The organism is Echinicola shivajiensis, from assembly GCF_018642165.1.
Lineage (GTDB): Bacteria > Bacteroidota > Bacteroidia > Cytophagales > Cyclobacteriaceae > Echinicola > Echinicola shivajiensis.
Genome location: NZ_JAHHZM010000010.1, coordinates 1 through 57,671, shown reverse-complemented (window position 1 = coordinate 57,671; position 57,671 = coordinate 1). Strand labels below are relative to the sequence as shown.

The following is a 57,671-nucleotide window of genomic DNA, read 5'->3' as shown; positions in this document are numbered from 1 at the left end:
CCCGTATCCAGTGAACATCTTCATTGGGCACAAATAAACCATTCCGCAATAATCCAGGGTGTTCTTCTCCCAACCCTGTATAAATAATGTTCTCCTTTGTATCCGTCTGGATAACAAATAGAGGCTTGCCTGTTCCTCCTACATTTAATCCCTTACGTTGCCCAACAGTAAAATAATGGGCGCCATTATGCTCAGCTACCTTCTTGCCCTGATCAGCTGTGTATTGTAAAGGCAAGCAAATTTGATCAAAGGTCTCCTGCTCCACATCCTCAAGTGCCACGCCAACGGGGATTTGTTGTTGCTTATAAACAGCAAGGTCATCTGGAACAATCAAAATATCCCCTTTCTTGGGTTTTAATTGCTGCTGTAAAAACTCAGGCAACCTGACTTTTCCTATAAAACAAAGCCCTTGGCTATCCTTTTTATCTGCTGTGACCAACTCCTGCTCCTTGGCAATCTTTCTTACTTCCGATTTTTGCAAATGTCCTATAGGGAAGAGTGCCTTGGAAAGTTGCTCCTGATTTAGCTGACAAAGGAAATAACTCTGGTCCTTATTGTTATCAGCACCTGCCAAAAGCTGGTAAACTGTTTCCCCATTTACTTCAATTTGCCCCTTTTGGCAATAATGCCCAGTGGCCACAAAATCCGCCTTTAATTTTTCAGCAGCTTTTAAGAAAATATCAAACTTGATTTCCCTATTGCAAAGTACATCTGGATTGGGAGTCCTACCTGCCTTGTATTCAGAAAACATATAATCTACTATACGCTCCCTGTACTCTTCGCTGAGGTCAATGGCCTGAAAGGGGATGCCCAGTTTTTCTGCCACCAACATGGCATCGGTGCTGTCCTCCATCCAAGGACATTCATTGGAAATGGTAACGGATTCATCGTGCCAGTTTTTCATAAACATACCGATGACTTCATAACCTGCTTGTTGTAATAAATAGGCGGTAACAGAGCTGTCCACTCCACCAGAAAGGCCTACTACAACCCTTTTTTTATTATTCATGACTTTTACATTTCCATGGGGTCAAGGCCCATGAGATGAAAATTAATAATTTACCAATTGCCCTTATCGGCAATTAAATCAAATAGATTAACCAAATAAATAGCTATTAGTTCCATTGTGGTGATACAAAGATAAGGAATTATAAAAGACCAATTGAACTAATAGCTAATGGAAAAAACAAATCAAAAATAAGCTGCACAGCTATTCTAATGATCCAAAAACGACATTTGCCTTTATCATTATTTCCAAGCGAATTTATATCCCAATATTTTGAAACATCACTAAGATTCAACTGTTTATAATATACAGTAGCGTCTGAATTACGTATAATATAAAGCGAACCTAAGACAATACAATGTCTATTTTTGACTTTTGGTCAAATCAAGAAAGATAAATAAACCTAAAATTTTAAACCATACAACATGTTACGACAGATAAGAGAAGCCATCAAAACAATCAAGGAACACAAAGAAAACTTCATATACCTTGATGATAAGGGAAAACTGATAGACCTGGATACTGCTGCTCAAAAAGGTATCAACGTAAAACCCATAAAAGTCAAAACCAAAGCAGTGGAAAAGCTCAAAGACAAAGGTCTGGACTTAAGCAGGGAAGAAGTCCGAAAAGACCTACAGGAATTACTAGACCTTCTCAATGACAATGGCAACCATATACCTGAATCCATTCCTTCAAAAATTTATGATAAGGAAGAAATCATGGATAAATGGATGGACTACGCCATGATAGATGAAAATGCCAATGCTGAGGAATTTGCAGAAGAACACCATATAGGCTACAGTACTTTGACCAAATGGATCAATGAGGTAAAGCCTAAATAATGTCCCATATAATGATCACAAGAATGTTTCTCATAAGCCAAACAGACTTTCATCCTGACAACAGAGCCTGTCCCTATTACTTTCGGGAAAGGATCTCTTTCGGTAATAATATATTATCAATACAATGGCGTAAAAGAGACTCTTCGCTATGCTCTGAGTGACAATATTTTCTAATCAAAAGAGTTTCGTTTAAAATATTGTATGCTGTTAATAAGAATTATTGGATCAGGCTATCTAGATGATATCAACAAAAAATTCAACAAAGTGATTCCTCATAGGTTGATATGACAAATTTTGAGACTACTACTTCCTTTTAGCTGGCAAGCCAATTCATAAGTCACTTAAATAACGTACTTTTGCAGGCATGAATAATTTTGATCATAAAGGTAAGGTGGTAGTCACCTGTAAAGATCGCTTTGCGCCTTATCTAGAGCAGGAGCTAAAAGACTTGGGTTTTAAGCCTAAAAATGTGAGCAGGACCAGCGTAGAGCTTTACGCCAGCCTAAATGAGTGTATCTTTTTGAATATGCACCTTAGAGTAGCCAGCCATGTATTATTTGAAATAAAATCTTTTTACCTGCATCACGCCAAAGATATTTATAGAAGGATAAAAGCCTTGCCTTGGGAAAACTATATTGATAACAACACCTACTTTTCCGTGGTATCCCATGTAGAAAATGAAAGTGTTAACAATGCTCTTTTCGTCAACGTAAAAATCAAAGATGCCATAGTTGACCGGTTTAGGGAAAACACGGGCATTAGGCCTGATACTGGTTCTGAATTTGAAGGTGCTGTAATCCAACTGTTTTGGAAGGATACTCAAGCTTCTTTGTTTATTAATACTTCTGGAGAGACACTTTCCAAAAGGGGGTATAGAAAAATCCCAGGTAAAGCTCCAATGGCCGAAAATTTGGCTGCAAGTACGATTTTGGCGAGTGATTGGGACAGAAAAGGTCCTTTTGTGAATCCTATGTGTGGTTCTGGAACATTGGCCATTGAAGCTGCATTGATGGCTACAAATAGATATCCAGGGCTTTTCAGGGACCATTATGCCTTTATGCATATAAAAGGATATCAGGATGAAGTATATCAGCAATTGAAATATGAGTTGGAGGAAAAAATCAATGATAATATCAGTACAAAAATCATTGCCTCGGATTTAAGCGAAAGGGCCATATATGCTTCTGAAGAAAACGCCAAAACTGCCCAGGTTTTTGACCATATACAATTTGAGGTAGGGGACTTTGCAGAAACAACCATTCCAGAAAGTGACCATGGTGTGGTTTTCTTTAACCCTGAATACGGCGAAAGGTTGGGAGAGGAAGATGAACTGATAGCTATTTATAAGCGAATGGGAGACTTCATGAAGCAGGAATGCTCAGGCTATACAGGTTATATTTTTACTGGAAACATGAATTTGGGCAAAAGAGTAGGATTGAAGCCAAGTAGAAAAATTGAATTCTTTAATGGTACCATTGATTGCCGCTTACTAAAATATGAACTGTACCAAGGAAGTAAAAAAGGGAAGTACCAGAAGGATTAGCATGACTCGTATACATTCCAGTTTTTAAAAACTTGAACAGCGACCTTCATCTGTATACATCTATGGTTCAAATTAGTAATATGATGTGAGAATATAAAAAAGCCCTTTTCCATGATTATGGAAAAGGGCTAAAAATTATCTGAATAGAACACCCAGATAAGATAAGCAACATTTTTCTGTTTCTGACTTAATGTACGAGAACTAATTTCATGTACCTGTACAACGCTGATCTTTAACTACTTATTGCATAACTTTTAATTTATCACCCTATCAACAGCAATAATATTTTCACTTGGTACCTGTCTTATCCTTTTTGTTCTAAGGTATCTTCCTAACTCATATTCATCATAATTTGGGCTTTGCGGATCAAAGCTGCTTATTCTCACCCTTCCTCTTGAATGGATAAAGGAATTATCTCCAATCCACATACCTACATGTATGATTCTCTCCGGACTATCTTCGGTAGCTTTTCTACCAAAGAACAGTAAATCTCCAACTCTTAAATTGTCCCAGTTCTTATCGGTATCTACCAATTCTCCTTCATGAACTTGTTGAGAGGCATCACGGGGAATCACTTGGCCATTTAAGAAATAAATCGTTTTGGTAAAACCACTACAATCAACTCCTTTGATAGAGGTACCTCCCCATAGATAAGGAACCCCCATCATATTTTTAGCAGTACTGATCAAATTTTCATCACTTAATTCCCTACTTCTTAACCAGCCTTCAAAGGACTCAGATTTCTGTTTATTGACATATCCCGTTCTTCCATCAGGAAGAGTCACTTGATAATGATTCTGTGAATTTGAAATCACTTCCAAAACATTCCCTGCTGTCAGATCACTGACCATAATTTTTTCAGATTCATCTTCAAAGACATATCCCAACAAGCCAGTGAATATAACTTTTTCTGCATCTTCCCAAGCCTGAAACTCCATATCATTCATCAATGCAATACCTGCGGCATCTACCCATGAAATATACTTATCAGGAGTTTGGACCAAATACCATGAACCTTCTTTCTTAAGAACTCCTAGTGGAGTGCCCATGGTCGCTTGAGTGGCCAATTCAGCTGAATGTTTCGGAGCACTTCTAATATTGGCAACCGAAATGGTCACAACACCATGAGTTTTTCCCTCCAAGGCAGCATCAGGCAGCAAATTTACCTCCTTAATATATTCAAGCCCCATACTATCCAGTTTGGATTCAAGTGTTTCCAAGGCTTTTGGCAAGTTTGTCTCCCCCTTCAGTGTATCTCCTTCAAAGGATAGATTAAACAATGCTACTCGTTTATCCGGAGCAAATTCAGCTTTAACCTGATCAATAATCGGGGATAAATCCTTACTTTTTTTTGGCTGACAAGACCACAATAAAAGCAAGGCAACAAGGCAAGAAAATATATTTTTTCTCTTTAAGTAATTCATATACGGTATATGCTTGATTCCAATTATTAAATAAAACAAAACCCCGGAAAGTTCACCGGGGTTTTGCTAATTATTTTTCCAATCCAGGATTTCTTTCCAAAAACTCCTGATACAATCTAATATGCCTGCTGGTCATAGGGATCATATAACCATCGATAAATACATGTATAATTTGTGTCTTGGTTTCAAAAGGATCCCCATCTGCAATAAACAAAGTAGCATTTTTACCTACTTCAATGGAGCCCAATTTATCCTCTACACCAAAAATTTCAGCGGGCACTATCGTGACAGCTTTAAGGGCTTCCTCTTTGCCCATGCCATAGGCAGCTGCAAATCCTGCATTGAATGGTAAGTTTCTCACATTTTCAGCTTCATTCGTTCTTAGGGCTACCTTTACCCCGGCTTTTTTCATCTTACCAGCATTGGAATAGGCCGCATCATAACGATCAGAGTCTCTGCCTGGAATGGCCAAGACAGGCCCTGTGATAACCGGCAATCCGGCTTCAGCTATTTCCTCAGCCACTCTGTAGCCTTCCGAAACACCAGTTAGGAGAGCCTTTTTAACTTCCTTTTCCTTAATCCACTTAATAGCACTTTTGATATCTTCAGCCTTGTTTACCTCAACCATTAGGGACAAATCTCCTCTTACAACCTTTGCCAACTGTTCCATCTCTGGATAATAGGTAAGTTCTGCATCTGCATCTTCCAGCTTCATATAAGTGCTAGCCCTATCCCAAATATCATTGATATCTTTCATGGCCTTCTCGGCATCCTTCTCAATATCCTCATCGCTTCTCTTATCCCAACGACCTCTACGAGCTAGGCTAGGGAAATTCATAGGAACACCTTTGAAGCCAGCGAACATTTGGTCAGGTGTATAGCCATTGAGATTGATCAGGGCTGAAGTACCTGGAAAAAGCCCACCTGCGGGCACAGATAGGGTAGTGGTGACCCCGGAAACTCGAGTTACAGGAATCACTACTGAATTTGGATTAATAGCCGTCAAAGCCTGCATATTAGGCGTGACATTTCCTGTTTCTGCATAATCTTGGGTTTCAGCCAAAGAACCTACTTCTACCAATCCCATTCTCGTTCCGGAATCAATCATTCCAGGATAAATAAATTGTCCCTGGCAATCCACAATAGTGGCTTCAGAAGCACTTAGGTTTTTACCAACCTCCTGAATTTTACCATCCTGAATCAGTACATCAGTAGCCTCAAGAATACCATTGGTAACAGTCACCACAGTAGCTCCTTTGAGTAAATAGGCACCTCCTTTAGGCTTTAACACTTCCCCTTCAATCTGCCCATAAGACAGTATCGGAAGCAATAGTAAAAGGACTATATATATAATTAAATTAATTTTTCTCATTTTACAGTTATTCATTTGTTTATCAATGAATTATAAATCAATGCGTATGCGTAAAATTCGCTGTTTCTCCAGTAAATAATTCTACACCATGCATACATCTTTCATCCTCTGCTTGAAGATAAACTGGCTCCACCATTTGAGTAGGGCTCACCTTTAACCTTTGGTCATCTTCATCTTCATTGATATCAAAATATTTTACTCCATCCACAAAGGTCATTTGAGGAATAGCATATACAGAAAGAGGGTGATTGTCAAATATGACCAGGTCGGCTTGTTTTCCTTCCTCTATAGATCCAACAAATTTATCTATACCCAATTGTTTGGCGGGGTTGATGGTAATCAAAGATAATGCCTGCTCATCAGTCAAGCCACCGTATCTTTGGGTCTTCGCTGCTTCATGGTAAAGGTGACGGATTAGTTCATCAGAATCTGAATTGATAGAGGTAATCACATCATTTTCCATTAGGATAGCAGCATTATAGGCGGTTGAGTAATACACCTCAAACTTATAAGCCCACCAATCACTGAAAACCGATGCCCCCATGGTATACTTTGCCAGTTCAGGAGCCACTTTAAATCCTTCATTCACGTGGGTAAACACTAATTTATCCACTCCAAAGTCCCTACAAACATTGATAAGCATATAAATTTCATCAGCCCTGTAAGAGTGACAGTGAATAATGATTTCACCATCAAGGATATCAGCAAGTGTCTCCAATTTTAAATTATAGACAGGGGGAGTGATGGTATTGTTCTTTTTATCCTTGGATGCATTATAGGCTTCCCATTGTTTTTTGTACTGAATGGCCTCGGCAAATCCATTTCTGATAACTGCTTCCACACCCATCCTCGTTCTAGGTTGTAGATTCTTCCCTCTACCGTGGACTCTGGTTGGGTTTTCCCCTAAAGCAAACTTGATGGTTCTAGGCGCTTCCTTCATGATGATGTCCTCAGGATCATGAGAACCATATCTGTATTTCATGGTAATACTTTGGCCTCCAATGGCATTGGCAGATCCATGCAGTCCATGAGCAATGGTAGTTCCCCCAGCCAGTGCACGATAGATTCCAACATCATAAGGGTTGACCACATCGGCCATACTTACTTGAGCCGTAATTGGTGCTGTGGCTTCATTAACCACATCTAATGCCAAATGGGAATGGGCATCTATGATGCCTGGCATTAAAAATTTCCCAGTAGCATCTATACTTTCTACATTCCTAGGAGCGGAAAGACCTTGACCTATTTTCTTAATCAATCCGTCTTGAACCAATACATCTGTTCCCTCTAATGTTCCTTGGGTGACAGTAAGTACCGTGGCGTTTTTAATCAATACACTGCCTTTAGGAGTTTGGGCGGCGAGCCCATTCGCGACTAAAAGCAATACACATAAGAGTATATAATTAAATTTCATCATTGATATCATCATTATAATTTAAATTCTGGCACCTTAGTGGCTTTTAGGGAATATTTACCCATATCCTTGATGCTTAAAGTACCTTCGAATTTATTATCCATTACTATTCCTTTGGCATGAACAATCAGTTTGTTCCCTTGTGCCATTACAGAAAAATTAAAAGAAAGTTCTTTTCCATCATAATTGATATCCTTTAGTTTTCGGGTAATTTGCCCACCTCCATCAGGATCATCTACTACAATTTCTCCTTGCAGTTCCCCAGAGCTAACTTCATATTTCACAGTTCCTTTTGAAGTCCCCCCAGGAGTTTCTGATTCATAATTCCAGTTACCTACCAATTCTTTGGCCTTGCTCATGTCCACATTGGATTTTCCACCCTCATACTCAAACAAATAACCATCCGCAAAAACATATTTTATTTTAACCATTTCATCGGTCAACTTATCAGTGGTAATCACCAAATTGGCCAAGTTGCCTTCAGCAATACTTCCCGTAAACTGGCTGATGCCCAATATTTCAGCAGCATTAACAGTTAGGGCAGCTAAAGCAGCTTCTTCACTTAAGCCATTTTCGACCATCAGCCTAAGGTGCTTCATAAACTCACCAGATTTGGCATCTAGTGTACTAAAAGCAAATGGAATACCCGCCTTTTCAAAATTAGCAGCCTGCATCAACGCATTATTATATGCTTCCACAACTCTTTGTTGTGCCTTTTTTGCTTCTTCTGTGGCATCTTCTAATTCGGCTTGCGAGGCTTTGGGATCAGGAAGATCCAAGGATAGAATTACAGAGGCTCCAGCGGCTTTTATATCATCTGCTAGACTACTTCCATCTTCTATCCCTGCCAATACCAGCTTAAACCCTAGCTCATTTTGCAATTTTAAGGCCCTTCTGATTTCCAATTCATCCTTGGTTTTGAAAATAACCGGAATCTCTTGGTTGATCACAGGGTAAAAAGCTTCCAAACTTAGATCATTTTGAGGTCTTGCCAGCCCATTTCCTTGAGATGCAAACATCTTGGAATGTTGCTGTTTAAGCTCTGCATTCTTATATAATTCCCTCCATTTGGCCATCAATCCTAATGTAGTACCAGGATACACACCCCTTGCGGTTTTGAACTGGGCATATAATCCTGATGCTGTAGACAAATAGTTGGAAGATTTTTCATCACCAAATACCACCAAAGCAGTCTTTCCTGGAAGCATCAAACCTTTCGGCGCAACCTGGGAAATGCTAAATCCATTTTTTCTCCAATCTTCCACTCCATTATCCCCAATTTCCCAATATTGTAATACCTCAAGCTCAGGCGTAATACCGGCTACATCATTCGGTGGATTCGAAGGATCCATACCTTCAGGTTTCTTAACCTCATCTGGTGCTGAAACACCCTGCTCTCCTAATGCATCGATAAATCCAGGGTAAATAATTAGTGAATCTCCAGGAATAATTTGTGCATCCACAGGCACTTGGGCATTCGATGATATGCTTTCAAAAAGTCCATCCTTGATGATAACAGTTCCATTATTGATGGTTTTTCCAGGAGATGTGATAATCGTAGCATTGGTTATGGCATAGGTTCCCGTGACCCGTTTTTTTCCAGTATAATCACTCTGGGAATAAACAGCTTGTCCAAACAGTAAACATAACCACACCATTAAAAGCTTTAAGGTGTTTTGTCTTTTAATCATAAAATTATGGGTAGATAAAATATTAAATCAAGCCATAAACTAACAAAAGATTTATTTTTTGACATAGCATAATTTTCTTATCGGTAAAAAAATATTGTTAAATGCGTAATTATGTATTTGAAAAATGGTTTTTACCGTTCGAAAATAAACAGTCCAAAATCAATGTTATACGAATGGTATTTGTAGATAGAATTATAAATAAAAGTGTATATTTTTACCTATTAAAAGACGAAAAGTTCAGCCATGAAAGATATATTAGTTATTGAAGATGACCTCTTAATTTTGAAAATGGTGGAATTTAGGCTCAAAAAAGAGGGGCATAAAGTGATTTTGGCTGAGGACGGAAATGAAGGGGTTAAAGCCTTGGAAGAAAACACTCCTGATCTAATCATCACCGATATTATGGTCCCATTTAAGAGCGGGATTGAAATCATAGAATTTGCCAGAGCAAAATATCCAGAATGCCCTATTATTGTACTTAGCGCCTTAGGTGAAGAAGAGGGAACAGTTATGGAAGCCTTTAACTTGGGGGTTTCAGATTTTGTACCAAAGCCTTTCAACCCTAATGAGCTTGCTATTAGGGTGAAGAGACTGATTAATTGAACCGGTAATACATTATTGTGATCAAACTTTCCTTTAGTTTTCTTTTTGCAGCAATACTGTCATTAAAAGTCTGTACCGTTACGGCTTTTCAAGTGAGCGATTCAGTGGCTACCATTTCATTTTTAAATGGAGTAGATAAGGTAGAGTCCATGTACTTTAAACTGAAGATCAAAGATGATCAAGTAAGCCCAAACATAAGCCCCCAATCCGCACAGCTAAAGCAAATCTTAAGCAAGGTATATTATGATTTTGAAAGGGCTACTTTCACTAGAGATTCCTTAATCAATGCTGGTATAAGCAACACAGACATACAGTATTACATTTTTGATGATGTCAAGGAATTTAAAGAAGTCATTGACTACATCTCTATAGTTAAGAAAAATGAACTTTATATTCCTAAAACAGAAAAGGCTCAAACGAATGAGGAACTGATTATTGCTGCAAGTAGGATTCCTTTTAAGCCTTTTTATAAGTTAAAATACAGAATCTTCAATGATGCTAAGTTCATTATTCTACTTGGGATTTTAGGGCTGTTCCTTATTACTTTTCTGGTATTATTATTTTTTCTTACCATTGTCAGATCAAAAAATGCCAAGCAGAAAAAACTGATCAAAGAATATAAGCTCCTTTGCCAAGCGCCTATTTCCAGTTTATTGTTTGAGTACAGTTATACGGAAATTGAGTCTATGACTTTTGATCGATTATCCGATGAGTTTGGTAAAACCAATTTTAGTAAAGCACTATTTAAGGATACACTGATCAAGGAAATTGTAAATGTCAATAAAAATCTCAAAGGTGAGTTTAAAGACAAGCTGAGAGCCATTTATACTATACTTGAATTAGATAAGTTTTCACTGAGCAAACTAAAAAGCAGAAACTGGGACGAGCAAAGTTCTGGAATTGTTGAGCTATTTGAAATGAATATTGGATATACGGTAGATGAAATAGAAAAATTAATCTACAGTAAAAACTTTATTGTTAGGACCAATGCTGTGAGGGCTGTTTTGCATCTATCTATAGATAAAAACCTAAAATTTCTCGCACAACAAAAATACCCGCTTTCAAAATGGGAGCAAATGTCCATTTACAGGGTACTAAAGAATATTCCAAAAACAGAAAAAGTGGGAGTTGCCATTCTATTGGATTCAGAAAACCATTCCGTGCGACTATTTGGAATCAGGTTGGTCAGGTTTCTTGGAAAAATTGAATTAATAGAAAAGCTATCTAGTATGTATGATAGTGTCACCTACTATGAACAGCAGGAAATCTTAAAATCATTTAAGGCATTAACAGCTTTTGGGGAGCTGGAATTAATCCATAAGGTACTGATGGGAAAGGATAATCCTCTTTCAATTTTGGCAGCTAATTTATTGGCGGACATTGGAAATGAAGATTCTATCGAATTCCTCTGTAAAAAAGTCAAAGAGACAAAAAATTTCAAATTGCAAAAATGCATCCTTACCAGCTTACATGCATTGGATGAACAAAGATTTGAATTAGAAGTCCAGAACCTCAACCAAGAGCATATTTACCTAATCAAAAATCACATAAAAGACAGTTTGCTGAGCTATGTATAGTTTACTTTTCGATTTGGTAACCCAAATAATGGGCATGTTTTTCCTGTTTTATGGATTTGCGGTGATCATCATCTATATGATCATCACCCTACTTTCTGGCTTAGAACTGAGAGAGCAAATCAAGAAAAACAAGTTTGTGGACTACAAAGATGTAATCACGACACCTGTAGGACCCAGTGTTTCCATACTGGCACCTGCCTATAACGAGGGTAAAACCATCGTTCAAAATGTCAGGAGCTTACTTTCTTTACATTATAGTAGATATGAGGTAATCATTATCAATGATGGCAGCAAAGATGAGTCCATAGACTTATTGATAAAGAATTTTGACTTAAGAAAAACAGAGTTTGCATTTGAACAGGTAATAGACACTGCCAAGGTAAAAGCCGTTTACAAATCCAACAACCCATCTTTCAGCAAGTTAATCGTAGTGGATAAAGAAAATGGAGGCAAAGCTGATGCGCTAAATGCTGGCATAAATATTAGCGGACAGGAACTGATAGCCTGTATAGATGTGGATTGTATTTTGGCTCCAGACAGCATTGTTAGAATGTTAAGACCTTTCTTGGAAGAAACCAATAAGAAGGTTATAGCAGTAGGAGGAGGGATTGGTATTGCCAACAACTGTGATATTAAGGATGGGACAGTTGTAAAATACAGGGTTCCTGACAGTCTATTGGGAAGATTTCAAGTAATTGAATATTTCCGTTCATTCCTTTTGGGACGTTTGGCATGGTCAAGAATGAATGGACTTTTACTTATTTCAGGAGCTTTTGGATTCTTTGATAAAGAATTGGTACTAAAAGTCGGAGGATATTTTCCAAAGACGGTTGGAGAGGATATGGAATTGGTGGTAAGGATGAGACGCTATATGGAAGAACAAAAACTTCCTTACAAAGTGGCTTTTGTTTCTGATCCGCTTTGTTGGACTGAGGTTCCTGAAACGGAAGAAGTACTTTCAAAACAAAGGAATAGATGGATGCGTGGGACAATTGAAACACTACAGCTTCACAGAACCATGCAACTAAATCCCAAATATGGATTCCTAGGGATGATCTCTTTTCCTTTTTGGTCATTATTTGAAAAAAATGCACCAATAATAGAACTCCTCGGTGCCATCTATACCATCATTTTGATCGTCATGGGAGATTTTAGTGCTCTTTACTTTTTAAGCCTTTTTGTGCTGATTTATTTCTTTGCTGTAATGCTATCTTCTTTCAGTATTCTATTCGAAGAGCTGGCCTTTGATAATTATCAGGAAAAAGGCGACCTGAAAAAGCTGATCACAACAGTTATAAAGGAGCCTCTTTTCATACATCCCAAAATCATGAGCTGGTGTATGAAAGGCCACTGGCAATTTATCAAAGGCATTGGAGGCTGGGGGGAAATGGTACGTGTTGGATTTAATAACAAATTGAAATCAAGTACAGAGAATAATGGCAAATAAAACTATATATATCTTATTAATATTAGGTCTATTGGTAATTCCTGCAATGGCCCAAGAAGGCTTTGATCCAGATAAAAAGTTTTTCGAGGCAAGAGACATGGCCATTAATGGAGATAGAGCAGAAGCTATAAAATTGGCCAATAAAATCATAGAAAAATACCCTGGTTATTCGGATGTTTGGATCCTATTGGGGAGAATGTACAGTTGGGATGGGAAAAATGATTCCGCATCGATTTATTTTGAAAAAGCCATTGAAATCAGCCCTGATTATGAAGATGCTTATATAGGATACCTTGACAATCTATTCTGGGCAGACCAACTTGATTCTGCGGGACAGGTACTGGAAAGGGCTGAAACGCAATTTGGTCAAGGCTCTTCAGCCCTACAATACAGAAAGTCAAAGTACGCTTATTATAGGGAAGATTATAAACAAGCCATTCAAATCGCTGAGAAACTATATGAGAACAATGCCAGTATAGATGGTTTGCTTTCTTATATCCAACGCATCAAGCGATTAACCATAAAAAGTGCTGTGGGTGTAACTGCAGACCATGATTCCTTTCAAGGGCAATTGACGCCTTGGCAAACCTACTCCTTATACGCTAGGACTAGGGTAGGGTTCCTCGGGAATGTTATTGGTCGAGCAACCCATTCACATCGCTTTGACAGTTATGGTACCCAATATGAAATTGATGCTTACCCAAGTTTAGGGAAAAATTCTTACGCCTATGTCAATGTGGGAGCTTCTAATGCTTCTTTTTTTCCCAATTATAGATTTGGAACTTCCATATATTGGAGTCTACCAAAAGCTTATGAATTTGATATTGGGTACAGGCATCTTCGATTTAGTGAAACTACCCATATCTTTACAGCCTCTGTTGGAAAATACACTGGTAATTGGTGGTTAAACTTAAGAGCTAACCATGTGCCTTCCGAAGAAGGAGGCTCGATAAGTGGAAATGTTCAAGCCAGGTACTACTTCAAAGGGTCAGAGGATTACTTTGTAGCTCAAATAAGTACTGGGGTTTCCCCTGATGAGGAAGACAGGGACCTTCAGTCTCAATTATTGAATTCTTACAGGGCTAGGGTAGGCTACCAGCAACTTTGGAGTCCAAGATGGCTAGGTTATGCCTTTGTGGGCTACTCATATGATGAACTAAGCCCAGACAACTATCGACCAAATCTAAATATTTCAATAGGAACTGAATTCAGATTTTAATGTCCTCTAACCAAGCTGCATACAGGTTTTCAAGATCAAAAATTGGACTTACCTTCATCATAGTCCTGATCATTCTTATTCCAGCTGTCGTTATTCCCGGTTTAAGTCACTTGGCGTGGAAATTCTCGACACCCAAGAATATCAATGTAGTTATCATGGATAAAACTGTATCAGATCAGGAAAGATTGGAGCACAGGTCTTTATTTTGGGCTATGAAGCATCTCAATATTCGAAGGGAAGATGGCCAGTTTTACCAATTTGATAAAGATTACCTTGGGTTTTATCCCCAAGAAAATGGCAAGCACAAAATAAAAAGCTTGCAACAGTACAGCCCAAAAGCCTTGGATTCTTTGACACAGACAATGGACATTCTTTATTTTGCTGATACTTATGGGGTTTATGAAGCTGATTTTAGGAAAAACAATAAAAATGTCTATTCGGAAAAAATTTATGGTGGACTGAGTCAAAATGACATTGACTTCCTTTCAAAATCCATCGAACAAGAAAAACTAGTAATAGCTGAGTTTAATACCATGGGTGCTCCCACAAGCCCAGAACTTAGATTAGAGTTTGAAGAAATCATGAAGATCAAATGGTCAGGATGGATAAGCCGCTATTTTGATGAGTTGGATACCCTGATCAATAATGAAATACCAAATTGGCTGATCGAAAATTACAAACAGCAACATCAAGGACAATGGTTGTTTAAAGGTGCCGCTCAAGTTTTCGTGAATGAAACCGGTAGGATTGAAATTCTGGAACACAAAAAGGATATGGTCCAACAGGTTCCCTTGATCGTCTCTACCTTAAAAAGCCAACAAAAGTATGATTTGCCCCAAGAAACCAATTATCCTTATTGGTTTGAAATTATTAGAATTGACAAAAATTATGAGGTAATCTCCTATTTTGACCTTACACCAACGGAGAGTGGTCTGGAAAAGCTTCGATCCATGGGCTTGCCTAGATATTTTCCAGCAAGCATGATCAGAAAAAATGGTAAAGGAAATATCTTTTACTTCACGGGGGACTTCTCAGATAATCCCATATCCATGAGCTCTACACCATTTTTGGGCGTTGCGAGGCTACAAAAGCTGGTTAATGACAAAACAGATTACTCTAACCGAAATTCCTTTTATTGGAATTATTTCTACCCATTAATAGAGAATATATTGGAAGACTATCAAAAATAATTTCATCATTATTTTTGATAGTCTTCCAAGTAGCTTTTCCATATCATAAGACTATTCATTCGTTAATTCCGGCCTAATTCTCTTCAGGCAAAATAGCATTATTTTTCATGGCATAACTGTCTTTTCCATTATAGTCATCAAACATGGTATTCAATTTATCCAAGGTTTCAATTTCATTAACAGGTTCCAAATAAAGGGATTCCATTACTTCAAAAGCCTCATCATCGGACATAAAATAAGTCCCATCAATATAATCACCAAACTGATATTTATTTCTCTTAAGAGCATGGCTAATTTTGGATTGGAAAGCAGCTGCAGTATCTAAAACACTTCCTCGCCAAGCCACGGAATCTGGCAAGTCAATTTCATAATTGGTTTCTAAAAACGCCAGAACACTTGGGCTTACCTCGAGATGGGTATTTACTGCCGCCATAGATTTAGCCCTTTTTAATTTGGGGGAATAAATCAAAAAGGGAACATGAAATCTATCAATTTTGGTAGACATTGGGATTTCTGGTAGCCTGTGGTCACCAGTGATAAAGAAAATGGTGTTCTCTGCTTTTTCCAATTTCAAATACTCCTTAAAAAATTCTTTCAGGGCATCATCACCATACAAGACACTGGCCAGTTCATTTTCGTACTTATTTAGGTCATAGCTAGCGTCCACTTTCAAGCTCACCAAATTCCCTTTAACCTTGTCCAAATAAAATTCCTGGTCTGGAACCAAAAAAGGAGAGTGCATCGAGGCTGTCTGAAAAATATTCAGTTGTGGAGAATCTGAATTGGGGAGCTTTCTAATTCCATTTTGAAAAGCTTCCTTGTCCGCATAGCCCCATGAAAATCCAGCCGCAGATGCAGGGGATTTTTGGAAGTCATCATCAAAATCATCCTCATCTACCAAGAGATCTACTCCCTGATATTGAAGGAATTCTTTGGCATTTTCAAATTTTGAATCAAAACCAGAGAAAAAATTAACTTCATAGCCATTTTCATTCAATAATGAAATAAGGGTATAATGTCTTGGGTAAGGATCAACTTCCATGAAACCATTTTCACCAAAAGGCAATGAACCAAACAATCCTGGAAGCACGCCGAAGGTACGACCAGTGGTAGAAAGCATATTTTCCCAATAAAGGCTCTTATTGGCCAGCGAATCTAAAAATGGTGTCCAACTTCCCAAGTAAGCGTTTTTCCCAGAATATGCCTTCCCTAAGCCTTCTACAATAATAAATACTAGATCAGGTTTTTTCTCAAATGAATCGAAAAAAGGACCCAAATAATCCGGATAATTATTCAAATGTAAAAATGGATAGGTAGGATCAATAAATTCCTTTTGCACCAAGGCATTTTCATCCATCTCCGGTGCCAAATAAAAATCAAAATAGATGTTTCTGGAGGTACTAAAATACTCATAAGCCTCCTCATAAAAGAAAAGCGATTTATTTTCCGAAAGATTAGCTTCCAAGCTGGAAAAGCCCTGAGGTTTTGAAATGGGCACCAACAATAAAATGGCCAAAAGAACATAAGAAGCAAGGGAGATTGAAAGCAATGCATTCAATTTGAAATGGATAAACTTTCCCTGTCCCAGCAACCAGTAGACAAATACAATCGCTGCTGGAAAGGCTATTAAACTAAATGCATTTAAAGCCCCTGCAGCTTGCACAGTCTCCAACAAATCATTAAAGGAATAAGTGAACAAGTCAGCTCCTAAAGGAACCAAAGCCTGGGAGAAATAGAAAATCAGACCAATTTGACCAATTATTAATAAACTAAGCAGCGTCCTATAAAGGGTGTAGGAAATTTTAGGAAAAACTAATCCAAGAATACCTTGAACCAAAAAAAACACCCCAACAGTATATAATCCCCACTTTATGGTTTCCAATAAATTTATAAAGAACACTTTCCACTGTGGATCAGCCGAAAGCCCATGAATATTACCAATCCAAAATACCTCGACAATTCCAACAAAAATTAAAAGCAACAAGAAAATAATACTGATTTGCCAGAATTTAATCAAATTGCTTGTAATATTGCTTACCAAATTGGATTTGATAACCGTTTTTTGACTCATTATTATTATTTAATGATGGATGTATATATCCAAATTCTAAAGATCAGTTTCCAATAATTTTCGCAACAAATTAACTATATTGTAATTCAAATTTCATCATAATAATGAATAAAAGTTTCTTAATTAAAGAACTCTTTGCCAATATTAAAACCACAGGCGCAGTAACTTTTAGTTCAAAGTCTCTTGTCAATAAAATGCTCTCTTTCGCAAATTTTAAAGGGGCAAAGATAATTATTGAACTTGGAGGAGGAGACGGGAGCATAACCAGGGGAATTATCAATAGAATGGACAATGATGCAACCCTTATCGTCTTTGAAATTAGTGAGGCATTTTGTAAAAACCTAAAAAGAGAATTTCCCCAAAAGAATGTCCACATCATCAATGATTCAGCTGAAAATATGGACAAATACCTAGAAGGGAAGTCAGCAGATCTCATTTTTTCATCACTACCTTTTAGTCTGATTCCCAAAGAATCCAGAAATAATATTTATTCCAAAACCAGGTCTTCATTGGATAAAAATGGTTTTTTTATCCAAATTTGTTATTCCTATTTGTTAAAATTCCAATTCGCCAATTATTTCAACAACATTAAAACAGCCTTTACCTTAAAAAATTTTCCTCCAGCCTTTATTCTCATTTGCAAATAATAATTACCAATATCCACCCATTTCTTACCAGTACTGGACCTTTTGCTGACAATTTATGTCAATCTGTTTTGAGCTAAGCATTATTGCCTTAAATTGAAATTGATGAGCAAAGAAGTATTCAAAGGACGAGGAGCAAACATCACACCTGATAATCCCTATTTAAAGAGAAAACTGGTTATAGAACATATTGAAGGTGTTGATGAAGAGCAGTATTTGGAAAAACCTCAAACCAAATACTATAAGGAACACACAAAAGGAGCACTCAGTAAAAATGACAGCCCTGATCTACCTCTAAATTACTCTGTAAATCCCTATCAAGGTTGCGAACATGGCTGTATTTATTGCTATGCTCGAAATTCGCATCAATATTGGGGGTTTGATGCGGGACTTGGCTTTGAAACCAATATTATGGTCAAAAGTAATATCGTTGAGGTCCTGAAACAACAGATGAACTCCAAACACTATGTCCCTTCACCGATTATGTTATCGGGAAATACGGATTGTTATCAACCCGCAGAGAAGAAATATCGATTGACAAGGAAGATATTGGAGCTATGCCTGGAATTGAAACACCCACTTAGTATCATTACGAAGAACACGCTTATTCAAAGAGATAAGGATTTAATCCAGGAATTGGCCAAGCTTAATTTGGTTCATGTGTATTTCTCTATTAACCATATTGACAGCAGATTAAAGACTTTGCTTGAACCTAGGACTGCCACCGCTACAAAGAAAATTAAGACCATGGAAGAATTTACGGCTGCTGGGATCCCTTGCGGTGTAATGGTTGCGCCTATTATTCCGGCTATCAACACTGCTGATATTGCTGAAATCATAAAAAGGACTGCGCAAGCAGGTGCATTGAATGCTGGATATACAGTGGTTAGGCTGAATGGCAATGTAAAACAAGTATTTGTCAATTGGTTAAGGGAAAATTTTCCAGACCGGGCAGAAAAAGTAATGCACCAAATTGAGGAGTTGCACGGAGGAAAATTAAATGATACAGAATGGGGGAGAAGAATCAAAGGTTCTGGAGCCATGGCCAAAATGATCGAAAAGATTTTTCTCACTTCAAAAGAAAGATATATGAAAAATAGGTCTATGCCTTCTTTTGATCTTAGCAAGTTTTCACCTCATGGACAAATGCGTCTGTTTTAATAGGAAGAAATTATGAACAACATTTTGGAAATAGCTATTTTAGAAATGGCCAGACAAAGAGGAAATACACCCTTTGAACTTTATGAGGTTATCAAATGGATTTTCCCTCAGGATTGGCAACATTTTACCAGTGAAATTGAATTAGCTGCGCACAACCTAGCACTCATTGGAAAAATTGACTTGACCAATAGTCAAGATAATGATAAACATCCAATTATTGTAATTAAGAAAACAGAAAAGTCCCATGCTTAATTTAGTGTACATTATTAAGATGATTGTTCACCACAAAGGGAAAAAATTAGTTTTTAGAAGATAGGAAGAATCTAACCGCTAAAAGACAGATTTTCGCAGGATAATAAGAAAACACCCATATATATCAGTTAAATCAATTAGAGACTATTTTAACAATCATGGATTTTAGCGTAATTGCTGATATACTCGTTAATAAAAGCAAGAACCAATATAGTATGATATCACTTCCCAAAACTACTGTAAATAATATACCGGTCGGACATGAAGTAATTACTTTAGGTGCAGGTTGTTTTTGGTGCATAGAGGCTGTTTTCCAAAAACTTAAAGGAATAAGTGGAATTTTGCCTGGTTACAGTGGGGGACATATTGCAGAGCCAAGCTACCAGGATGTTACTACAGGCACCACAGGACATGCAGAAGTGATCCAACTTTTTTATAATCCAAAGGAAATTGCTTTTCAGGATATTCTAGAGGTCTTTTGGGCAACACACGATCCTACAACATTAAATAGACAGGGAGCGGATATAGGACCACAATACCGCTCAGCCATATTCTATCACAATGAAGAACAAAGAATCATTGCTGAGGACTTCAAGCAATTAGTTGAAAAAGCACAGGTTTATGATTCCCCTATAGTAACTGAAATAACTCCGTTTCAAAACTTCTATCCTGCTGAAAACATGCACATTAACTATTTTAATAACCATGAAAACCAGCCTTATTGCCAATTTGTCATCAGGCCAAAACTGGATAAGGTAAGTAGGGCATTTGATAATTTATCAAAGGATAACAGATGACATTTTCAGCAGATTAGGTCTCCATCTTGGGCAAGTTTCTTAATACAAGTTGGATATTTTTATCTTTTGCAGTTTCCCTAAAATTATAAATTGTCTCCAATACGTCCATATCGATATAAACTGATTTTTCCCCGTCTATCTCAAGAATAGCATTATCAGGAATCTTTTCCAAGGTTTTAGCCATACTTGCCTTGTTCAAGAAAGACATATGCTCGCTAAGTGCCAATTTAAAGGAATGCTGATCTGCATTTTTCTCCACCTCGAGAAAATAAGGAGTTTTGATATTGGCTTTAAGAATAAAATAAATAGCCACAGACATCCCAATTCCGATTCCAATCAATAGATCGGTCACCAAGATCGCTAAAACGGTCACTACAAAGGGAATAAACTGATCAATGCCCATTTTATACATCTTCACATATAAATCAAATCTGGTCAGCTTATAACCTACAATCAATAAAACTGCAGCCAATGCTGATAGAGGAATCATATTTAAGATATTGGGAATCAAGGCAACACAAAGACAAAGCAAAAGGCCGTGGATAAATGCAGATACTTTGGTTTGCCCTCCAGATTCTATATTGGCTGAACTTCGCACAATAACCGCTGTCATGGGTAATCCACCTATTAAACCCGCTATGATATTGCCAATTCCTTGCGCCCTTAATTCCCTATTATTCGGTGTTCTTCTTTTATGCCTGTCCAGTTTATCGGAAGCCTCTATACAAAGTAAAGTTTCCAAACTGGCCACAATTCCAATGGTAAAAGCTACGATATACAAGTCTATATTACCCAGAACAGAAAAATCAGGAAAAGTGAGCTGGTCAGCCAGCCCCGTAAAGGAATTGATCATTGGGATATTCACCAAATGGCTTTGGACCACCTCCAAAGAAGGCATGGTAGTTTTAAAAATGATATTGATAAAAATCCCCGCCAATACTGCCAATAGAGCACCTGGAAGGAAAGTCAATCCTTTGATTTTTTTAATAAATGGTTTTTCCCAAAGTATCATTATTGTCAATGAAACAATCCCAATAATCATAGGGCCCAAACCAATATGGAAAATAGAATAAAACAGTTCAGTAAAGGTATTTTTCCCATCCGGTTGCCTAAAACCTTCGTCACCAAAAAAATCCGAATCGACGCCCAAGAAATGGGGGATTTGCTTTAATATAAGGATCAAGCCTATTGCAGCCAACATACCCTTAATAACCGAACTAGGGAAATATAGACCAATAACACCCGCTTTGATAAGACCTAAAATCAATTGAATTACCCCTGCCAACACTACAGCCACTAAAAAGGCTTCGTAACTGTTAAGCGTATCAATACCATTCAGTACAATGACTGTCAGACCTGCCGCTGGTCCACTCACAGCTGTCTGAGATCCACTGAGCATGGACACCACCAAACCTGCTACTATCCCAGTTACTAAACCTGAAAATAGGGGAGCCCCAGAGGCCAATGCAATACCAAGGCAAAGTGGCAAAGCCACTAAAAACACCACCAATCCCGCTGGAAAATCTTTGTTTAGGTGGCTCGAATAGTAATTTAATTTTTTCTTCATAGCTCTTTTTTAAATAAAAAAACCAATACTTAAGGTATTAGTAATCAGCAATTAAGAACCCATTCTATACTAATAAGATAAGCATTTCAAAGCAGTTATGTGCTATATTGTTTTAAGAAAAGAACTATTTTTATGTAAATGGACCTGGCCAGCATCATTTAAAGAGATTGTTTAATTATTAAATATTTTAAGAGTTGGTCCAACTTTAATTAAATAGGATTTAACCCAAAGCATCAAAATGAGAACTAGAGCACAAGAATCACGCGCCGCCATAGAAAGACTTTACATCACCATGAGGCATTTATTTATGCGCGGAGTCTATAAACCATTGGGAGTATCAGGCGAATCCTTGATTTCCGCTCTTCATGTATTACAGCCAGAGATATATGGATTGGTTTCGGAAGATGAAAAAATCGAGCTGGATGGATTGCTTTATGTTATGGAAAGGCTTCCCAGAGGCATTGAAGAATGCCGTTATATCAGATTGATCAGCAGGGAAGGTTATGAAAATGCCGATTTTGAAAAACTCATTCCCAGCAAACGTAGAAGGAATTGCTACAGGGTGGATAAAAATCAAATGTTTGTCGAGATGACAAGGGGAAAAAGTGATATCTATGATATCCTGACCCACCTTACATTTTTATATATAGAAGCAGAAAAAATAAGAAATAACAGTACTGATGGAAAAGGTAGGATCAACCTTAACTGGAAAATGCTCGGGGAAATTGTGGAAAAAGATCTCCAAGGAGAACCTTACAATCATGAGGCAGCCTGTTCTTATTTAAGCCATATTACTGGAAGGACCTATGATGAGACACATAGGGCCATCGAAAAATTCAATGCATCCCATAACTCAAATAGCCTTTTTAGTATTGTTTATCATTTGGGAAAACTATCCATTGAGGAAGCTGTAGAGGAAAAAGATAGGGAGATTTCCTTTTCGGCCACCCTAAGGGAGAGAATAGGACACCATGTATATGGGGAACGATGGGCACAACATATCAAAGGGATTTTAGATGAGAATAACCTATTGCATCGCCCAATTCATATCATTAGCGCCAACTTGCACAGCATTCTCAATACTGTATATGGACATCAGTTATTAGGCTTGAATTCTTTCGAAAAAATTGAAAAAGTAGTCAGGGAAATAAGCCTTGGCCGTAAAAATAATAAACAAAAGGAAATCCTAGATTATGCCCTCAAGAATGGATTTATTGAAATTCCTGATGTTTCCGGAACCAATATAGGTGCACAGGTAATCGATACCGCTAAAATGCAAATGGATACTATCATTCCTGGAGTAAATATTCCTAAAGAAGCCAAAAAGAAACCGGTAATTGTCGTAATGGATTATGCATTTGGAGAACAGGCCTATGAATGTTTTGATGAACTTTTAAAACCATTTGAATCCAACAAACAAATGATTCCGCTGGATGTTGTTTCAGCTTCCATAATGGGAAAAGCAGGAATACTTCAAGGTAACAAAGGTGATATAATGATACCTACTTCTCATGTTTTTGAGGGTACAGCAGATAATTACCCTTTTAAAAACCGGTTAAGAGGAAGTGATTTTGCGGGCTATGAGCTAGAAGTATTTGAAGGTCCCATGATTACGGTATTGGGCACTTCATTACAAAACAAAGATGTCTTAAGTTATTTCATGGATTCTTCTTGGAAGGCCATCGGCTTGGAAATGGAAGGGGCCCATTACCAAAAAGCCATACAAGCAGCTAGCAAAATCAGGAGAAGCATCCGTAAAAATGTTAAAGTTTTATATGCTTATTATGCCTCTGATAATCCCCTAAAAACAGGAAGTACCTTAGCATCAGGAAGCCTTGGAATGGAAGGAGTTAAACCCACCTACTTAATCACTTATAAAATATTGGAAAATATATTTACCAATTGATCCAAATTCCAAAATCAAAAGTTAAAATACTGTTTGTCAATAATATAAACTATATTTGCAAATCAATTCACCAGATATATAATATCAAATTTGCTTTTAATGATTCCAAATGGCAAATTAGAGTTTATCAATAATTATATTTGTTTGATTAAAAGAGTATTAAGAAGGACGTTTATTCTTTCAAGAATATCTATCAGGCTGAGTTGACCTGAAATACATTACCGGCCCTCAAAAGGAATTTTTATCATCGAGATTCACCCTAGTTTTGACATTATATAGTCCACAATAAGGCCGCTACTAAGAATTAAGAAATATGGATTTAGAAAATTTTAATAGCTTTAATTTCAATGAAGCATTGCAGGAAGGTTTAGACGCAATGGGCTTTACCAAACCGACCCCTATACAGCAGCAAGCCATTCCCGAGATTTTATCTGGCAGTGACCTGATAGCCTGCGCTCAAACAGGAACAGGAAAAACTGCCGCCTTTATTTTGCCAATACTCAATAAAATCGCCGAAGAAGGAATTGGCAAGCTTAATACCCTGATCTTGGCACCCACAAGGGAGCTCGCCATCCAAATAGATCAACAAATACAAGGACTAGCCTATTTTGTGGGCATCAGTTCTATTCCCATTTATGGCGGCGGAGATGGTTTGGCATGGGAGCAACAAAAGAAAGCCTTACAGCATGGAACAGAAATCATTGTGGCCACACCTGGAAGGCTAATTGCACTCCTTGCCGGTGGAAAGGTTGATTTATCCACACTTAAGCACCTAGTGCTCGATGAAGCCGATAGAATGTTAGATATGGGGTTTTCAGATGATTTGCTCAAAATCATCAACTACCTTCCCAAAGAAAGACAAACAGTGCTTTTTTCTGCTACAATGCCACCAAAAATCAGACAGTTTAGTAGAAAAATCCTAAGGGAAGCCCAAGAAATCAATATTGCCATTAGTAAAACGGCTGAAGGTGTCAATCAAATGGCCTATATGTGCTATGATAATCAAAAAGAAAAACTGCTTGAACATATCCTTACCCAAAAGGCCTATGAAGCAGTAGTAATTTTTGCTTCCACAAAAGAAAAAGTCAAAAGTATCTTTAAAGTTTTGAGAAAGAAATTTGATGTAGAATCATTTCACTCTGATTTAGAACAAGTTGAGAGGGAAAAGATCATGTCAAGGTTCAAAAACAAAACCTTGAAAATCCTAGTCGGCACTGATATTATCTCTCGAGGAATCGATGTTGAAGGTATTGAATTGGTTATCAATTTTGATACGCCTAGTGACCCTGAAGACTATGTCCATAGAGTCGGCAGAACTGCGAGAGCTGATAAAAAAGGAGAGGCTATTACCTTCGTAAATGAAAAGGATTTATTTAAATTCCATAAGATCCAAAACCTGATTGGTATTGAAATTCCAAGGCTAGATCTTCCAGAAGGATATGAAGAGGGGCCCGAATATAAAGAGGCTAGGCCAAAAGGGAACGCTAAGAATAGAAAGCAAACAGGAAGCCCCAATAATAAATTTAGAAAAAGGCAAAATGGAGCTGGAAATAAAAAACATTCCAAAAATCATAATACCAAAACCAACAACGGGGTTAGTAATAGTTCACCTAAGCCAGAAAGTACAGCCGATAAAACAAAACCAAAGAATTCTGGAAAATTTCGTGCAAGGACCAATGTAAAAAACAGTCCTCAGGAATAATCATTTAAAAAAAATATCTAAGCCCGAAAAGAAATTTTGGGCTTTTTTATTCTAAAAAGGGTCAAATTTAAACTTCAATTTTTTAACAGTTATTGGTAATAGATACTATTCCCCCTCTATATATATTCTTATCTACCTAACAACCAACAGATTGAAATAATGAATATTCCATCATCTTAAAATTATATTTCGAGAAATAATTTTCTAGACCAATCAAACAGAAAAGTTCTCCATTTTCACCTTAAATGATCAAAAATACACTTATCCAAATTTATGGGCTGATTCCATTTAATGAATATTTTCAATTTCTACAATTAAGCCAGTAGTTCATTTTAAACTATAAAACAGGAATACTTTATTAGCGAATTCCTATTTGTACAAAAAATATTTACCACTGTAGAAAATTTATAAATCAGAATAGCTAATGAGAATTTTAACCAACCAAATTAGTAAACATTTATTACCAGTTAGAATGTTTCAATAATTAAATCCTTAGGAACGGAATTTAATTTTTATTTATTGGTAAAAACCGATATATTATTTGACTTTTAATTTTTTATACATACCTTTAAATAAATCGTGAAGCTAATACCACACCTAATTATTTCACCAAGTTTAGGTCAACGAAATCACGATGGTAACTGGTTTTAAGGGTTTTTCATTTTTAAATAGTCCCAGCTCCAGTTGATCAATATACCAAGTTTTGATAGCCGAATTATGAGCAATAGTGCCAATGTTCAGCTGCTTTTTATTGTTGAATCTTTTAGAATATGATTTTTGAGGTCTTAAAAATTCTTACAGGAGAAGTAAACCAATATTTCAAGCAATTAGAGATGGATGATTCTGTACTCATCCTCGACAATGTTGCCTTGATCGATTCCCAATCCGATAGTGCTGAAGCGCTAAAAAACAAAATCATATTATCTCTTATCAATCTTAGAGAGGAAATTACCCTTAAAAATTTTCCCAACAATTTGAATGACGGTGATATTGTCAGCTTTAAAAATCCCAAGATAAATATCAACCTGTTTTTAATCTTTTGTGCCAACAGGACCCAATACAACAAATCACTCAATGACTTGTCCAAGATTCTGGAATTTTTCCAATCAAAAAGGGTATTCACTCAATCCAATACCAGCTTTGATAGAGATTTAGACGAAATGAGTGCTGTAAAGAATTTTCGCTTCACCATGGAGCTGTTTACACCAACCTTTGAAGAGTTGAATTACATCTGGGGAACCTTAGGCGGACGTCAATACCCTTCAGTTTTTTACAGGATGAACCTGATAGAGATTGATAGGGATCTGATCAACTCAGAACAGTCTGTTATTACAGAAATTCATAGAAATTATAAACAGCAATAATAAGATGAAAGTGTCAACTATTTTTAAGCCGCTTTTAAAGATCAGTATCCATCATAACTATTTTTTAAATGATGGTGATATAGAGTTTGTTGATATGGATGAGGATAAAAAACAAGATCAATTAAAAGCTTATAATTGGAATTCCTTTTTTGAGATCAAGGCCAATAGAACCACTATGAATTTACTAAAAGGCCATAATATAGTGGTAAAAGCCTATCCTGACCACCTAGTTTTAGCTTTGAAGGTGAATTCAGAAGATGATCGAGTTCCACATATTGGATTTATTGGGGATGAGGAATTCGTCTTTGAGCTCAAAGTCCACGATCCATTTTTTTGGAACTACACCAATTTACCTTTTTCAGGGGAGGAAGTTCTATATTTTTCAAATAAGCAGCCTAGCCTACCTGATCCATTCGACTTTGAATCCATTCATAAATCACAGGAAAAAAAATTAATAAGCCCGGATTTTTTATTCAGCGGTGACAACAAAATGGAATTATTGGAACAATCAAAATTGCAAGAGAGTAGACCAATTGGAATCATAAGGTTATTTGTTCAAGCAGATAATGCAGCCAATAGTCTGCTACAGCAAAATGGAAAGCTGAAAAATCAGTTGACACATTTTAAGATCCATTTTGACAATCAGAAAACCATATGGAAGTATATCCACCATAAAGGTGCTTTTGAAATGGAAACGAAAAAAGTACAGCCATTGACCCATTATGGTTTTGTTCAATTGGAAAGCCCATCAGATTTTAAAAGTCCTGTGCCTGATTTGGAAGACTACAAATTTCCCAATCCAAATCCTTTGCACATCAAATCAATCGGAAATAAACTTTATTCAGAAATATTCATTTAAACCTTTTTATCCATGGCAACAACAATGAAAACACCAGGTGTCTACATAGAGGAAATCACAAAATTCCCACCATCTGTAGCGCAAGTTGAGACGGCAATTCCTGCTTTTTTAGGCTATACTTCACAGGCAAAGGATGGAGACAAAGAACTTCCTCCCTATGAGCCTGTAAAAATCTCCTCAGTATTGGAGTTTACAGAATATTTTGGTGGTGCTCCTGAAGTGGACATTAATACTTTGGAGCTTAACGCACAAAACCAAGTAACAGAAGTTGACCTTACAGAAAAATATTATCTGTATGAGTGTATCAGAATGTTTTATGCCAATGGAGGCGGTGACTGTTATGTAGTTTCTGTGGGCAAATACGGAGATACCATCCAAAATGGTACAGCTGATGGATCTACGCCGGGTTTTTTGACTGGACTAGCCAAGATAAAAAAAATAGACAGGCCTACTTTGCTGGTGGTTCCAGATGCACCTTTGATGAACCAAAACAATATAAATTCTTTGTATACGGCCATGCTTGGTCAGTGCAATGACCTACAGGACCGCTTCTGTATTTTTGACCTAAAAGAATCAGGTATTGATTATGATGATGCCGTTGAAAATTTCAGAAATGGTATTGGTATGAATTACCTGAAATATGGTGCTGCCTATTCACCTTGGCTAAAAGCCAATCTTCCAAGAGTAGTCAAATACAAGGATATCAAGGGTAAAATCACACAAAATGGCCCTAGTGTTAATCTAGCTGACCTTATTGCCGATGCTGATGCTAAAGAACTGGCCAATAGATTGGACAATCTTGTTGATGATCAAATTGCTATCAATGGGGCACTGGAAACCTTAAAGGGAACTAATCCTTCTTATCAAGGAAAGTTCGATGCCTTGTCAAACACACTCAAAAACACACCTACAAAAGCCAATTTGGAAGCTTTGATCAATTACTATACAGAAAGTATGGATTTAGTTCGAGACATTATCGACTTAGGCGGTGCATCAGTGACCTTAAAGGATAAAAGTGCACCAGCAGGTGATACAAAATTCCTTTTTGACTATTTAGTATCAAAACTGGGAACAGCTTTGGACAATACTGAAAATGAAATTGCCAAAATTGCCCTTGACTCCAGTTCATTGTCTTCCGCTTTGACCTTAGCAGCTTCCACAACTGGTTTGGATTATACCGCCAGTACATCTACTAATGTTTATTTTGGCAATGGGACAACTAACCCTGAAAAAATCCAACCACATGTCATTGCAATTAGCAAATTATGGAGCGGCATCAAATCTTCATTGGACCTAATCAGCAGTTCTGCTGAAAGTTTTACAGCTACGGTGGAAACCTCAACTGTGGAAGCTATTCCAGCACTTAAAAATATTTACCAACGCATCGCCAATGAATACTTGACCCTTCCACCGAGCGCTACCATGGCAGGAGTATATGCCAGAGTCGATTCCAATAGGGGAGTTTGGAAAGCCCCTGCTAACGTTTCCCTGAATAATGTAATCGGTGTAACCGAACTTATTGACAATAAAGAACAGGAAAATCTAAATGTAGATGCCATAGCAGGTAAATCCATCAATATTATCAGGCCATTTACAGGAAAGGGCATCATGGTTTGGGGAGCACGAACACTGGCTGGTAATGATAATGAATGGCGATATGTTCCGGTAAGAAGATTTTTCAATATGGCCGAGGAATCCATCAAAAAGGCCACAGAACAGTTTGTATTCGAACCTAATGACGGCAATACCTGGGTTAGGGTAAGGGCCATGATCGAAAATTTCCTCACCCTACAATGGAGGGCCGGGGCACTGGCTGGTGCAAAACCAGAGCATGCTTTTTATGTAAGAGTGGGACTGGGACAGACCATGACTTCCCAGGATATATTAGCAGGAAAAATGAATGTGGAAATTGGAATGGCTGTAGTCAGACCAGCGGAATTCATTGTTTTGAAATTCTCCCACAAAATGCAGGAATCATAGGAAGTACGAGGTACAAAGTATGAAATAGGGAGTAGAATTTATCAATTTCCTATTCGACCAATCCTAAATTTCCAATAACTCAATTTTTAAAAAACTAATAATAATATCATGAGCTATCCATTATCAAAGTTTCATTTCTCAGTGGAATGGGGAGGAACAAAAATTGGCTTTACAGAAGTTTCTGGTCTTGATGTAGAAACAGAAATCATTGAATACCGGCATGGAGCAAGTCCCGAGTACAGCAAAATCAAAATGCCGGGCATGCAGAAGTTCTCCAACATTACCTTGAAAAGGGGCACTTTCAAAAGCGATAACGAGTATTTCGAATGGTACAATACCATCAATCTCAATAAAGTGGACAGAAGGGACATTACCATAAGCCTGCTTAATGAGGAACATGAACCAGTTGTATCCTGGAAAGTAAAAAACGCTTGGCCGCTGAAAGTGCAAAGTACGGATCTTAAAGGTGATGGTAATGAAGTAGCTATTGAATCAATGGAACTGGCCCATGAAGGCCTCACCATCCAAAATGATTAATAGCGATGGCCAATTATTATCCGCCACCAAGTTTCCATTTTTTAGTGGAATTTACTGGCTTAGATACTAATCAAGGGGATCATGAGTTTCAATCAGTTTCTGGCCTATCAGTGGATATTGACACGGAAGAAATTGCAGAGGGTGGTGAAAACCGCTTCAAGCACAAATTCCCTGTCAAGACCAAATATCCAAACTTGGTCTTAAAACGGGGAGTATTGCTAGACTCCAAACTAATTTCTTGGTGTAGGGATGCTATTGAGGATTTTCAGTTTAAACCTATAGATCTAACGGTGAAACTCCTCAACGAAGACCATGAACCACTGATGACCTGGAATGTTGTGCACGCCTATCCTGTAAAATGGAATGTTGAAGATTTTAATGCCCAGGAAAGCAAAATGGCCATTGAATCCATTGAGCTGTCCTATAATTACTTTAAAACGATAACCTGATGCCAATAGAAATCAAAGAATTGCACATCAAAATTACTGTAGACGAAACCGGAGCTGGATCAAGCTCATCCCAAGGAGGGAACCAACAAGATCTGGTTGCCAAATGTGTTGAACAGGTAATGGAAGTAATTAGAGAGCAAAAAGAAAGGTAAGCCATGAGTGAAGGTAAATTGGAAAAATTAAAAATCGTAGCCTACAAGGACTCCAAATTCTCTGATGAAGTAGACAATGGGGAGTTTACTACATTACTCAATCCAGAAAAGTATAAGTTTCAGTATAGGGTAGAGCAAAATGAAGATCAGGCAGCAGGGACCAGTGCCGCCCCAATCAGATTTAATAAAATCCTCCCTCAGACATTAGAACTTGATTTTCTCTTTGATCGGACAGGTGTAATTGCTGGCTACGAAGCAACTGAAAATGGCGTCATTGATGATATAGAGCACTTCAAAAAAGTGGTATATGAATACAATGGCGAAAAACACAAACCCAATTACCTCATGATCACTTGGGGTAGCCTATTGTTCAAGGGCTACCTTAAAGAAATGGATATTGAATACAAACTCTTCAGACCGGATGGCACCCCCATCAGGGCGATGGCCACCACCAAAATCGGCGAGTTTGTAGAAGAAGACCTTCGTACAGCCCAAGAGAACAACCAATCTCCTGATCTAACCCACTATAGGACCGTTAATGATGGAGACACACTGCCATTGATGACTTATCGGATTTATGGAGACTCCAAGTATTATCTAGAGGTCGCCAAAGCCAATAAGCTGACCAATTTTAGAAAGTTAAAGACAGGCACAGAATTATTTTTTCCACCGCTTCAAAAACAAAAGTAAATGAACAATAGCGGAACCATAGCGACCAGTCAAAGTGTGGACAGGGTAACCCATAAAATCCTTATTGGAGGTGAGGAAATTCCTGGAACCTATCAAATAAAAAGTATTCAAGTAAGCAAAGGGATCAATAAGGTTCCAACTGCTCGACTCGCAGTAATCGATGGTGATCCTGCAGAAAGGGATTTCAAGGTGAGCAATTCCGATCATTTTGTTCCTGGTAAGGAAATAGAAATCACCGCTGGATATCACTCTGATGAAGCTACGATCTTTAAAGGAATCATTATCAAGCAAAACATCAGAATCAGGAATAACCAATCACTTTTGATGATTGAAGCTAAAGACAAGGCTGTAAAAATGACCCTTCGCAGAAAAAGTAAATACTTTTATGATCAAAGTGATGCTGAAATCATAGAAGAACTCATAAAGGCCCATGATCTTGAAGCGGATATTTCCTCCACACAAAACGTGCATCCTGAAATGGTACAATATGATGTTACCGACTGGGATTTTATGATGCTGCGCCTACAGGCCAATGGTCTACTTTGTATGGTTGATGATGGAAAAATAAGTCTTAAAAAGCCAGACTTGAATGCCACGGAGGTGGAAACCATCACCTTTGGAGCGACTTTACTGGAGTTTGATGCTGAAATGGATGCTCGAACACAAGTTCCCAAGGTCGTTTCCCAAGCTTGGAACACTGCTGACCAGGAACTAGTGGAAATTGAAGGTGCTGACCCTGCTTTGAACACCAATGGCAATATCAGTTCAGAGGAATTGGCTTCACTGTTAGATTCTGATGATGTGATCATGCGTCATGGTGGCAACAAAAAGGAAGGTGATCTGAAGGAATGGGCCAATGCCAAATGGACTTTCCAACAATTGGCCAAATCTAGAGGCAGAATGAAATTCCAAGGTATACCCAATGTAAAACCAGGCACCAACCTTTTGCTGGAAGGAGTGGGGGAACGCTTTAATGGGAAAGTATATGTCACAGCCGTGAACCACCAAATAACAGAAGGGAACTGGACCATTGACGCACAGTATGGTATGGATCCAGAATGGTTTGCAGAAACGAAATCCAATATTTCCATGCCTGCTGCCGCTGGCTTAAATGCCGGCATCAGTGGTCTGCACATAGGCTTGGTAACAGACCTGGAGGATCCAGATGGGGAAGATCGTATTAAAGTAAAAATTCCTATTATCAATAAGGAGGAAGAAGGAATTTGGTGCAGGCAAGCCTTCCCGGATGCGGGTAGTGACAGGGGAATTACTTTCAGGCCAGAACCCGATGATGAGGTAATAGTTGGCTTTATCAATGAAGATCCTAATGACGCGGTGGTCTTGGGTATGTTGCACAGCAGTGCCAATCCCAATCCAATTGCAGCTTCTAATGATAATCATGAAAAAGTAATCCAAACCAGATCGGGAATAAAAATCCTCTTTGATGATGATAAGACCATTCTATTGATAGAAACACCTGCAGGTAACAAAGTGGAGCTCAACGATGATGCAGGAAGCATTGCTATTGAGGACCAAAATGGTAATAAAGCATTGATAGACAGTGATGGAATTACTATGGAATCAGCTAGTGATTTCAATATCAAGGCCACTGGAGACCTCAATATAGAAGGCACAAATGTCAATATTAAGGCCAATGCACAATTCAAGGCAGAGGGCTCGGCCGGTGCTGAGGTAAGCACCAGTGCTGTTGCAGTGCTAAAAGGATCATTGGTTCAAATCAATTGACAAAGTAATTACCTAGTATTTATTAGAAAGAGAATCTAAAGTTTTAAACCTATAAACTAACAGCTATCACTATGGGAATGCCAGCAGCTAGAGCAAATGATATGCATGTTTGCCCAATGGTAACAGGAACCGTACCTCATGTAGGAGGTCCCATATTGCCGCCAGGAGAACCTACCGTATTAATCGGTGGGATGCCTGCAGCAAGGGTAGGAGATATGGCTACCTGTACAGGGCCTCCTGACACCATTATTATGGGATCCTCCACAGTAATGATTGGTGGAATGCCTGCCGCTAGATTAGGTGATTCCACTGCTCATGGTGGCACAATAGTATTAGGAGAAGCAACAGTTTTAATCGGATAATACCATGGAGAACAGTGATGATTTTTTAGGCACAGGATGGAGTTTTCCCCCAGAATTTGAGATCGGATCTGGGCAAACAAAAACCACTTCCGGTGTGGATGATATTCAAAAGAGTCTTGAAATATTGTTCAGCACCCGAATTGGTGAACGTATCATGCAGCCTACTTATGGCTGTAACCTAGATGAGCTACTCTTTAGTCCTTTAAACAGAACGGTAAAGACCTATGTCATTGAGCTGATCAAAAATGCCATTTTATACCACGAGCCGAGAATTGATCCCGAAAAAATCGATATCACCGAGGGCAATGAACTGGAAGGAGAATTACTGATCCATCTACAGTACAGAGTAAGGGCCACCAATGCCCGAAATAACATGGTCTATCCATTTTACTTGGAAGAAGGCACCAACACCTAAACCAATTTAACGCATGAGTGCAAATTGCAATCATATAGTCAACATACTCAAAAGAGACGGTACTGGAAGAACTGAGCTGCAAGCCCCCAAACTTTCCCCAGAAAGTGTGCAATTGCACGATTTTGACCTGAGAGATTGGATAATCTTTGCGCTTAACTTTTCAAAACAATTAAACTTTTTTCCCAATAAGTTATCTCTTGAGCCTTCAGGAGATTGGCGAAAATTCTTTATAACTTTCATTTCTAATCCTGGCGACATCGATGAATTGGAAAAAGATGGCGTAATAGAAAAACTGAAAATTGAGATAGCTGAATTTCTGGAGGATCAAGACCTTACAGGAAAACTAACACCTCATCTCACCCTTTTTGTAGCCTTTCTCAAATTATTGGAATTCAGTAAAAAGCGATTTAATGGCATCACGAAAAGGCACCTCGATTATTATTATCACAAAATTCTTCAGATAGACAAAAAACCAATACAACCTGATCATGTTTATCTGATATTTGAATTGGCTAAAAATGCCAGCCAGGAAAAATTAGAAGAGGGCACCATATTGGACGGGGGCAAAGACAGTTCTGGTAGGAAAAGGAACTATGTTACAGTGACAGAAACAGTGCTGAACAAAACCAAAGTTGCCCAAATAAAAAGCATTTATAACGAAATTTCCATTAATAAGGCAGATATAAATTCCCTAGATTCTTCGCTAAGTACAGGAAACTTTGTTATGTCACCTATGGCCAATTCCTATGATGGTCAAGGGGAGGACTTTCCGAAGGGAGCTGAAAAATGGTGGCCTTTTGGCTATACCAAAATCTGCAATGCCAATACCGAGTTGCCTCCACTTCCAAAGGCCAGATTGGGCTTTTCTTTAACAAGTGAAATGTTTCAATTGGCTGAGGGTACACGTAAGGTGATCTTGGAATTTACATTTGCCAATAATATTGTTCCCACCGCTGTCAATTCCTTTGGCCTAAATAATGCATTATCCTTGGAGCTAACAGGAGAAAAGGAATGGATATCCGGTACTCCAATGGAATTGATTGCTGAAAGTTCAATTACTGCAAATAGCAATAAACTGAAATTGGTATTCGAGTTAGGACCAGAACAGCCTGCAGTAATCCCTTATCATCCTGAAATCCATGAAGGGAAATATTTGGTTGACCAACCTGTACTAAGGGTATTATTCAAAACCGAGCAAAAGGAAGGTTATAATTTATACAGACTGCTCAATAAAAACACTTTATCAAATCTAAAGATCATTACAGATGTTTCAGGGATTTCCAATGTACAATTAGAAAATGATCTAGGTGTACTTAACCCTGAAAAACCATTCTTCCCTTTTGGGCCAAGACCTGGCAAAGGTTCTTCCTTCATAGTTAAATATCCTGAAGCGGCTAATAAGCCCATTACCAATTTCACTTTTCAAATGAATTACCTGAATACGCCTGAGAATTTGGTAAGTCATTACTCCCAATATGGGGAGAGGGATTCAGGAGGGAATATTTCCCCAATCATAACAGATTTGGATTATTTTTCTTTCACTAGTATTCCGACTCATAATAACGATAATGACGATCTGTTCAAGGAAGAAGCAGGTGTTTATGATTCTACCTTTACATTTAATTTAGGCAGTAACGAATGGAAAAGCACGTTTAAAAAAGAGCTTAAAATCACCTTGGACAATTCTTTCCTCCACGAAAAGTACCCGCATTTTCTAACAGTTGCCACCATTCACAATAGGCGCAATATTTCCATAGACAAAATCCCCAATGAGCCTTATACGCCTTTAGCGGAAAATCCAAGTCTTAGCTATAACGCTAGTGATACGATCAGTTTTGGATCTTTATCTTCTGAAAATAATATCACTTTAATCCATGAGTCTCCCTTCGGGTTCAACCAAGTATTTACCTCTGGTCAAACCAATGCAGAGTTGGATTTGGTTCCTGAATATTGCCATGGCGGGGAAATATATATTGGACTCGAAGATGCCAAAAACCTGCAACAGGTAACCCTTCATTTTCAGTTTTTAGAGGGTAGTGAAAATCCAAGTATAAAGGACATCTTCACCGGAAACCAAAAGATCAATTGGAAATACCTGAAAAACAATAAGTGGGAGGTTTTCCAAACTGGGGAAATCATTCAAAACCAAACACCCCGTTTTCTTGAATCCGGGATTTTCCAATTTTCACTTCCGAAAGCGGCAACTAAGGACAATACTATTCTACCTTCAGGGCTTCACTGGATAAAAGCTACCATGGCTAAGCCTTTTGACATTGTATGCCAGCTGATTGATATAAAAGCACAGGCTGTCGAAGCTGTATTTGAAAACCAAGGAAATTCTGGAGATCATTTAGCCAAAGGACTTCCTGAAAAAACTATCAGTAAGCTTCAGGAAAGGTTAAGCTGGGTTAAATCTATCCAGCAACCATACCCCTCTACAGATGGTAAGGTCCAAGAGTCCGATGAAGCATATTATAGGAGAGTTAGTGAACGACTTAGGCACAAACGCAGGGCCATTACACTTTGGGATTACGAGCATTTGATCTTACAGGAATTCCCGAAAGTCTACAAGGTAAAATGCCTTAACCATACCTGTTCTTCCTCCTTTCAATCCCCAGGAAATGTCACCATTATCTTGGTTCCTGATACTGTTCAGCAGTCTGTATTTGATATTTATCAACCCCGCGTAAGCCAAGCAACTTTAAATGAAGTAGCAACTTATGTGAATGAGCTGAATACTTTTCATGTACAAGCCAAAGTCATCAACCCCAATTATGAGGAAGTAAAGGTCGGCCTTAAAGTAAAATTCAAGGATGGTTTGGACACCAGCTTTTATTTAGGTCAAATCAAAGAAGATATCAAGCGTTTCCTTTCCCCTTGGGCTTATGATCAAAAAGTGACGGTTGAATTTGGTGTTACATTACACAGGAGTCAATTGATCCATTATTTAGAGGAATTGGCTTACGTGGACTATCTCGAAGATCTGATATTAATGAAACGATTGGCAGATTCTCCACCTTGCGAACCCAAATTCGAAGAGGTGTCTGAGAAAGATTTTATCAGGCCCAGCAATCCAAAATCAATTTTGGTTTCCGCCAAAGAACATGATATTAACCTGATTACGGTCACTTGTAAAAATGAACCTGAAAACTCCCAAGAAAAATGTCAACATTAAGCAATCATAAAAGTATCGCCAGAAACACCTCCACCAAGGATGATCTTGACTTTCACTTTTTGAGGGAAGAAGGAATCAGGCATATCCGTGAATTAGGAAGTAAAATCTGGACTGATTATAATACCCATGACCCTGGCATTACCATGTTGGAGGTACTTTGCTATGCGATCACCGATTTAGGTAACCGCATTAACCTGCCTATTGAAGACTTAGTTGCCCAGAAGAATGGAGGAATTGAAGGACAATTTTACAAGGTGGCCGATATTTTACCTTCAGCACCTACTACAGAAAATGATCTGAGAAAACTGTTTATTGACCTCGATGGGATAAAAAACTGCTGGATCAAAAAAGAAAAGGTTACTGTATTTGCTGATCTAAAAAACCAGAAATTAGCCTACGAGGAAAGCATTTTAGAAGGTTTAAAAGAAAATCAAAAAGCACAGTTCGATCTAAAGGGACTTTATAGCATTCTGATAGAAACCGATGATGCCCAAAAGGAACTTTCAGAGGAATTAAAGGAACAAATTTTTAAACGCTTTCATGCGCACAGGAATCTCTGTGAAGATTTAGTAAAAGTAAAAAAAGTACCTTCAGAGCCTGTCTCCGTCTGTGCCAATGTAGAAGTAAATCCTGAAGCTGATGAGGAATTGGTCCATGCTCAGATAATTGTCGCTTTGGAAGATTATATGGCTCCTGCCCCCCGTCATTACTCATTAAAGGAAATGATACAAAAGGGCTATGCCATGGATGAAATCTTTGAAGGTCCCTTTCTAGCCAATGGATTTATAGATACCAAAGAACTAAAAGCCTCTGCATTACGAAAAGAGGTACGACTTTCCGATATCATCAATATCATCATGGGCGTTTCCGGTGTGAAAGTGGTAAAGGATATCACTTTGGGAAATTGTGATGATAAGGATGGAACAGATCCCAACAAATGGGTAATCTGTATTCCCGAGGGCAAAAAGCCAAAACTTTGTAAGAAGACGACCATTAATTATTTCAAAGGCGTATTACCTGTCAATATTAATCAAACAAGGGTAGCAGATTATAAAGGAAAAATCCTCCAGGCAAGAGCTGATCTTAACGAAAAGGCCGGGAAAAATCCTGAGCCGGAAATCCCGCAAGGAACCTTTGCCAACTGGGGAGATTATAGCTCTATCCAACATGACTTTCCAGAAACATACGGATTGAGTGACAAAGGACTACCTCAAAATCTAGGTGAGAAAAGAGAGGTGCTTGCCCGTCAGCTAAAAGGCTATTTGTTATTTTTTGATCAAATTTTGGCATCCTATTTCAAACATCTAGAAAAAATCAAGGAGCTACTTTCTTTATACCAAGGCCCCAATATCACCTATTTTACCCAAGCAGTTAAAGATATAAAGGATGCTGATAAGCTATTTAAAAACCCATATGCACTTGGAGATGATGAAAAGCTAACAGAAGACACAATAGGTCTATTGGATGACACTGTTGAGCGGAGGAATAAACTGATGGATCATCTGATAGCCAGATTTGCAGAAAACTTCGGCAACTATGCATTTTTGATGAAGTTCCTCTATGGTGCCAGCACTGATGAAGTGGTATTACAGGACAAACAGCGTTTCCTTAAAGAGTATAAAGAAATTAGTAGAGAGAGGGGAGAAGCATTCGATTATTACGATAAGGAAAAAAAGTGCCTCTGGGACACATGCAATGTATCAGGAGCCCAAAGGAGAATTGCCAAATTGGTGGGTATAAAGGACTATAGCAGAAGGGATCTTTCGGACACTGCTGTGGAAATTTATAAATATGAACAAATAGATGGTGATTGGGTCTATCGCTGGAGATTGAGAGGAGAGGAAGGTAATATTTTGCTTTCGGCCACTACTTCCTATCCAAGTTATAATGCTGCAGGTAAGGAAATGTACTTTGCCATTCTCAAAATTCTTGAGACATCTGGTAAAGACCTTGAAAGTCTCAAAAAAGAAGAAGAAAATGACACTGAATACTTAACTGGGAGCTTTCACTTTCACAAAGCAGCCACATCAGAAAAATTCAGCTTTGACATCGTCAATCGAGCAATTGAACCTCAATCCAATCCTGATTTTATTATTGCCAAGCAATACACCTATTATCCCAATAGAGACGAAGCCATAAATGGTGCATTATCATTATTGGACTATATCAAACACACATTTACTGAAGAAGGTATTTATTTGGTTGAGCACATACTCCTCAGACCAAGCACTCTGGATGCAAATTATAAGAAAAAACAAGAGGAGGCTGGCAAGGACTATGTGAGTGGAAATTTCCTGCCATTTTGCTCAGACGATTATGCTTCTTGTAAGTTGATCGATCCATTTTCCTTCAGGGTAAGCATTGTTCTTCCTGGCTTTACCTATCGCTTTGCCAATAAAGACTTTAGGAATTATTTAGAAAATCTCATTAGAGAGGAACTTCCCGTTCATATAGTAGCAAAAATCTGCTGGATAGGATACCGGAAGGGGGAGGAGCCAGAGCTACCACAAGAAGATGTAGAGAATCCTGAAAGTCCAATTTTTAAGGAAAATCAACTGGTACGCTTTGAGAAAGCTTATAAATCCTACCTCTATGAACTGACAGATATCCATAAAAGAAAGGAAAGCATTCCTTCAATGAACAAATACAACCAAGTATTGAACGAAATGACCAGCTCCCTGACAGGACTTCACACCATTTATCCTACGGGTCGTTTATACGATTGCGAGGATGAAAACGAAGATCTTGATGGAAAATTAATTTTAGGAAAAACGAATCTGGGAACACTTTAATCCATACCGTCATGGCTAATAAATTAAGTATCATAACCACTCAATACCATACCTACAAAGTAGATCAGGTATTAACGCATACCCAATTAAATGAATCCATATCATTTTTTGAGGATCAGGATAGGCTTACCCGTGTATTTTTAAATGGCGTAGGAATAGTTTGTGGATTTAAGCTCAGCCGTCCACTCAGCAGCATTATCCGACTAACACAGGGGATTGGTGTGACCACAGATGGTGACTTGCTTAAATTACTCCAAGAATCTGAAGATCCAGACGTTTCTGGATATAAGATGGTAGAGGGCCATGTGGATTATACCCATTACAGATTGTTTGAGGATAAGAACAGCAATTATGAAAAGTTTAAGCTGGCTGAGTCCAAAATAAATTTGTGGAAAATCGTACCTGAAGATCAGGCTATAGAGACTGACCAGCCTCTTAGCAATTTAGAAGGCTTGGCAGATAAAATTGCCCTTCTTTATTTGGAAACCTACGCACTTGAGGCGGACATGTGTAGTGGAATTAATTGTGATAACCAAGGAGTGGAACAGGTGGCAAGACTCCATGTGCTATTGACAGATGAAGAAGGAGCCAAGCATTTGATGGACAATGACGGGGTCTACCAAAAGCTTGATATCAAAACACTCTATAGCTCTTTAAAGAAAATCAAACTCAAAAGGGTACTATTATCAAAAGCCAACACCCAAGATTTACAAAAACTTGAGGACAGTTATTATAAAGCCATCATGTCAACGGATATTGATGGGCTTGCTGATGGTATGAATTCCTTATCCAACTTCCTAGGATTGCCATCCAATATTACCGAACGATTAAAAATATTCCTGAAAAAGCCGAACTCAAGTTATGTCAATTATTTCCAGTACCAATATGACTGGCTAAGAGATGTAATAAGCACTTATCATGAAATTGTAGATACACTGTATGCCTTAAATGCTACTTGTCTACCTGATATTGATGCTTTCCCTAAGCACATTATGCTCGGTAGGGTCACAGATAATGACAATAAAAAAAAATTCCGACATGGATTTTATAAATCACCTATTACCGGGGATACTTCAGTAACCTCCAGGCTTAATAGTCTATTGGAAAGGATGAAATTAATGCTTTTCACCTTCCAAAATCCCAATGTGGAAATAGCAATTACCCCTTCGGTAATTAAAGGAAATTTAGGAGATAAAGCCATTCCATTTTACTATAAGGACAGTAAAATCTTAGTTGATCACTGGAACTACGACAAAACCCAAAGAGGGCAAACCGATGAAATTAACCGCTTCAAAAGGATCATAGATCCGCAAAGCAATGAGCCTATTGAACCCTTGGAATATGATTCAGATGAGGTTGATTTTTACCGAATCGAAGGACATCAAGGAAAATCATATAATCAGGCATTGATCAATATAATGGATAAGATAAAAACCTATAACCTTGATTTTGATGTCAAAGCGCTTTCCATTAATCAGGTTTTAGAAAGCATCAAAATGGAGGATTATAAATGCCATTTTGAGGACCTAATGCTACTAATGGAAGCTTGGAATGATGAAATCAGCTGTATTACCGGTAAGATCAGCCAATTCTTTTCCTCCTTGGATATCAAAAAACTAATGGCAGCAAGCAGTGTGGAAAGTGCCGAAACAGTAACTCCAAAAGTAGAGATGGCTGAGCCTTTATATAAAGCTTATGAGCCTAAATCCATTACCATAGAGGATGTAGCGGCTTTAATCAATAGCGGAAAGATCTCTTTGGCAGAAGCCCAAAGGCTCTATCCATATTTGTTTGAAGCCACCAAGGATTATAAAACTGAATCACGGTCAAGTATTCAGGAAAGTATAAGCAAAAATATCAGTTCAGATTCAGAAAGTCTAGGTATTGTCTTTGACAGCACTATCAAAAAGGAGGATACTCCTTATTACAGCTATAATGATATCAAGGTAGCTGCAGAGAAAGAAGCAGTAAATTATATCAAGGACATAGAAATCTCTGAAGATTATAAAAAGGCCTTTATTGATAAGCCTATTGAGATAATAGCTGCCTCTTATGATATCTCAAACTATATTCCCGAAAGGCTTTTTGAATTAGATGATTTTTATATTGATAAATATGAAACCTCTATCGAAAGCCTATGCAATAAATTGAAGGAGTTTAGTAAAAGTCTTGATAAGCTTGATATCAGCGATAGATTGAAGTCCTATTATCAGTCACAAGCTCTTTTCTATTCCTCCATTTGCTGTGCAGCCAATAAATTGAAAATCTTGCAAGCCGAGATCGATTCGAGGAAGAAAACTATTTTAGAAGGACTTCAATTAAGTAATTTCCTTGAACACCATCCAGGCTTAGATCATCAGGCTGGAGTCACAAAGGGTGGGACTTTTGTCTTGGTATATTTCAGCCGAGAACGAAGAGCAGTTAAAAAATCCATATCTGGTTTGAGCATCATGGAGAAGTGGGGAGAATCCAAGGAGGCTGTATATGAAAAAGCTGATTATGGCAGTATTGCTGAAAAGTATGATCTTTTCAAAGACCCCACAAAACTTGAGGATGACCTTCTCACATTGAAAAAGGCATTATCAGGAGATAAAAGTCTTTCAAGCATTTCAGGATTAACTAAGGGGCAGTTAAAAAGTAGCCTTAAGGATGGCACCGTAATGGCTGACTTTATGCTACCGTACCGTTGCTGTTCTGATTGTTCTCCCATCAATTTTATTGTCCCACGTCCAGTTGTATACCTAAACTTAAGTGAGGATACTTATTGTCTGGGATTGGACCAAGCACCAATTGGATTTGAGGTGATCCCAGTGGGCGGTACCATCAAAGTAGTAGATGAAGTTCCAGGAGTCATTGTTGGATCAAACGCAATAAGTATAGATGCCAGTTTATTTCCTATTGACAAGTTGGGTCAGCCTATCAACTTCACGGTCAACGACGAACCTACATCGGCAAAAATTACAGTATATCAAAGCCCGGTATTTGCGCTTAATTTACCTGATGGACCAGTTTCTGATCCAACAATACTGTTCTCTGCAACTCCAATTTTCGAGGAAGCCAATTATGTCTGGGACTTTGGAGACGGAACACAATCAACAGACAAAAGTCCACAAAAGGTTTATCAGCTACCTGTAAATGATGAAAATAAGCTGCCAGTTAGCCTTACTATCACACCTAAAAATGGCGCCTGCCCATCTACAGTAACAGGGGAAATTATTTTTGAAGAACCGGTAGAAGAAGTACGCTTAGATCTTAATCCTAGAGAGATTTGTAGAGATGCGCAGATAAATCCTATTGCATTTACCGTAGTCCCTGAAGATGGGGTGGTAACTGGAGAAGCCGTTCAAAATACAGCCAATGGCTATGTATTTAACCCGCTATTAGTAAGTGACATTAATCTTGGGAAGGAGTTGAAATTTAAGGTCAATGGTCAAGAAACAGATTTGACCGTGCGGGTTTATGAAAGACCAAATATTAATTTTACCAGTTTCGTCAATACTGATCCAACTTCAGGTACTTCCATTCTTTCACTAAGTGTGACAACTCCATTCCCTAATGGTACAAGCTATCATTGGTTTTTGGATGATAAGCCACTTTCTCCAACAACTAAAACCAATATAAGTCAAAAGCTTTCACCGGATTTGAAGCGAGTATCGGTAAGGGTAATGGTAGAATTGGACAATGTCTGTGAACAAGCAAGTAGTGAAACCATAACGATTGATATTAATGATGGATCAGGAAATTGTATAGATGAAGGGACTAGGTTTATCCAATTAGAAAACAAGAGATTTTCCACTTACCTAAATTCCGAAGAATTCAAAAATCTCAATGGTTCTGCACAGGATATTTTTAAGAGGGCAATCGAAGCTATGGATATTATATCTGATAAAGCTTTAAGTTTTGTCTCAGGAGAAATGAACACAAACTTAAGTGAAAATATCATTCCTTTCGCTAAGGAATTACATAAATACATATTAGAAATGGATAGTGAAAATGGTCCAGAAATGCCTAAGGTAAAGGACCTTTATAAAAGCTATGTTAAAATTTTCTATACAATAATCAAGTGTCAAGATACTTCTAATTTCGAAAAATTCAGAAATGAATTTGAAACTAACATCTTGAAAATCATTTCGGATCAAATGGTTTTACTGAAACAAAAAGGTATCAAGCTGGATATAGAAGGAACTTTGGTGAACTATTATTCAGCATTAATTAATGAGTTTGATGGAATAGATTATATTCAGGATGCAATTAGAGCACAAGCCAAAACACTTAGCTAAATGGATAATAAGGCTTTACATATTATCCATAAAATCTACTGCGAGGTACTTGAGGCAAGTCCTGAAAGGAGCCAAATGTTAAAGGATAATCTAGCGGAATGGCTAACATCTGAATTGTTGCCTTTACTGGAGATTTATCTTGAGCAAATGGACAGAACAATGGAAAATGTTCATTATCAAATTCCCAAATTGGAAATAAGCCTGCATAGTTCCTCAAAAGTGTATGAGGGCTCCAAAGCTTCTATGAGCCAATTGGCAAAAGATCAACTTTTATCTCAGGTCAGGGAACAATTGGAGCAGCAATTTCAGCAATTAGAAAAAAAGGTAAGGCAAGCCAATTTCCTTTCTAAAGAAAGACAGACAAAAAGTAGCTTAAGTGGGAATCATACTCTGGGACTGTCAAACTTGGAAAGAGAAATAAAGAGTACTATTCAAATACTTGAAACTGGCGAAAAACCTTGGTGGCTGAGTGATCAGGAAGAGCTTAAGTTTTTTAGCAATTGGTCTGATGTCAACAGTGTCAAATCAATTCTTATACATCCTAATTTCCTAAGCTTCCTAGAAAAAAGTGGAAGCGATGTGAATTTGAGAAACAGATTTTTGAAGCAATTCAGCTATAATCAAATCAAGAGTATACTGTCGGTTTATAGTTCAGAAAAGCTCTCCTTGAACTCAGGTCAAAAGCTGTTATCAGATTGGCCAAACCAAATAACCAGCCAAGGAAAATCAATTGTATTAGAGGATATATGGCGATTATTACTTTCGAAAAGAGAGGAAACAGAAATCCAATCAGCCTTTTTTAATCATATCAAAAAGCTCGAAAGTACCTCTTTAGCAGAGCAGGAAAACCTACTGAAAATCTATCAAACCAGTTATGATCTCGCCATAGAACAATACAATTATCAGCAGATAGCCCAATCCAATTGGTACAGTGCTTTATCTAAATACAGAGGCAAGGCCAATTCATTTTTAAATGCAATACTTCCAGAAATTAAAGATGCTAAAACAAATGAATTGGAAAGTATAGCATTGGAGAAAAATGCTTTGAATTTGACTAAAGAAAGCAAAGCACCGTCCCTAATTCATAAAAAAGACCATTTATTGGATGATCATTTTTTTGATAAAGAACTTCATTTGGACCAGGCAGGATTGATTCTTTTGCACCCTTTTTTCAAGGAGCTCTTCAATAACTGTAAGCTATTGAATGATAAAAATGAATTTACTGATATAGATCGAGCGGTTCATTTACTTCACTATTTAGCTACCAAAGAAGAGATGGCATTTGACCATGAAATGATATTCGAAAAATATTGCTGTGGACTCCCAATGGATCATATAGTCAATCGTGAAATTATTTTGTCAGACGAAATGAAAGAGCATGCCGATGAGCTATTGAAAATAGTGATCGGGCATTGGACAGCATTAAAAGGTACAGGACTGGATACTTTAAGGGCAGAATTCCTCTATCGAAAAGGAAAACTCGATACCCGGGGCAAGTATCCTAAGCTGATCATTGAGAGAAAGACTCAGGACATTTTAATGGAAAAATTGCCTTGGAGTATTGGAATGGCAAAATTTCCATGGAAAAAGGGAATATTATTCATTGAATGGTAGATGTTATGAGAGAGCTAAAAAAAAGAAATAAACGAGGTCAATCCAATGAAGGCCTTATCAATAGAATGGAAGATGGCCAAAAAGATTTTTTTGGTGTACAGGCCAAACTAGAAATGGGCAAACCGGGCGACAAATATGAGCAAGAAGCAGATGCCGTAGCAAACCAAGTTGTCAATAATACTGCCGCTAAAAAAGATCATATACAACAAAAAGGAAGTGAAGAGGAATTGCAACAAAAACCTTTGGCCTCTTCGATCAGCATGGTTCAAAAACAAGACTTAAAAGAAGAGCAAGAACCTGTTCAAAGCAAATCCGCGGAAGCGGAACCAGAAGAACCACTTCAAAAAGCCGAGGATGAGGAAGTTCAAGCCCAAGAAGAGGAAGAAGCCATGCAAACGAAATCTGAGGAGGAAGAAGCAGTTCAATCCCAAGAAGAAGAAGAAGTCGCACAGACTAAATCTGAAACTCCCTCAGCTAGGCAACAAGGCGCCCATCATATTGAAGCTAGCCTCAATCAAAGTAAGGGTTCTGGCAGAAAGATGGATGCAGGTATCAAAAATGAAATGGAAACAGGCTTTGGGGCAGATTTCAGTCATGTAAGGATTCATACAGATGAGCGGGCCAACCATATGAGCAAGGCCATTGGTGCCCAAGCTTTCACGCATGGTAATGATATCTATTTTAATTCAGGAAAATACAGTCCTGAATCGCATAAGGGCAAAGAGCTTTTGGCCCACGAACTCACACACACTGTGCAACAAAAAGGCATGGTACAAAAGAAAGTCCAAAGGAACTGGAGCAAGAATGAAAACTATAAATCATATGATGGCAAAACCATCAAAGCTGATCTAAAATTGAAATTCGAAGGGGCTGTGCTCAATAAAAGCAGCAATGCTTCACTTAATGCTGCAGGATTGGCCAGTGCTGCCAAAAGCCAAATTGAAAACAGCTATAAAGGGAAATTAAGAAAAAGCATTTTTGGTATCGATGTGGTATATGATGTCAGCACTACTGCCAATGTCAGGGTCATCAATAAACTTACCGACCTTAATTTTATGTCTGAGCATTTGATAGTGGTACTGGACGATAGCCATCCCAAGGTAAACGGTACTTATGGTAGAGGACCATTTTACGGCACTATAGTTTACTTAAACGAGAAACATACTCCAGGAATGATTTCAGGTTCCGACAAAAACACCATCCCCCATGAAGTCGGGCATACGGCAGGATTGAAGCACTTAATGGAAAAAAGTGATGAGTCAGGAATGATTGGTAAGCTGATCAAGGAATTGCACCATCATCAAAATAAGGATAATATGATGTGGAGAGGAGGGGGGCACCCCAGTTATTCCATGGCCGATGCAGATCAAAAACTGGTAAAAACCAATCCAGATCAATTGGATAAAGTAAGAAAACACCTCAATAATAACGAACTCAATAAGGTCAATGTATTCAATTTCATCGACCTGATGAAATTGGGCAATTAGTAATAAATAAACTTTTTAGGATGTACCATTAGAGCCAAATTTTGCCAATGAAATCTTTTAACTCAAAAACCGATTCCAGCAAAGGAAAAGCTGCCCAAAGCCAAACTGACAGCTTCTTTCAGGCTAAATTGAACATGGGTCAACCAGGTGATAAGTATGAGTTGGAAGCAGATCAAATGGCGGATCAAGTAGTTGAAGGTATCAATGATCCTTCAGCAAAACATGCTACAGACACCGCTGTTCAAACACAACAAGAGGAAGAAGTTCAAACAAAGGAAACAGCAGAGCCTGAAGTCCAAGAAAAGCCACTTGCAGAAACGGTAACACCAGTAGTGCAAGCCCAGGTAGAAGAAGAACAGGTTCAAGAGAAAGAAGAGGAGGAAGAACTCCAAAAGCTAGAAGAAGAAGAGCTCCAAAAAAGCCCAGAAGCAAGCGATGAAGGTGAGGATGAAAATGCTGAAGGTAATGTACAAGCCAAATCAGACCAAAACAATTCCGTTTCCCCACAGCTTGAAAGCCAAATTAAGTCTAATACAGGAGGAAGTTCCATGGATGCCCATACCCAATCCAATATGGAAAGTGGATTTGGGGCTGATTTCAGTGATGTCAAGGTCCATACGGACAGTTCAGCTGTTCAAAGGAGCCGAGACCTCGGTGCTCAGGCCTTTACCCATGGCAACGATATCTATTTCAACGAAGGAAAATATGATCCAGAAAGCACCTCTGGTCAGCACCTACTTGCCCACGAGCTGACCCATACCATCCAACAAGGAAGCAGTTCAGCAGTACAGAGCAAGATGGTGCAGAAGGATGGGGAGGAGGCAGGAGCACTAGCTCAAGACCCGAATGAAATACTAAAAATCTTCAGACTTCCAGCTGTCAAGGCCCGTCACCTACAGGTTTATCAAGCATGGGCTTCACAGAGAAAACTAATCAGAAAACGAAACTTTTCTAGAGATACTAACGCAAATGATAAACCACGACAAGTACGGAACTGGAAAAATCACTTTTGGGATAAACTACAAAACATTGAAAATTTGGGACTTCATGAAGATTTCAGTGGAGTAAAAAAAATTAAGATACCAGGAGACAGAGAAATAAGTGGTAGACGAAGAACACTATTAAAAAAGCTTACTATCCCAGATTGGAATAAAAATGGAGTTGTCCAGGAAGGAAAGGATAGGTACGAGGTCGATCATATTGTTGAACTCCAAGTTGCTGGATGGGCTGACAATCAAGAAGGTAATGACTTTCCAAATCTAGAATTGCTAGATGGAAGGTCTAATGCATCTTCTGGATCTAAAACAAGAAGCAATGTAGAAAGTACAGTAAGGGATTATCTGGAGGCAAATGGGGAAAGTAACACCCAAGCAGATGCCAATACCTATATGGCCTCAAATGACCTAATATTTGAAATGGTGGAAATAGATAGTGATGGAGGAGGAACCTCCCACTATTGGACCAGAGAGGAAATCACACAAGGAATGCACCTTTCAGACCTTGAGGACTTGGGTAATATTGGGGAGCCTGGTGCCCCAACTGAATTTGCTCTCATGACTCCCGATGATGGGTATTTGATGCAACTTTTTCCTCATGAAGAAACTGTTTTGTCAATTCCAGTTTCTCCAGAAAGTACTTTGTCCAAAGCTGTAGCTGGATTGAGCATCTCTCAAATTAATATTAGTGCGGGATATGATAGTCAGGAGAAAGATGCACAAATAGGTACAATGACGGTAGCTTGGGATCTACCAGAAAATTTCAATGCCCCAGAAGGAACATTTCAAGTCAATATTAAGAAGTCGGAAAGCCAATATGCGGGTATGTTGGGCAATTTGCCCGATATTGGATTGGATTTTACTCATTTAAGCCCTATTTCGTTTTCAGGATTTGAAATTACGGATGAAGGAATTATAGCTGAAGGAGTTTTAACACCATCCTTGTCATTTTTGGAAAATGCTACCATCAGAGTGGGAGTAAGGGGAAAAGAAATTTATTTTAACGCAGAGTACAGTCCTTCAAATATTAATATTCCAATACCACGGCTAAATGTAAATTCAACGACTTTAACAGTAGGATATAGCACTGTCGATGGTTTCGGAGTTAACGGTGATGTAGAACTGGAAATGCCAGACATTGCCGCCGGAAATATTACTGCAGGATATTCTGAAAGAGAAGGACTGTATTTAAGAGGAGAAATCAATTTTGATGAAGCTCTTTTCGGAAATACCCAAGCCAGTACTCGAATAGCTTACGAAAACAGCTTGTGGAGTGTCGGTGGAACTTTAACAATACCTCGAAATAAAGTCACAGGAGTAAAAACAGCCACTATAAATGCTGATTATTCACAGGAAACTGGCTTCACCGCTACAGGTGAAGCGGAACTGGACATCCCTGGTATTGAACATGGTTCAATGACTGTGGAATATGGTGAAGAAGGCTTTTCCATTGGTGGAAACTTTGATCTGAGTTCTGATATACCTGGCATTACCGGTGGTAATGTGGAAGCCCGTGTTTCCAAGGAAGCAGGGGCAGAGGAATATGATATTTTTGTTTCCGGTACCGCCCAACCAGATATACCTGGAATTTCTTCCTCCCTTACGGTTACTTATGAAAATGGCGCCTTGACCATTGAAGGATCTGCCTCCTATAGTCGAGGTATGCTCAGCGGAACCGTGAATGTAGGCGCTACCAATAGGGCAATAGGAGATGATGGGGAACCTACTGGAGAACCTGATGATACCATGCGGGTATATGGTGGTGGTAGTCTCACCCTACAGCTTACGCCATGGCTAGCGGCCACTGCAGGCGTGAATTTCACCCCTGAGGGAGAAATAGAAGTCACTGCCAGGCTTTCTTCAGATAGCTATGAAGTATTCCGAAGAAGAGAAATCAATAGAAACCTCTTCAGCGTACCTACCATAGAAATCCCCCTTTTCGCCATCCCGTTGGGCCCAAGAAGTATAGGACTGGTAGCCCAGATAGGTGGTGGCTTGGATTTTACCGCAGGCTTTGGACCAGGAGAACTAAGAAACCTATCCGCAGAAATCACCTATAATCCTGAAAGGGAAGAGGAAACCACCGTGGCTGGTCATGGTGAATTTGCCATTCCTGCTGACGCTGGCTTGACCCTAAGGGGTGATCTGAGCTTAGGGGTCAGTGTGGCCATTGCCAGCCTTAGTGGTGGAATTGAGCTGGCAGGAACCTTGGGATTGGAAGGCGAGGCTGCTGCAGAGGTGGATGTTAATTGGAGCCCACAAACAGGTCTGGCATTGGATGCTGAAGGAAGAATCACCGTCAATCCAAAATTCACCTTTGACCTCAATGCCTTTGCAAGAGCCAGTCTGGGTATTGGTTGGTTCTCAATTTCCGAAACATGGCGACACAATCTTGCTTCCTATGAATGGGGGCCTGACATCCAGTTTGGAGTAGTATTCCCTGTACACTACAGGGAGGGAGAACCATTTGATATGTCCTTTGATGATATCGAAGTGATTTATCCGGATTTGGATGTTATCGATATGGCCAAAGGATTGGCTAGGGATGTTAAAAACGATTTATTTGATTAAATTATGATTATGGAAAAAGATCAAGCTATATCACTCAATAATCAGGGAGTTAAGCATTTTCTTAACCAAGAATTTGAGCAGGCTATGAACTGCTATGAAGCTGCTTTTGAACTTGATCCCAATAATGCTTCACTGCTCAACAACCTTGGGCTATACCACCATCAACAAGGAAATTTTGAGAAGGCCCTTGAGTTTTTTGAATTGGCCCTTGAACAGGAAAGGAAGCCCAATTTTATGATCAATGCTGGTAATTCACTGGCCATGATGGGCAATAATGAAGAAGCTAGAAAAAGGTACAAGGGTGCAATTGATTTAGATCCAAAGCATGCCAGTGCCTGGCTGTCCTTGGCAAAATTGACAAGCCATGAAGGTAATTTGGATGAGGCTGAAAAATATTGGGAAACATTGCTAAATATTAGTCCACAAGAAAATTACCTCATTGAACTTGCGAAAACCCTGATTTTGAAAAAGGAATTTGACAAGGCTTTAAATATACTTTACCAGCAAGGAAATAATAGTGATTCAGCGGCCCTTTGGTTCCAAATTGGACGATGTGAATTCCAGTTGAGAAATCATGGTTTGGCAGAGAAAGCGATAAAAAAGGCCTTGGCAGATTCACCAGATAATCAGGATTACAGGTATTATTTGGCCATTAATTATTTGGCAACAGGTAATATGGAAGAGGGGTTAAAACATATTAACATGCTTCTAAAGCTAAACCCTGAAAACGATCAAATTTTGACCGAAAAGGGAATTATTCTTTGTAGTCTTCATCAATATGAAGAGGCCCTTAAGCTTTTTGAAAGAGCTTTGGAAATCCAGCCAAAAAACAAGAAAGCCCAACATTACAAAAACCTAGTGGAAAACCAAACATCCTAACATCATGCAAACCCTAAGATACCGTTCTAGAGGACCTGAAGTCCAATATTTAGAGGAAATTTTATCAGGTCTGGGATATGATATTATTGTTTCCAATTATTTCGATATGAAAACCCATGAAGCCGTCATGGACTTTCAAAAGAAGAATGATCTGGTCGTTGACGGAATTGTTGGCATAAAAACCTGGACAAAAATATTGGCCAAAAACCCAACTGTTTTGGGTCAGCACAGTAAACTATTATCCGAGAAGGACTTGATCAACTTTGCTGAAGAATATGGTCTAGAACTAGCCGCTGTAAAGGCTGTCAATGAAGTAGAAAGTAGCGGAAAAGGCTTTCTGCCGGACGGAAGGGCCAAAATTTTGTTTGAAGGCCATATTTTCTGGAGACAACTTAAAAAGCAGGGAATAGCCCCTAGCAATTATGCAAATGAGGAAACCAAGGATGTACTCTATTCAAAATGGACCAGAAGCCATTATAAAGGTGGTGCAGGAGAATACATAAGACTCCAAAAGGCAGTTGAAATCAACCATAATTCAGCCTTTAAGGAAGCTGCTTATAAATCTGCTTCTTGGGGAGCATTCCAAATTATGGGCTACCATTGTGATAGCTTAGGCTATCCTTCCATAGATGATTTTGTGGCCAAAATGCAGTTGCACGAAAGGGAACATTTAAAAGCTTTTGGAAAATTCTTAGCCGTCAATAATTTAATTCAACACTTGAAGGTTAAAAACTGGGCACAATTTGCCCGTGGCTATAATGGACCAGGCTATGCCCAAAACAAATATGATGTCAAAATGCAAAAGGCTTACGAAAAGTATAGCTAAAGTATTGAGTAGGGAGTATTGAGAACAAAGACACTAGATGAACGAGTTATTACAATTTTTAAATTTAGCTATTCGATCCAGGTTGGATTTTGAACTGGGCAAAAGTAAAACATTGCAAAAGCCCCAGATGGACCTTCATTTGAACAAGGAAGCCTCCTTGGGTAAATATATATTTGACCATGAAATAAAAAACCAAGATCTATTATTGCTGATTTTAGCGCTCGTTCCACATATCGATCCCGGTTTTTTCAATAGGATTATTCAAGATTACTTTCCAAAAGGAGGGGAGTTCCCAGAATTTGGAGGGATCAAAGCAAAACACCACAGGGGGATTATACCCACTGGAGAAACTGCCCTTTATATACTAGCGGGCAATGACCCTGAGACCCGAAAGAAATATTTTCCCTTATTCCATCAATCCCAATTATTCCAAAAAGGGATCCTATATTTAGATGAATGTGATAGAAATGAGCCTTTATGGTCTACAGCGCTACTAGTGGATAATGAATATGCAGAACTATTTACCACAGAGCATATCAATAAGCCCAAGTTGAGCAATAATTTCCCTGCCCAATTGATTAGCACAGACCTGGAATGGGAAGATATTGTACTCAATAACAAAACCTTGAATCAAATTCAAGAAATAGAAGAATGGCTCAAACATGAACAAACCTTATTGCATGATTGGGGGATGAAAAGCAGGCTTAAACCGGGTTATCGGGTCATGTTTTTTGGCGTCCCCGGAACAGGCAAAACACTTACTGCCAGTTTATTGGGAAAATACACCAATAAGGATGTTTACAGGATAGACCTTTCATTGGTGACTTCTAAATATATAGGTGAAACCGAAAAAAATCTGTCATCCCTATTTGATAAGGCAGCCAATAAAGACTGGATCTTATTTTTTGATGAAGCAGATGCCATTTTTGGCAAAAGAACCAATGTCCGAGATGCCCATGACAAATATGCCAACCAAGAAGTTTCCTACCTACTTCAAAGGATTGAAAGCCATCCTGGCTTAGTGATCTTGGCCTCAAATTTCAAAAGCAATATAGATGCGGCCTTCAGCCGAAGGTTTCAAAGTATTATTGAATTCCCAATGCCAGTGGCTGCTGAACGTTTGGTGCTTTGGGAAAAGAACATTCCTCCAAAAGCGACATTGGCAGATGGTTTGGATCTCAATATGCTGGCAAAAAAATACGAACTCTCCGGAGCCAATATTGTCAATGTCATCCAATTTGCCAGCCTCAAAGCCTTGGCGAAAGAACAGCAAGTCTTGGATCAAGAAGACCTATTGGCAGGAATCAAAAAAGAACTGGTTAAGGAGGGGAAGATGGTGAATTAAGGAATGATTAATCACAGATATAATGGGATTCAAAAAAACAATATATAATGCTCACTATTTAAAAGAGAAAAGAAAAAATCTTAGAAATAATGGTACTCCTGCCGAGGCTACTCTGTGGAAAGCATTAAGCAATAAAAAACTAAAAGGAAAAAAATTTAGAAGACAGTACAGCGCAGGTAATTATATATTAGATTTTTACTGCCCATCGGAAAGATTGTGTATTGAATTAGATGGAGCACATCATTTTACGGAGGCAGGATATAAATATGATAAGGAAAGAACTAAATATTTAGAAAACTTAAATATTAGCGTAATAAGGTTCAGAAATGAGGAGGTATTCAATTCACTTCAAAGCGTTTTAGCAGAAATCGAGAGAAATTTCACCACCCCTGGCCCCTCCTAAAAATAAGGTGGGGAACCTAATCCTACAATTTATAAAATTCAATTTTTGAAAGACGATCAATGCTCCCCTATACACTAGGGGAGCTGTCCAAAGGACTGAGGGGTTAAATCTTACACCAATTTCGCATCCATAGTGATTGCTGTGTCCAGAGATTTGGAGATGGGGCATTCTTCTTTGGCTTCTTTAGCTGCTTTTTGGAAGTCAGCATCACTCATTCCTTCCACAGTGGCACTTAGCTTCAGGTGAATATTACTGATTTTGCCATCTTCAAAAGTCACCTTTGCCTCTGTATCGATATTGGATGCGGTAAATCCCTTTTCATTGATTACAAATGCCAATTTCATGCTGAAACAACCGGCATGTGCAGCACCCACCAGTTCTTCTGGGTTGGTACCTTTACCGTCAGCAAAACGTGCTTTGGTAGAATACTTTGCCTTATCCAATACACCGCTTTGGGTGCTGACTGTTCCCAATCCATCATCACCACTGCCTTGCCAATTTGCCGATGCTCTTCTTGTAAATTTCATATTATGGTCACTTTTAAGGTTGTAAAACTATAATTTACGCTTAAGTATTGACCTTAACAAGACTTTACTTTTTTAAGTACCAAGTACTAGGTGCAAATTAAAAAGTAGGAAGAAGGCGAGTATCTCAACTGTAATGAAGAGTTTATCTTCCCACAAACCCCGAAGAGGTTAAACATAAGTAATTGCAAAGCAACATCAGACCTCGCGACCCTGAAGGGGTCGAATAAAATACCGGAGGAAAGTACGAGGTACAAGGTATAAAGTGGAAATTATGGAACAAATTCGTCTCCCATCTCATGTCTCATGTCTCACATCTAAATAATCACTAACTTTACACCATGGCAAAACATGATATTCAAAATAGGGAAGATGTAGAAAAGCTGGTGCATACTTTTTATGCCCAAGTAAGGGAGCATCCTAATTTGGGGCCCATATTCAATGGCATTGTCAGTAACTGGCCAGAACACTTGGAGCGACTCTCAGACTTTTGGGAGATGATTCTGCTTCAGTCTGGCCCCGGAAGAAACAAATTCAACCCAATGAAAGCCCATAAGGAAGTGGACCAAAAAACAGGGCAGGGGCTCACCCAGGTTCATTTTGGTAACTGGCTGGAACTTTGGTTTACCACCTTGAATAGGCTTTTCGATGGAAAGGTTGCCGACCACGCCAAAGAACATGCAAGGAATATGGCCAGCATATTGTTTTTGAGGATTTATGAGGCAAGGGATAATTAGAGAAGATAGTATTGAGTAGTTAGTAGCTAGTATTGAGTAGTGAGACATTAGATGCTTGATATTAGACTTTAGATTTAAGAATAAAGAGTAAAGAACAAAGATTTAAACGTCATACGAAGGAGGGCGGTAGAGCCTGTCCCGATCACCATCAGGAACGACTTTAGCAATCTCGTCTTCCGAAAACAAGATCGCCATGTCGCAAAGCTCCTGGCGATGACGTAACCTGATTCCCATCTCAATACTCAGGACTCATGACTAAATACTAACTTAAAACGGATAAACCTTCAAATCCAAATTCCACAATACTGGCATCAGGTAATAGACAAAAAGGCTGATAAAAATAATGGACAATATATTCATCCATAATCCTGCTTTGGCCATAGCTGGAATAGTGAGGTAGCCCGAACCAAAGACCACCGCATTGGGTGGCGTAGCTACAGGGAGCATAAAGGCACAACTTGCCGCCATGGTGGCTCCGACCATCAAACCATAAGGATGGACGCCTAAAGACAAGGCTACCGAACCTAAAATCGGTAAAAGCATGGATGCTGTGGCTACATTAGAGGTGATTTCAGTTAAGAAATTCACGGAAGCAACAATTACAAAAAGGAAAATCAGAAAATGGATCGCCTGTAATGCTTCAAAATGGCCACCCAACCAAGCTGCCAAACCGGTCTCTTTAAAACCTGCTGCCAAAGAAAGCCCGCCACCAAAAAGCAATAAAATGCCCCAGGGGATATTTTCAGCTGTTTTCCAATCCAATAATCGTTTGTTTCCCTGACCAGAAGGAATCATAAATAACAATAATACGCCTGCCAGAGCAATAATGGTGTCATTCAAAAAGGGGAGAAGCTCCTGTAATAAAAACACCCTGCTGATCCAACAAAAACTCACTAAGCTAAAGACGGCCAATACCCTTTTTTCCTGTGTGGATATTTTTCCCAAACCCTTTAGATGCCTTTGGATTTCCTGTTTGCCTCCAGAAAGGGCCATATCCTTGGGAAAAGGATAAGCTACTTTTACTAAATACCACCAACAAAGCCCCAAGAGTCCTAAGGAAATCGGCAAGCCGATCATCATCCATTCCGCAAATCCAATTTCTATTCCATACAATTCCTTGACAATGCCCACCAAAACAATATTGGTAGGTGTACCTATAATTGTAGCCACTCCGCCAATAGAGGCACTATAGGCAATTCCCAACATCAGGGCTTGCCCGATCATGGTTTCACTGATTTTTGTTCCTGAAAGCCCTTCAGACAACTGATGAACTACGGCCACAGCTATGGGCAGCATCATTAGGGAGGTAGCAGTATTGGAAATCCACATGGACAGAAATGCCGTGGCCAGCATAAAACCAAGCACGATCAAACGCATATCCGTACCGATAAAAGCAATGATCGATAGGGCTATGCGCTTATGTAGATTCCATTTTTCTATGGTAACGGCAATCATAAAACCACCCATATAAAGTAATACTTTAGGGTCTGCATAGGGACTGGCCGCATCATCCATGGACAAAGCACCGGTCAGGGGAAATATCAATAAAGGCAATAAGGCCGTAGCAGCAATGGGAATGGCTTCTGAAATCCACCAAATCGCCATCCAAACGGCCAAGGCCAACACCGCAAGTGCTTCAGGAGACAAGCCCTGAGGATGAAAAAATAATAGGATCAATGTAAAAGCCAGTGGCCCCAGGATTAATCCCGTACGCCTCCAAATAGGGTTATTCATAAAGTTCTATTGCTAATAAAACAAAGTAAAGCCCCAATAATAAGGATAATTGTCCGTATTCGGTAATCGGTAAGCTGTTATCAGTGGTCGGTAATCCCGTAATCAGGTCCTTGACGCGTCATTGCGAACGTTGTGAAGCAATCTCATTCTAATAATAACCAATCAACAGTAATCAGTGCTCCGTAAACAGTGTCATTCCGAGACCTAACATTTGGTACCCAACCGCACAAAAGGGAATGACGTTTAGATCGAAGTGGCCTGTACAATATAGCCGTCCCTGGTATAGTGCAAATTGCCTGTTTTCGAGCATGGTTGGATAGAAAGGAG

The 57,671-nt window shown here is 38.6% G+C and carries 43 protein-coding genes (1 of these 43 running past the window's edge); 34 read left to right on the top strand and 9 right to left on the bottom strand.

Annotated features, from left to right (window positions below):
- Window positions 1-1,009, bottom strand: partial view of a tRNA 2-thiouridine(34) synthase MnmA gene (gene mnmA, locus KMW37_RS16175; RefSeq protein WP_215225697.1) — the 5' portion only. The gene continues 203 nt to the left of window position 1, outside the view; 1,009 of the gene's 1,212 nt are visible here — the first part of the coding sequence; its start codon is at window positions 1,007-1,009; its stop codon lies off the left edge, out of view.
- Between the two features lie 422 nt (window positions 1,010-1,431).
- On the opposite strand from mnmA, the gene KMW37_RS16170 reads away from it, so the two are divergent.
- Both KMW37_RS16170 and KMW37_RS16165 read left to right on the top strand, forming a co-directional pair.
- Window positions 1,432-1,848: a hypothetical protein gene (locus KMW37_RS16170; RefSeq protein ID WP_215225696.1), complete on the top strand. Its 417-nt coding sequence runs from the start codon at window positions 1,432-1,434 to the stop codon at window positions 1,846-1,848.
- 364 nt (window positions 1,849-2,212) lie between these two features.
- Window positions 2,213-3,391, top strand: a complete 1,179-nt coding sequence (locus KMW37_RS16165; RefSeq protein ID WP_215225695.1) for a THUMP domain-containing class I SAM-dependent RNA methyltransferase — start codon at window positions 2,213-2,215, stop codon at window positions 3,389-3,391.
- A 254-nt stretch (window positions 3,392-3,645) separates the two neighbouring features.
- Here the strand turns inward: KMW37_RS16165 and KMW37_RS16160 are convergent, their stop codons facing one another.
- The 4 genes from KMW37_RS16160 to KMW37_RS16145 form a co-directional block, all read right to left on the bottom strand.
- Window positions 3,646-4,815: a C40 family peptidase gene (locus KMW37_RS16160; protein ID WP_215225694.1), complete on the bottom strand. Its 1,170-nt coding sequence runs from the start codon at window positions 4,813-4,815 to the stop codon at window positions 3,646-3,648.
- Between the two features lie 70 nt (window positions 4,816-4,885).
- The gene (locus tag KMW37_RS16155) at window positions 4,886-6,187 is read right to left on the bottom strand and encodes an amidohydrolase family protein (RefSeq protein WP_215225693.1); all 1,302 of its coding nucleotides are present in this window, start codon (window positions 6,185-6,187) and stop codon (window positions 4,886-4,888) included.
- 37 nt (window positions 6,188-6,224) lie between these two features.
- A complete protein-coding gene (locus KMW37_RS16150; RefSeq protein WP_215225692.1) occupies window positions 6,225-7,604 on the bottom strand; it encodes an amidohydrolase family protein in 1,380 nt (459 codons plus the stop codon).
- 11 nt (window positions 7,605-7,615) lie between these two features.
- Window positions 7,616-9,292: an amidohydrolase family protein gene (locus tag KMW37_RS16145; RefSeq protein WP_246581533.1), complete on the bottom strand. Its 1,677-nt coding sequence runs from the start codon at window positions 9,290-9,292 to the stop codon at window positions 7,616-7,618.
- Window positions 9,293-9,535: 243 nt separating this feature from the next.
- Here KMW37_RS16145 and KMW37_RS16140 point away from each other — a divergent pair, with 243 nt between their 5' ends.
- The 5 genes from KMW37_RS16140 to KMW37_RS16120 are packed head-to-tail and all read left to right on the top strand — an operon-like array spanning window position 9,536 to window position 15,328.
- A complete protein-coding gene (locus KMW37_RS16140) occupies window positions 9,536-9,895 on the top strand; it encodes a response regulator transcription factor (RefSeq protein ID WP_215225691.1) in 360 nt (119 codons plus the stop codon).
- A 17-nt stretch (window positions 9,896-9,912) separates the two neighbouring features.
- Window positions 9,913-11,472 carry a hypothetical protein gene (locus KMW37_RS16135; protein ID WP_215225690.1) on the top strand — a complete coding sequence of 520 codons (1,560 nt, stop codon included), beginning with the start codon at window positions 9,913-9,915 and terminating at the stop codon, window positions 11,470-11,472.
- Window positions 11,465-12,919 (top strand): glycosyltransferase family 2 protein, encoded by a 1,455-nt coding sequence (locus tag KMW37_RS16130; RefSeq protein WP_215225689.1) that lies wholly within the window; start codon window positions 11,465-11,467, stop codon window positions 12,917-12,919. Before KMW37_RS16135 ends, KMW37_RS16130 begins: the two co-directional genes overlap by 8 nt.
- On the top strand, window positions 12,909-14,138 hold the full coding sequence (locus tag KMW37_RS16125) for a YaiO family outer membrane beta-barrel protein (RefSeq protein ID WP_215225688.1): 1,230 nt from the start codon (window positions 12,909-12,911) through the stop codon (window positions 14,136-14,138). The genes KMW37_RS16130 and KMW37_RS16125 overlap by 11 nt, the downstream gene beginning before the upstream one ends.
- The gene (locus KMW37_RS16120) at window positions 14,138-15,328 is read left to right on the top strand and encodes a hypothetical protein (protein WP_215225687.1); all 1,191 of its coding nucleotides are present in this window, start codon (window positions 14,138-14,140) and stop codon (window positions 15,326-15,328) included. Before KMW37_RS16125 ends, KMW37_RS16120 begins: the two co-directional genes overlap by 1 nt.
- A 73-nt stretch (window positions 15,329-15,401) precedes the next feature.
- Here KMW37_RS16120 and KMW37_RS16115 read toward each other — a convergent pair whose 3' ends face one another.
- Window positions 15,402-17,399: an LTA synthase family protein gene (locus KMW37_RS16115; protein ID WP_215225686.1), complete on the bottom strand. Its 1,998-nt coding sequence runs from the start codon at window positions 17,397-17,399 to the stop codon at window positions 15,402-15,404.
- A 104-nt stretch (window positions 17,400-17,503) separates the two neighbouring features.
- On the opposite strand from KMW37_RS16115, the gene KMW37_RS16110 reads away from it, so the two are divergent.
- From KMW37_RS16110 to msrA, 4 genes are all read left to right on the top strand, one after another.
- Window positions 17,504-18,046 (top strand): class I SAM-dependent methyltransferase, encoded by a 543-nt coding sequence (locus tag KMW37_RS16110; protein ID WP_215225685.1) that lies wholly within the window; start codon window positions 17,504-17,506, stop codon window positions 18,044-18,046.
- A gap of 102 nt (window positions 18,047-18,148) precedes the next feature.
- Window positions 18,149-19,204: a PA0069 family radical SAM protein gene (locus KMW37_RS16105; RefSeq protein WP_215225684.1), complete on the top strand. Its 1,056-nt coding sequence runs from the start codon at window positions 18,149-18,151 to the stop codon at window positions 19,202-19,204.
- Window positions 19,205-19,216: 12 nt separating this feature from the next.
- Entirely contained in the window at window positions 19,217-19,456 is a 240-nt protein-coding gene (locus KMW37_RS16100) for a hypothetical protein (protein WP_215225683.1), read from the top strand.
- A gap of 158 nt (window positions 19,457-19,614) precedes the next feature.
- Entirely contained in the window at window positions 19,615-20,253 is a 639-nt protein-coding gene (gene msrA, locus KMW37_RS16095) for a peptide-methionine (S)-S-oxide reductase MsrA (RefSeq protein WP_246581532.1), read from the top strand.
- 13 nt (window positions 20,254-20,266) lie between these two features.
- Here the strand turns inward: msrA and KMW37_RS16090 are convergent, their stop codons facing one another.
- Window positions 20,267-21,820: a SulP family inorganic anion transporter gene (locus tag KMW37_RS16090; protein ID WP_215225682.1), complete on the bottom strand. Its 1,554-nt coding sequence runs from the start codon at window positions 21,818-21,820 to the stop codon at window positions 20,267-20,269.
- Window positions 21,821-22,058: 238 nt separating this feature from the next.
- On the opposite strand from KMW37_RS16090, the gene KMW37_RS16085 reads away from it, so the two are divergent.
- The 22 genes from KMW37_RS16085 (at window position 22,059) to KMW37_RS15980 (ending at window position 54,349) form a co-directional block, all read left to right on the top strand.
- The gene (locus KMW37_RS16085) at window positions 22,059-23,726 is read left to right on the top strand and encodes a DUF6909 family protein (RefSeq protein WP_215225681.1); all 1,668 of its coding nucleotides are present in this window, start codon (window positions 22,059-22,061) and stop codon (window positions 23,724-23,726) included.
- Window positions 23,727-24,039: 313 nt separating this feature from the next.
- Complete coding sequence (locus KMW37_RS16080) at window positions 24,040-25,428, top strand: DEAD/DEAH box helicase (protein ID WP_215225680.1); 1,389 nt, start codon at window positions 24,040-24,042, stop codon at window positions 25,426-25,428.
- Between the two features lie 770 nt (window positions 25,429-26,198).
- Window positions 26,199-26,792 (top strand): DUF4255 domain-containing protein, encoded by a 594-nt coding sequence (locus KMW37_RS16075; RefSeq protein ID WP_215225679.1) that lies wholly within the window; start codon window positions 26,199-26,201, stop codon window positions 26,790-26,792.
- A gap of 4 nt (window positions 26,793-26,796) precedes the next feature.
- The gene (locus tag KMW37_RS16070) at window positions 26,797-27,651 is read left to right on the top strand and encodes a hypothetical protein (protein ID WP_215225678.1); all 855 of its coding nucleotides are present in this window, start codon (window positions 26,797-26,799) and stop codon (window positions 27,649-27,651) included.
- Window positions 27,652-27,663: 12 nt separating this feature from the next.
- The gene (locus KMW37_RS16065) at window positions 27,664-29,631 is read left to right on the top strand and encodes a phage tail sheath C-terminal domain-containing protein (RefSeq protein WP_215225677.1); all 1,968 of its coding nucleotides are present in this window, start codon (window positions 27,664-27,666) and stop codon (window positions 29,629-29,631) included.
- Window positions 29,632-29,739: 108 nt separating this feature from the next.
- On the top strand, window positions 29,740-30,168 hold the full coding sequence (locus KMW37_RS16060) for a phage tail protein (protein ID WP_215225676.1): 429 nt from the start codon (window positions 29,740-29,742) through the stop codon (window positions 30,166-30,168).
- Window positions 30,169-30,173: 5 nt separating this feature from the next.
- Window positions 30,174-30,617: a phage tail protein gene (locus KMW37_RS16055; protein ID WP_215225675.1), complete on the top strand. Its 444-nt coding sequence runs from the start codon at window positions 30,174-30,176 to the stop codon at window positions 30,615-30,617.
- A complete protein-coding gene (locus tag KMW37_RS16050) occupies window positions 30,617-30,769 on the top strand; it encodes a DUF5908 family protein (protein WP_215225674.1) in 153 nt (50 codons plus the stop codon). Before KMW37_RS16055 ends, KMW37_RS16050 begins: the two co-directional genes overlap by 1 nt.
- Before the next feature lie 3 nt (window positions 30,770-30,772).
- On the top strand, window positions 30,773-31,459 hold the full coding sequence (locus tag KMW37_RS16045) for a CIS tube protein (RefSeq protein WP_215225673.1): 687 nt from the start codon (window positions 30,773-30,775) through the stop codon (window positions 31,457-31,459).
- Window positions 31,460-33,205: a type VI secretion system tip protein VgrG gene (vgrG, locus tag KMW37_RS16040; RefSeq protein WP_215225672.1), complete on the top strand. Its 1,746-nt coding sequence runs from the start codon at window positions 31,460-31,462 to the stop codon at window positions 33,203-33,205.
- Between the two features lie 71 nt (window positions 33,206-33,276).
- Complete coding sequence (locus KMW37_RS16035) at window positions 33,277-33,567, top strand: PAAR domain-containing protein (protein WP_215225671.1); 291 nt, start codon at window positions 33,277-33,279, stop codon at window positions 33,565-33,567.
- A gap of 4 nt (window positions 33,568-33,571) precedes the next feature.
- Entirely contained in the window at window positions 33,572-33,982 is a 411-nt protein-coding gene (locus tag KMW37_RS16030) for a GPW/gp25 family protein (protein ID WP_215225670.1), read from the top strand.
- A 13-nt stretch (window positions 33,983-33,995) separates the two neighbouring features.
- Window positions 33,996-37,157, top strand: coding sequence for a baseplate J/gp47 family protein (locus KMW37_RS16025; protein ID WP_215225669.1), 3,162 nt, complete (start codon window positions 33,996-33,998; stop codon window positions 37,155-37,157).
- Complete coding sequence (locus KMW37_RS16020) at window positions 37,145-39,949, top strand: hypothetical protein (protein ID WP_215225668.1); 2,805 nt, start codon at window positions 37,145-37,147, stop codon at window positions 39,947-39,949. Before KMW37_RS16025 ends, KMW37_RS16020 begins: the two co-directional genes overlap by 13 nt.
- Window positions 39,950-39,960: 11 nt before the next feature.
- Window positions 39,961-44,229, top strand: coding sequence for a PKD domain-containing protein (locus KMW37_RS16015; protein ID WP_215225667.1), 4,269 nt, complete (start codon window positions 39,961-39,963; stop codon window positions 44,227-44,229).
- The gene (locus tag KMW37_RS16010; RefSeq protein WP_215225666.1) at window positions 44,230-45,843 is read left to right on the top strand and encodes a contractile injection system tape measure protein; all 1,614 of its coding nucleotides are present in this window, start codon (window positions 44,230-44,232) and stop codon (window positions 45,841-45,843) included.
- A 5-nt stretch (window positions 45,844-45,848) separates the two neighbouring features.
- Window positions 45,849-47,330, top strand: a complete 1,482-nt coding sequence (locus KMW37_RS16005; protein ID WP_215225665.1) for an eCIS core domain-containing protein — start codon at window positions 45,849-45,851, stop codon at window positions 47,328-47,330.
- Window positions 47,331-47,377: 47 nt separating this feature from the next.
- Window positions 47,378-50,896: an eCIS core domain-containing protein gene (locus tag KMW37_RS16000; RefSeq protein WP_215225664.1), complete on the top strand. Its 3,519-nt coding sequence runs from the start codon at window positions 47,378-47,380 to the stop codon at window positions 50,894-50,896.
- A 9-nt stretch (window positions 50,897-50,905) separates the two neighbouring features.
- A complete protein-coding gene (locus KMW37_RS15995) occupies window positions 50,906-51,775 on the top strand; it encodes a tetratricopeptide repeat protein (protein WP_215225663.1) in 870 nt (289 codons plus the stop codon).
- Between the two features lie 4 nt (window positions 51,776-51,779).
- Complete coding sequence (locus KMW37_RS15990; protein ID WP_215225662.1) at window positions 51,780-52,601, top strand: N-acetylmuramidase domain-containing protein; 822 nt, start codon at window positions 51,780-51,782, stop codon at window positions 52,599-52,601.
- A 37-nt stretch (window positions 52,602-52,638) separates the two neighbouring features.
- A complete protein-coding gene (locus tag KMW37_RS15985) occupies window positions 52,639-53,946 on the top strand; it encodes an ATP-binding protein (RefSeq protein ID WP_215225661.1) in 1,308 nt (435 codons plus the stop codon).
- Between the two features lie 22 nt (window positions 53,947-53,968).
- A complete protein-coding gene (locus tag KMW37_RS15980) occupies window positions 53,969-54,349 on the top strand; it encodes an endonuclease domain-containing protein (RefSeq protein WP_215225660.1) in 381 nt (126 codons plus the stop codon).
- A gap of 110 nt (window positions 54,350-54,459) precedes the next feature.
- Here the strand turns inward: KMW37_RS15980 and KMW37_RS15975 are convergent, their stop codons facing one another.
- Window positions 54,460-54,876: an OsmC family peroxiredoxin gene (locus KMW37_RS15975; protein WP_215225659.1), complete on the bottom strand. Its 417-nt coding sequence runs from the start codon at window positions 54,874-54,876 to the stop codon at window positions 54,460-54,462.
- 338 nt (window positions 54,877-55,214) lie between these two features.
- Between KMW37_RS15975 and KMW37_RS15970 the strand changes: the two genes are divergently transcribed.
- Window positions 55,215-55,610 (top strand): group III truncated hemoglobin, encoded by a 396-nt coding sequence (locus KMW37_RS15970; protein ID WP_215225658.1) that lies wholly within the window; start codon window positions 55,215-55,217, stop codon window positions 55,608-55,610.
- A gap of 267 nt (window positions 55,611-55,877) precedes the next feature.
- Here the strand turns inward: KMW37_RS15970 and KMW37_RS15965 are convergent, their stop codons facing one another.
- Window positions 55,878-57,344, bottom strand: coding sequence for an SLC13 family permease (locus KMW37_RS15965; RefSeq protein WP_215225657.1), 1,467 nt, complete (start codon window positions 57,342-57,344; stop codon window positions 55,878-55,880).
- Window positions 57,345-57,671: the final 327 nt, after the last annotated feature.

Excerpts from the sequence above, each read along its gene's own strand:
- KMW37_RS16055 (WP_215225675.1), top strand. The coding sequence starts at position 30,174 with ATGGCCAATTATTATCCGCCACCAAGTTTCCATTTTTTAGTGGAATTT.
- KMW37_RS16010 (WP_215225666.1), top strand. The coding sequence starts at position 44,230 with ATGGATAATAAGGCTTTACATATTATCCATAAAATCTACTGCGAGGTA.
- KMW37_RS16030 (WP_215225670.1), top strand. The coding sequence starts at position 33,572 with ATGGAGAACAGTGATGATTTTTTAGGCACAGGATGGAGTTTTCCCCCA.
- KMW37_RS16025 (WP_215225669.1), top strand. The coding sequence starts at position 33,996 with ATGAGTGCAAATTGCAATCATATAGTCAACATACTCAAAAGAGACGGT.
- KMW37_RS16170 (WP_215225696.1), top strand. The coding sequence starts at position 1,432 with ATGTTACGACAGATAAGAGAAGCCATCAAAACAATCAAGGAACACAAA.
- KMW37_RS15975 (WP_215225659.1), bottom strand. The coding sequence starts at position 54,876 with ATGAAATTTACAAGAAGAGCATCGGCAAATTGGCAAGGCAGTGGTGAT.
- KMW37_RS15985 (WP_215225661.1), top strand. The coding sequence starts at position 52,639 with ATGAACGAGTTATTACAATTTTTAAATTTAGCTATTCGATCCAGGTTG.
- KMW37_RS16105 (WP_215225684.1), top strand. The coding sequence starts at position 18,149 with ATGAGCAAAGAAGTATTCAAAGGACGAGGAGCAAACATCACACCTGAT.
- KMW37_RS16020 (WP_215225668.1), top strand. The coding sequence starts at position 37,145 with ATGTCAACATTAAGCAATCATAAAAGTATCGCCAGAAACACCTCCACC.
- KMW37_RS16075 (WP_215225679.1), top strand. The coding sequence starts at position 26,199 with ATGATTTTTGAGGTCTTAAAAATTCTTACAGGAGAAGTAAACCAATAT.
- KMW37_RS15980 (WP_215225660.1), top strand. The coding sequence starts at position 53,969 with ATGGGATTCAAAAAAACAATATATAATGCTCACTATTTAAAAGAGAAA.
- KMW37_RS16005 (WP_215225665.1), top strand. The coding sequence starts at position 45,849 with ATGAGAGAGCTAAAAAAAAGAAATAAACGAGGTCAATCCAATGAAGGC.
- KMW37_RS16070 (WP_215225678.1), top strand. The coding sequence starts at position 26,797 with ATGAAAGTGTCAACTATTTTTAAGCCGCTTTTAAAGATCAGTATCCAT.
- KMW37_RS15965 (WP_215225657.1), bottom strand. The coding sequence starts at position 57,344 with ATGAATAACCCTATTTGGAGGCGTACGGGATTAATCCTGGGGCCACTG.
- KMW37_RS15970 (WP_215225658.1), top strand. The coding sequence starts at position 55,215 with ATGGCAAAACATGATATTCAAAATAGGGAAGATGTAGAAAAGCTGGTG.
- KMW37_RS16045 (WP_215225673.1), top strand. The coding sequence starts at position 30,773 with ATGAGTGAAGGTAAATTGGAAAAATTAAAAATCGTAGCCTACAAGGAC.
- KMW37_RS16015 (WP_215225667.1), top strand. The coding sequence starts at position 39,961 with ATGGCTAATAAATTAAGTATCATAACCACTCAATACCATACCTACAAA.
- KMW37_RS16080 (WP_215225680.1), top strand. The coding sequence starts at position 24,040 with ATGGATTTAGAAAATTTTAATAGCTTTAATTTCAATGAAGCATTGCAG.
- vgrG (WP_215225672.1), top strand. The coding sequence starts at position 31,460 with ATGAACAATAGCGGAACCATAGCGACCAGTCAAAGTGTGGACAGGGTA.
- KMW37_RS16050 (WP_215225674.1), top strand. The coding sequence starts at position 30,617 with ATGCCAATAGAAATCAAAGAATTGCACATCAAAATTACTGTAGACGAA.
- KMW37_RS16160 (WP_215225694.1), bottom strand. The coding sequence starts at position 4,815 with ATGAATTACTTAAAGAGAAAAAATATATTTTCTTGCCTTGTTGCCTTG.
- KMW37_RS16140 (WP_215225691.1), top strand. The coding sequence starts at position 9,536 with ATGAAAGATATATTAGTTATTGAAGATGACCTCTTAATTTTGAAAATG.
- KMW37_RS16145 (WP_246581533.1), bottom strand. The coding sequence starts at position 9,292 with ATGATTAAAAGACAAAACACCTTAAAGCTTTTAATGGTGTGGTTATGT.
- KMW37_RS16100 (WP_215225683.1), top strand. The coding sequence starts at position 19,217 with ATGAACAACATTTTGGAAATAGCTATTTTAGAAATGGCCAGACAAAGA.
- KMW37_RS15995 (WP_215225663.1), top strand. The coding sequence starts at position 50,906 with ATGGAAAAAGATCAAGCTATATCACTCAATAATCAGGGAGTTAAGCAT.
- KMW37_RS16125 (WP_215225688.1), top strand. The coding sequence starts at position 12,909 with ATGGCAAATAAAACTATATATATCTTATTAATATTAGGTCTATTGGTA.
- KMW37_RS16150 (WP_215225692.1), bottom strand. The coding sequence starts at position 7,604 with ATGATGAAATTTAATTATATACTCTTATGTGTATTGCTTTTAGTCGCG.
- KMW37_RS16000 (WP_215225664.1), top strand. The coding sequence starts at position 47,378 with ATGAAATCTTTTAACTCAAAAACCGATTCCAGCAAAGGAAAAGCTGCC.
- KMW37_RS16110 (WP_215225685.1), top strand. The coding sequence starts at position 17,504 with ATGAATAAAAGTTTCTTAATTAAAGAACTCTTTGCCAATATTAAAACC.
- KMW37_RS16035 (WP_215225671.1), top strand. The coding sequence starts at position 33,277 with ATGGGAATGCCAGCAGCTAGAGCAAATGATATGCATGTTTGCCCAATG.
- KMW37_RS16065 (WP_215225677.1), top strand. The coding sequence starts at position 27,664 with ATGGCAACAACAATGAAAACACCAGGTGTCTACATAGAGGAAATCACA.
- KMW37_RS15990 (WP_215225662.1), top strand. The coding sequence starts at position 51,780 with ATGCAAACCCTAAGATACCGTTCTAGAGGACCTGAAGTCCAATATTTA.
- KMW37_RS16155 (WP_215225693.1), bottom strand. The coding sequence starts at position 6,187 with ATGAGAAAAATTAATTTAATTATATATATAGTCCTTTTACTATTGCTT.
- KMW37_RS16060 (WP_215225676.1), top strand. The coding sequence starts at position 29,740 with ATGAGCTATCCATTATCAAAGTTTCATTTCTCAGTGGAATGGGGAGGA.
- KMW37_RS16090 (WP_215225682.1), bottom strand. The coding sequence starts at position 21,820 with ATGAAGAAAAAATTAAATTACTATTCGAGCCACCTAAACAAAGATTTT.
- KMW37_RS16165 (WP_215225695.1), top strand. The coding sequence starts at position 2,213 with ATGAATAATTTTGATCATAAAGGTAAGGTGGTAGTCACCTGTAAAGAT.
- KMW37_RS16130 (WP_215225689.1), top strand. The coding sequence starts at position 11,465 with ATGTATAGTTTACTTTTCGATTTGGTAACCCAAATAATGGGCATGTTT.
- KMW37_RS16115 (WP_215225686.1), bottom strand. The coding sequence starts at position 17,399 with ATGAGTCAAAAAACGGTTATCAAATCCAATTTGGTAAGCAATATTACA.
- KMW37_RS16120 (WP_215225687.1), top strand. The coding sequence starts at position 14,138 with ATGTCCTCTAACCAAGCTGCATACAGGTTTTCAAGATCAAAAATTGGA.
- KMW37_RS16085 (WP_215225681.1), top strand. The coding sequence starts at position 22,059 with ATGAGAACTAGAGCACAAGAATCACGCGCCGCCATAGAAAGACTTTAC.
- msrA (WP_246581532.1), top strand. The coding sequence starts at position 19,615 with ATGGATTTTAGCGTAATTGCTGATATACTCGTTAATAAAAGCAAGAAC.